53 protein-coding genes and 1 other RNA gene (1 of these 54 running past the window's edge) are annotated in these 57671 nt (G+C 34.9%); 32 read left to right on the forward strand and 22 right to left on the reverse strand.

Annotated features, from left to right (window positions below; translation table 11 throughout):
• Nucleotides 1-8: 8 nt before the first annotated feature.
• A complete protein-coding gene (locus JMA43_RS09995) occupies nt 9-392 on the reverse strand; it encodes a hypothetical protein (RefSeq protein ID WP_342156392.1) in 384 nt (127 codons plus the stop codon).
• Nucleotides 393-586: 194 nt separating this feature from the next.
• Complete coding sequence (gene porX / locus JMA43_RS10000) at nt 587-2134, reverse strand: T9SS response regulator signal transducer PorX (protein ID WP_342156393.1); 1548 nt, start codon at nt 2132-2134, stop codon at nt 587-589.
• Between the two features lie 42 nt (nt 2135-2176).
• Here porX and JMA43_RS10005 point away from each other — a divergent pair, with 42 nt between their 5' ends.
• The 12 genes from JMA43_RS10005 (at nt 2177) to JMA43_RS10060 (ending at nt 16991) form a co-directional block, all read left to right on the forward strand.
• Complete coding sequence (locus JMA43_RS10005; RefSeq protein WP_342156395.1) at nt 2177-3400, forward strand: HD domain-containing protein; 1224 nt, start codon at nt 2177-2179, stop codon at nt 3398-3400.
• 30 nt (nt 3401-3430) lie between these two features.
• Nucleotides 3431-4441, forward strand: a complete 1011-nt coding sequence (gene lpxD, locus JMA43_RS10010) for a UDP-3-O-(3-hydroxymyristoyl)glucosamine N-acyltransferase (protein ID WP_342156396.1) — start codon at nt 3431-3433, stop codon at nt 4439-4441.
• Nucleotides 4442-4451: 10 nt separating this feature from the next.
• Nucleotides 4452-5867 (forward strand): bifunctional UDP-3-O-[3-hydroxymyristoyl] N-acetylglucosamine deacetylase/3-hydroxyacyl-ACP dehydratase, encoded by a 1416-nt coding sequence (locus JMA43_RS10015; RefSeq protein WP_342156397.1) that lies wholly within the window; start codon nt 4452-4454, stop codon nt 5865-5867.
• Nucleotides 5864-6658, forward strand: a complete 795-nt coding sequence (gene lpxA, locus JMA43_RS10020; RefSeq protein WP_342156398.1) for an acyl-ACP--UDP-N-acetylglucosamine O-acyltransferase — start codon at nt 5864-5866, stop codon at nt 6656-6658. Before JMA43_RS10015 ends, lpxA begins: the two co-directional genes overlap by 4 nt.
• Before the next feature lie 9 nt (nt 6659-6667).
• The gene (gene efp / locus JMA43_RS10025; protein ID WP_342156399.1) at nt 6668-7234 is read left to right on the forward strand and encodes an elongation factor P; all 567 of its coding nucleotides are present in this window, start codon (nt 6668-6670) and stop codon (nt 7232-7234) included.
• Between the two features lie 62 nt (nt 7235-7296).
• Nucleotides 7297-8226 (forward strand): UDP-3-O-(3-hydroxymyristoyl)glucosamine N-acyltransferase, encoded by a 930-nt coding sequence (locus tag JMA43_RS10030; RefSeq protein WP_342156401.1) that lies wholly within the window; start codon nt 7297-7299, stop codon nt 8224-8226.
• 4 nt (nt 8227-8230) lie between these two features.
• The gene (locus tag JMA43_RS10035) at nt 8231-8644 is read left to right on the forward strand and encodes a nuclear transport factor 2 family protein (protein ID WP_342156402.1); all 414 of its coding nucleotides are present in this window, start codon (nt 8231-8233) and stop codon (nt 8642-8644) included.
• A 136-nt stretch (nt 8645-8780) separates the two neighbouring features.
• Nucleotides 8781-9653, forward strand: a complete 873-nt coding sequence (sucD, locus tag JMA43_RS10040; RefSeq protein ID WP_342156403.1) for a succinate--CoA ligase subunit alpha — start codon at nt 8781-8783, stop codon at nt 9651-9653.
• 89 nt (nt 9654-9742) lie between these two features.
• Nucleotides 9743-12709: a M16 family metallopeptidase gene (locus tag JMA43_RS10045; RefSeq protein ID WP_342156404.1), complete on the forward strand. Its 2967-nt coding sequence runs from the start codon at nt 9743-9745 to the stop codon at nt 12707-12709.
• Between the two features lie 116 nt (nt 12710-12825).
• Nucleotides 12826-13572 carry a 3-oxoacyl-[acyl-carrier-protein] reductase gene (gene fabG, locus JMA43_RS10050; protein WP_342156405.1) on the forward strand — a complete coding sequence of 249 codons (747 nt, stop codon included), beginning with the start codon at nt 12826-12828 and terminating at the stop codon, nt 13570-13572.
• 475 nt (nt 13573-14047) lie between these two features.
• Nucleotides 14048-16075 (forward strand): vWA domain-containing protein, encoded by a 2028-nt coding sequence (locus tag JMA43_RS10055; protein WP_342156406.1) that lies wholly within the window; start codon nt 14048-14050, stop codon nt 16073-16075.
• A 100-nt stretch (nt 16076-16175) separates the two neighbouring features.
• Nucleotides 16176-16991 carry a prohibitin family protein gene (locus JMA43_RS10060; protein ID WP_342156407.1) on the forward strand — a complete coding sequence of 272 codons (816 nt, stop codon included), beginning with the start codon at nt 16176-16178 and terminating at the stop codon, nt 16989-16991.
• A 66-nt stretch (nt 16992-17057) separates the two neighbouring features.
• Here the strand turns inward: JMA43_RS10060 and JMA43_RS10065 are convergent, their stop codons facing one another.
• On the reverse strand, nt 17058-17612 hold the full coding sequence (locus tag JMA43_RS10065) for a hypothetical protein (protein ID WP_342156408.1): 555 nt from the start codon (nt 17610-17612) through the stop codon (nt 17058-17060).
• Between the two features lie 169 nt (nt 17613-17781).
• A complete protein-coding gene (locus tag JMA43_RS10070) occupies nt 17782-18540 on the reverse strand; it encodes a hypothetical protein (protein WP_342156409.1) in 759 nt (252 codons plus the stop codon).
• A gap of 425 nt (nt 18541-18965) precedes the next feature.
• On the opposite strand from JMA43_RS10070, the gene hisG reads away from it, so the two are divergent.
• From hisG to corA, 10 genes are all read left to right on the forward strand, one after another.
• The gene (gene hisG / locus JMA43_RS10075; protein WP_342156410.1) at nt 18966-19829 is read left to right on the forward strand and encodes an ATP phosphoribosyltransferase; all 864 of its coding nucleotides are present in this window, start codon (nt 18966-18968) and stop codon (nt 19827-19829) included.
• A gap of 11 nt (nt 19830-19840) precedes the next feature.
• Nucleotides 19841-21130: a histidinol dehydrogenase gene (gene hisD, locus JMA43_RS10080; protein ID WP_342156411.1), complete on the forward strand. Its 1290-nt coding sequence runs from the start codon at nt 19841-19843 to the stop codon at nt 21128-21130.
• Nucleotides 21130-22170: a histidinol-phosphate transaminase gene (hisC, locus tag JMA43_RS10085; protein ID WP_342156412.1), complete on the forward strand. Its 1041-nt coding sequence runs from the start codon at nt 21130-21132 to the stop codon at nt 22168-22170. The genes hisD and hisC overlap by 1 nt, the downstream gene beginning before the upstream one ends.
• On the forward strand, nt 22170-23306 hold the full coding sequence (gene hisB / locus JMA43_RS10090; RefSeq protein WP_342156413.1) for a bifunctional histidinol-phosphatase/imidazoleglycerol-phosphate dehydratase HisB: 1137 nt from the start codon (nt 22170-22172) through the stop codon (nt 23304-23306). Before hisC ends, hisB begins: the two co-directional genes overlap by 1 nt.
• A gap of 97 nt (nt 23307-23403) precedes the next feature.
• Nucleotides 23404-23997, forward strand: coding sequence for an imidazole glycerol phosphate synthase subunit HisH (gene hisH, locus JMA43_RS10095; RefSeq protein WP_342156414.1), 594 nt, complete (start codon nt 23404-23406; stop codon nt 23995-23997).
• 54 nt (nt 23998-24051) lie between these two features.
• Entirely contained in the window at nt 24052-24780 is a 729-nt protein-coding gene (gene hisA, locus JMA43_RS10100) for a 1-(5-phosphoribosyl)-5-[(5-phosphoribosylamino)methylideneamino]imidazole-4-carboxamide isomerase (protein ID WP_342156416.1), read from the forward strand.
• A complete protein-coding gene (locus JMA43_RS10105; RefSeq protein ID WP_342156417.1) occupies nt 24780-24989 on the forward strand; it encodes an alkylphosphonate utilization protein in 210 nt (69 codons plus the stop codon). The genes hisA and JMA43_RS10105 overlap by 1 nt, the downstream gene beginning before the upstream one ends.
• Nucleotides 24989-25744 carry an imidazole glycerol phosphate synthase subunit HisF gene (gene hisF / locus JMA43_RS10110; RefSeq protein ID WP_342156419.1) on the forward strand — a complete coding sequence of 252 codons (756 nt, stop codon included), beginning with the start codon at nt 24989-24991 and terminating at the stop codon, nt 25742-25744. The genes JMA43_RS10105 and hisF overlap by 1 nt, the downstream gene beginning before the upstream one ends.
• 19 nt (nt 25745-25763) lie before the next feature.
• Nucleotides 25764-26360 (forward strand): bifunctional phosphoribosyl-AMP cyclohydrolase/phosphoribosyl-ATP diphosphatase HisIE, encoded by a 597-nt coding sequence (gene hisIE, locus JMA43_RS10115; RefSeq protein WP_342156420.1) that lies wholly within the window; start codon nt 25764-25766, stop codon nt 26358-26360.
• 65 nt (nt 26361-26425) lie between these two features.
• Nucleotides 26426-27520, forward strand: coding sequence for a magnesium/cobalt transporter CorA (gene corA, locus JMA43_RS10120; protein WP_342156421.1), 1095 nt, complete (start codon nt 26426-26428; stop codon nt 27518-27520).
• Between the two features lie 203 nt (nt 27521-27723).
• Here the strand turns inward: corA and JMA43_RS10125 are convergent, their stop codons facing one another.
• The 4 genes from JMA43_RS10125 to epsC form a co-directional block, all read right to left on the reverse strand.
• Nucleotides 27724-28554, reverse strand: coding sequence for a sulfite exporter TauE/SafE family protein (locus JMA43_RS10125; protein WP_342156422.1), 831 nt, complete (start codon nt 28552-28554; stop codon nt 27724-27726).
• A 93-nt stretch (nt 28555-28647) separates the two neighbouring features.
• Complete coding sequence (locus tag JMA43_RS10130; RefSeq protein WP_342156423.1) at nt 28648-29469, reverse strand: sulfurtransferase; 822 nt, start codon at nt 29467-29469, stop codon at nt 28648-28650.
• A 12-nt stretch (nt 29470-29481) separates the two neighbouring features.
• Complete coding sequence (gene cysM, locus JMA43_RS10135; protein ID WP_342156424.1) at nt 29482-30369, reverse strand: cysteine synthase CysM; 888 nt, start codon at nt 30367-30369, stop codon at nt 29482-29484.
• A complete protein-coding gene (gene epsC / locus JMA43_RS10140) occupies nt 30362-31150 on the reverse strand; it encodes a serine O-acetyltransferase EpsC (protein ID WP_342156425.1) in 789 nt (262 codons plus the stop codon). Before epsC ends, cysM begins: the two co-directional genes overlap by 8 nt.
• Before the next feature lie 215 nt (nt 31151-31365).
• Here epsC and JMA43_RS10145 point away from each other — a divergent pair, with 215 nt between their 5' ends.
• Nucleotides 31366-32043: a DUF2461 domain-containing protein gene (locus JMA43_RS10145; RefSeq protein ID WP_342156426.1), complete on the forward strand. Its 678-nt coding sequence runs from the start codon at nt 31366-31368 to the stop codon at nt 32041-32043.
• A 38-nt stretch (nt 32044-32081) separates the two neighbouring features.
• Here JMA43_RS10145 and JMA43_RS10150 read toward each other — a convergent pair whose 3' ends face one another.
• Both JMA43_RS10150 and JMA43_RS10155 read right to left on the reverse strand, forming a co-directional pair.
• Nucleotides 32082-32528 carry a transcription elongation factor gene (locus JMA43_RS10150; protein ID WP_342156427.1) on the reverse strand — a complete coding sequence of 149 codons (447 nt, stop codon included), beginning with the start codon at nt 32526-32528 and terminating at the stop codon, nt 32082-32084.
• Between the two features lie 191 nt (nt 32529-32719).
• Nucleotides 32720-33127: a glyoxalase gene (locus tag JMA43_RS10155; protein WP_342156428.1), complete on the reverse strand. Its 408-nt coding sequence runs from the start codon at nt 33125-33127 to the stop codon at nt 32720-32722.
• Between the two features lie 145 nt (nt 33128-33272).
• Between JMA43_RS10155 and JMA43_RS10160 the strand changes: the two genes are divergently transcribed.
• Nucleotides 33273-34625, forward strand: coding sequence for an NAD-dependent succinate-semialdehyde dehydrogenase (locus tag JMA43_RS10160; protein WP_342156429.1), 1353 nt, complete (start codon nt 33273-33275; stop codon nt 34623-34625).
• Nucleotides 34626-34978: 353 nt separating this feature from the next.
• On the opposite strand, the gene JMA43_RS10165 is transcribed toward JMA43_RS10160, so the two are convergent.
• The 3 genes from JMA43_RS10165 to JMA43_RS10175 form a co-directional block, all read right to left on the reverse strand.
• Nucleotides 34979-36268, reverse strand: a complete 1290-nt coding sequence (locus tag JMA43_RS10165) for a mechanosensitive ion channel family protein (protein ID WP_342156430.1) — start codon at nt 36266-36268, stop codon at nt 34979-34981.
• A gap of 196 nt (nt 36269-36464) precedes the next feature.
• Entirely contained in the window at nt 36465-37328 is an 864-nt protein-coding gene (locus JMA43_RS10170; RefSeq protein WP_342156431.1) for a sigma-70 family RNA polymerase sigma factor, read from the reverse strand.
• A 222-nt stretch (nt 37329-37550) separates the two neighbouring features.
• Nucleotides 37551-37979, reverse strand: a complete 429-nt coding sequence (locus JMA43_RS10175; protein WP_342156432.1) for an FKBP-type peptidyl-prolyl cis-trans isomerase — start codon at nt 37977-37979, stop codon at nt 37551-37553.
• A 349-nt stretch (nt 37980-38328) separates the two neighbouring features.
• Between JMA43_RS10175 and JMA43_RS10180 the strand changes: the two genes are divergently transcribed.
• Entirely contained in the window at nt 38329-39837 is a 1509-nt protein-coding gene (locus tag JMA43_RS10180; protein WP_342156434.1) for a DEAD/DEAH box helicase, read from the forward strand.
• A 225-nt stretch (nt 39838-40062) separates the two neighbouring features.
• On the opposite strand, the gene JMA43_RS10185 is transcribed toward JMA43_RS10180, so the two are convergent.
• From JMA43_RS10185 to JMA43_RS10195, 3 genes are read right to left on the reverse strand one after another with little or no spacing between them, the layout of a single operon-like run.
• A complete protein-coding gene (locus tag JMA43_RS10185; RefSeq protein ID WP_342156435.1) occupies nt 40063-40581 on the reverse strand; it encodes a DUF7935 family protein in 519 nt (172 codons plus the stop codon).
• An 11-nt stretch (nt 40582-40592) separates the two neighbouring features.
• Nucleotides 40593-42197, reverse strand: a complete 1605-nt coding sequence (locus JMA43_RS10190; RefSeq protein ID WP_342156436.1) for an FMN-binding glutamate synthase family protein — start codon at nt 42195-42197, stop codon at nt 40593-40595.
• Nucleotide 42198: 1 nt separating this feature from the next.
• Complete coding sequence (locus JMA43_RS10195; RefSeq protein WP_446719402.1) at nt 42199-43473, reverse strand: amidohydrolase; 1275 nt, start codon at nt 43471-43473, stop codon at nt 42199-42201.
• 260 nt (nt 43474-43733) lie between these two features.
• On the opposite strand from JMA43_RS10195, the gene JMA43_RS10200 reads away from it, so the two are divergent.
• The 3 genes from JMA43_RS10200 (at nt 43734) to JMA43_RS10210 (ending at nt 48109) form a co-directional block, all read left to right on the forward strand.
• Nucleotides 43734-46064, forward strand: coding sequence for an ATP-dependent helicase (locus JMA43_RS10200; protein WP_342156437.1), 2331 nt, complete (start codon nt 43734-43736; stop codon nt 46062-46064).
• Between the two features lie 159 nt (nt 46065-46223).
• Nucleotides 46224-46847 carry an L-threonylcarbamoyladenylate synthase gene (locus tag JMA43_RS10205; RefSeq protein ID WP_342156438.1) on the forward strand — a complete coding sequence of 208 codons (624 nt, stop codon included), beginning with the start codon at nt 46224-46226 and terminating at the stop codon, nt 46845-46847.
• A gap of 8 nt (nt 46848-46855) precedes the next feature.
• Entirely contained in the window at nt 46856-48109 is a 1254-nt protein-coding gene (locus tag JMA43_RS10210; RefSeq protein WP_342156439.1) for a glycosyltransferase, read from the forward strand.
• A gap of 1 nt (nt 48110) precedes the next feature.
• On the opposite strand, the gene JMA43_RS10215 is transcribed toward JMA43_RS10210, so the two are convergent.
• On the reverse strand, nt 48111-48500 hold the full coding sequence (locus tag JMA43_RS10215; RefSeq protein WP_342156440.1) for an acyl-CoA thioesterase: 390 nt from the start codon (nt 48498-48500) through the stop codon (nt 48111-48113).
• A 1565-nt stretch (nt 48501-50065) separates the two neighbouring features.
• Nucleotides 50066-51115, reverse strand: a complete 1050-nt coding sequence (locus JMA43_RS10220; RefSeq protein ID WP_342156441.1) for a glutaminyl-peptide cyclotransferase — start codon at nt 51113-51115, stop codon at nt 50066-50068.
• A 90-nt stretch (nt 51116-51205) separates the two neighbouring features.
• Between JMA43_RS10220 and ffs the strand changes: the two genes are divergently transcribed.
• Nucleotides 51206-51304, forward strand: an RNA gene (gene ffs / locus JMA43_RS10225) — signal recognition particle sRNA small type.
• A gap of 181 nt (nt 51305-51485) precedes the next feature.
• Nucleotides 51486-52142 carry a fructose-6-phosphate aldolase gene (gene fsa / locus JMA43_RS10230; RefSeq protein WP_342156442.1) on the forward strand — a complete coding sequence of 219 codons (657 nt, stop codon included), beginning with the start codon at nt 51486-51488 and terminating at the stop codon, nt 52140-52142.
• 65 nt (nt 52143-52207) lie between these two features.
• On the opposite strand, the gene JMA43_RS10235 is transcribed toward fsa, so the two are convergent.
• The 4 genes from JMA43_RS10235 to panB all read right to left on the reverse strand — a co-directional run bounded on the left by JMA43_RS10235 (nt 52208) and on the right by panB (nt 55554).
• Nucleotides 52208-53263 carry a vWA domain-containing protein gene (locus JMA43_RS10235; protein WP_342156443.1) on the reverse strand — a complete coding sequence of 352 codons (1056 nt, stop codon included), beginning with the start codon at nt 53261-53263 and terminating at the stop codon, nt 52208-52210.
• A gap of 178 nt (nt 53264-53441) precedes the next feature.
• Nucleotides 53442-53933 (reverse strand): DUF4252 domain-containing protein, encoded by a 492-nt coding sequence (locus JMA43_RS10240; protein ID WP_342156444.1) that lies wholly within the window; start codon nt 53931-53933, stop codon nt 53442-53444.
• 33 nt (nt 53934-53966) lie between these two features.
• Entirely contained in the window at nt 53967-54653 is a 687-nt protein-coding gene (locus tag JMA43_RS10245) for an RluA family pseudouridine synthase (protein WP_342156445.1), read from the reverse strand.
• Between the two features lie 82 nt (nt 54654-54735).
• A complete protein-coding gene (panB, locus tag JMA43_RS10250) occupies nt 54736-55554 on the reverse strand; it encodes a 3-methyl-2-oxobutanoate hydroxymethyltransferase (protein WP_342156577.1) in 819 nt (272 codons plus the stop codon).
• Between the two features lie 308 nt (nt 55555-55862).
• On the opposite strand from panB, the gene JMA43_RS10255 reads away from it, so the two are divergent.
• Both JMA43_RS10255 and JMA43_RS10260 read left to right on the forward strand, forming a co-directional pair.
• Nucleotides 55863-56324 (forward strand): nuclear transport factor 2 family protein, encoded by a 462-nt coding sequence (locus JMA43_RS10255; RefSeq protein WP_342156446.1) that lies wholly within the window; start codon nt 55863-55865, stop codon nt 56322-56324.
• 82 nt (nt 56325-56406) lie between these two features.
• Nucleotides 56407-57671, forward strand: partial view of a CocE/NonD family hydrolase gene (locus JMA43_RS10260; protein ID WP_342156447.1) — the 5' portion only. Its footprint extends 571 nt past the window's final position; 1265 of the gene's 1836 nt are visible here — the first part of the coding sequence; the start codon lies at nt 56407-56409; the stop codon falls past the right edge of the window.

Genomic DNA, 57671 nt, shown 5'->3' on the forward strand with positions numbered 1-57671 from the left:
ATAGAGAATTAGTTTGCTTCTGATTTTGCAGTACTAATTTCGCTTTTAATCTTGTCCATCAAGTTTTTCAATTCATCTTCTTGATGCGCCTTAATTTTTTGCTCTATTATCGCTTCAACTTCTTTGTAAGTAAGTTTCTTCTCCGGAATGTGTTGTTCCGCAGCGCTAGAGTCAGTACCAAACATGGTTCCGTTTCCAGTTACTACCCAGTTAATGTTTACAAATGGATACTTCTCTACAATTCGCTCAAGAATATCACTTCCTACTGAAGCATTGTTCTTTTTCATACGTAATGTGTAACCATTTGATGCGCCAATAGACATATCAAATTGTCTTGCGCTCATTCCAAGGGATTGGATAATAGAAAAAATTCTATCAATTGCTTTTGCCATTTTGTTAATTTTGAGGGTTTGGACAAAAATAGAAAAAAAACTCTGTTAGAGAACTATTTTTCTGTTTTTTTACAAAACTTTAACAAGATTAGCGATTAAAATAACCAATTTTGGTGTAGTCCAAAGTATTTATTTTTCTATAAATATGAGTATAAATGTATAATTACGATGTTAAAATAAGATTATGTTAATGTTTACTTCGGATTCAATACTACAAATGGTATAATAATTTCTTCAAGAGAAATCCCACCATGTTGGTACGTATTTTTGTAATAACTCACATAATGATTGTAATTGTTAGGGTATGCAAAGAATAAATCTTCCTTGGCAAAGATAAAAGAGCTACTCATATTGATAGTTGGCAAGTGGATTTCCTTCGGATTCTTAACACCGTAAACTTCTTTATCATTATAAGAAAGACTTCTACCTGTTTTGTATCGTAAGTTTAAGCTAGTGTCTCTGTCTCCAATTACCTTTGAAGGATTTTTTACATTAATTGTTCCGTGGTCGGTAGTAATAATGAGCTTAAATTTTAATTGTTGCGCCTGCTGAATGATTTCTAACAAAGGAGAATTTTTAAACCAACTTTGCGTTAAAGAGCGATAAGCCTTGTCGTTGGAGGCGAGTTCTTTTACAACTTCCATTTCCGTTTTGGAGTGCGAAAGCATGTCTACAAAATTGTACACCACAACAGTAAGGTCGTTGTCTTTTTGAGATTTAAAGTTTTGCGCTAGTTGCTTACCAAGTTTTAAATTAGAAATTTTATGATACTCCCATTTAATATCCAATCCCAAACGCCTTATTTGAGCCTCTAAAAATTCAGCTTCATGCATGTTTTTTCCTCCATCCTCTACGTCATTTTTCCAAAGCTTCGGGTGGAGGCGTTCCATTTCCGAAGGCATTAATCCAGAAAAAATAGCATTTCTAGCATATTGTGTTGCAGTTGGGAGGATACTAAAATATGGTGTCTCGGTAGTTTTTTTGTAATAATTGTTTACAGTACTTTCAAAAGCTTTCCATTGGTCGTACCTTAAATTATCAATCACAACAAGTAATGTAGGTTGTGTTTTATTAATTTCTTTTGAAATTAGATCTTTGAATAAGGTATGCGACATCACTGGAGCATCGTCTCCTTGAAACCATTTCCCATAATTTTTCTCGATGAATTTCCCAAACTGAGTATTCGCTTCGGTTTTTTGAGATTCCAGAATTTCGGTCATTCCTGTGTCTTCAATGCCTTCGAGTTCTAATTCCCAGTAAATTAACTTTTTGTATAGCTCTGCCCATTCTTCATAAGAATTTACCATGGTTAAATCCATTGCAATCTTTCTGAATTCTTGTTGGTAATTCGATGTTGTTTTTTCTGAAACGAGTCTGGAATGGTCGAGATTCTTCTTTAAACTCAGTAGAATTTGATTTGGGTTTACAGGCTTTATCAAGTAATCGGCTATTTTGGCTCCAATAGCTTCTTCCATGATATTTTCTTCTTCACTTTTGGTAATCATTACTACCGGAAGCGTAGGTTTTAACCCTTTAATTTCATTTAAAGTCTCTAAACCTGTAAGTCCAGGCATGTTTTCATCTAAAAAAACAATATCAAAAGTATCTTCTTTTACAATTTCTACAGCTTCCGTACCACTTTTACAGGTGTGAACGGTATAATTTTTCTTTTCAAGGAAAAGAATATGCGGTTTTAACAGCTCAATTTCATCATCTACCCAAAGTATCTTTATTTCATTCATTCTATTGATGTATATTTGTATGAATTTTACAATTTATTTAGTTTGAACGCAGCAAACAAGCTTAAAATATTCAACGATCCAATTTACGGATTTATTACCATCCCGAACGAACAGATATTCGATTTAATTGAACATAGATATTTCCAACGCTTGCGTAGGATTTCTCAAATGGGGCTCTCGTATTTGGTATATCCAGGAGCACATCATACCCGATTTCATCACGCAATTGGTTGCATGCATTTAATGCAGAAGGCAATACAAGTACTTCGTTTTAAAGGAGTTGATATTTCAGAAGAAGAATCAAAAGCCTTATTGAGCGCTATTTTATTACACGATATAGGACATGGTCCTTTTTCGCATGCTATGGAACACAGTATCGTAAATGGTGTGTCGCATGAGTATATTTCGCTTCAATTTATGGAGACTTTAAATAAAGAGTTTAACGGAACTTTAACGCTGGCCATTAAAATCTTTAAAGGAGAATACCATCGAAAGTTTATGAATCAGCTTATTTCTGGACAATTGGATATGGACAGAGCCGATTATTTAAAACGCGATAGTTTTTACACGGGAGTTTCCGAAGGAAATATTAATTCTGAGCGAATTATCTCCATGTTAAATGTTGTTGACGATCAATTGGTGGTAGAAGAAAAAGGGATTTATTCCGTAGAAAAATTTTTAGTAGCACGCCGTTTAATGTATTGGCAAGTGTATTTGCACAAAACAAGTTTGGCGGCAGAGCAGTTGCTTATCAAAGTGTTGCAGAGGGTTAAGGAATTACACCAAAAAGGAGAATCGCTTCACGCCAGTAGTGCTTTAGCATTTTTCTTGGATAATGAAATTGGAAAATCTGACTTTAACGAGCAAATATTAGAAACATTTTCACGTTTAGATGATGTAGATATTTTATCAGCAATGAAAGAATGGCAATATCATAAAGATTTTGTGCTTTCAAATTTGTGCAAAATATTACTTGAACGAGATTTATTGAAAATAAAATTTAAAAAGAAGCCTATAAAGGCATTGAAAATACAAACACATATTGAAGAATTTATAAAAGAATATAATGTAACTGAAGAGGAGGCTAAATATTTTGTGTTTAGTGGGTTGGTAGAAAATCAAGCCTATAATTTAGACAAGCAAAATATTCATATTTTAATGAAATCTGGAAAGATTGTAGATGTCACAAAAGCATCCGATCAATTCAATTTAAAAGCCTTGTCAAAACCAGTTACAAAATATTACATGTGCTATCCTAAAAAATAAATAGTACTTTTTTTATACTTTTGCGGGGAAATGAAATTTACAGCAACTCAAATAGCAGGAATTTTAGAAGGCGAAATAGTCGGAAATCCAGAAGTAGAGGTTTCCAAACTTTCTAAAATAGAAGAAGGAATAGAAGGATCGCTAACTTTTTTGGCAAATCCTAAATACACACATTATATATATACAACAAAAGCATCGGTTACGATTGTAAATAAATCGTTGGTGCTCGACCATGATGTAGACACTACGTTAATTAAAGTAGATGATGCCTACAAGTCGTTTTCAAAACTGTTGGAATATTATAATAAGGTAAAATTAAACAAAACAGGAGTAGAGCAACCTATTTTTAAAGCAGAGTCTTCTACCTATGGAGACGAAGTTTATATTGGTGCTTTTACATATATAGGTGAAAATGTAACCATAGGGAACAACGTTAAAATATATCCTAATGTTTACATTGGAGATAATGTTACCATTGCAGATAACGTAGTTATTTTTGCTGGAGCGAAGATATATTCTGAATCGATTATTGGTAAAAACTGTGTTATTCACAGTGGATGTGTTATCGGAGCCGACGGTTTTGGATTCTCGCCAAATGAAAATGGAGAGTTTCAAAAAGTACCACAAACAGGAAATGTTATTTTAGAAGACAATGTAGATGTTGGTGCTGGAACTACTATCGATAGAGCAACTTTGGGTTCAACAATTATCCGAAAAGGAGTGAAGTTGGATAACCAAATACAAATTGCACATAACGTTGAAATAGGCGAAAATACCGTAATTGCAGCGCAAACAGGAATTGCAGGTTCTACCAAAATTGGTAAAAACTGTATGATTGGTGGGCAAGTAGGTATTGTAGGGCATCTTTCAATAGGCGATAGAGTTCGAATTCAGGCACAGTCTGGAATAGGTAGAAATGTAAAAGACGACGAAGTGTTGCAAGGATCTCCAGCATTGAATTACGGAGATTACAACAAATCGTATGTTCATTTTAAAAATTTACCAAAACTGGTAGATAAAATTAATCAACTAGAAAAGTAAAAATACAAGAATGAGTGATCAGGTAAAAAAGCAGTGCACCATCGCTAAAGAAATTTCCTTATCTGGAGTAGGTTTACATACAGGAATGGAAGTGAAAATGACTTTCAAGCCAGCGCCAGAAAATCATGGATACGCTTTTAAACGTGTAGATCTAGAAGGACAACCAGTTATCGAAGCAGATGCTAACTACGTGGTAAATACACAACGTGGTACAAACCTCGAAAAAATGGGTGTTAAAATTCAAACTTCAGAGCATGTTTTAGCTGCTTTGGTTGGTTTGGAAATCGACAATGTGTTGATAGAATTAAACGCTCCAGAACCTCCAATTATGGATGGTTCTTCAAAATATTTTATCGAAGCACTTAAAAAAGCTGGGATTGTAGAACAAGAGCAAGAGCGCGACGAGTTTGTTGTAACAGACGTAATTTCTTATACTGATGAAGAATCTGGAAGTGAAATAACAATTATTCCTTCTGATGAATACCAAATTACTACCATGGTAGACTTTGGAACAAAAGTCTTAGGAACACAAAATGCAACATTAAAGCATTTATCTGATTTTGAAACTGAAATTGCCGATTCTAGAACTTTTAGTTTTTTACATGAAATTGAAACGCTTTTAGAACACGGACTTATTAAAGGAGGCGATTTAAACAATGCTATTGTATATGTAGATAAAGAAATTTCTGAAGCTACAATGGTAAAACTTAAAGCAGCTTTTAATAAAGATTCAATTTCTGTAAAACCAAACGGAATTTTAGACAACCTTACTTTAAATCATCCAAACGAAGCAGCTCGACATAAACTTCTTGATGTTATTGGAGATTTAGCATTGGTTGGAACACGTATTCGCGGAAAAGTAATAGCAAATAAGCCAGGACATTTTGTAAATACACAATTTGCCAAAAAGCTTTCTAAAATAATTAAAATCGAAAAAAGGAATAAAGTTCCTAAAATCGATTTGAACCAACCACCATTAATGGATATCAACGATATCATGAAAATGTTGCCGCACAGGCCGCCATTTTTATTAGTCGATAGAATTATCGAACTTTCGGATAGCCATGTGGTAGGAATGAAAAATGTAACCATGAATGAGCCTTTCTTTGTTGGACATTTTCCAGGCGCACCAATTATGCCAGGAGTGTTACAAGTGGAAGCAATGGCACAAACGGGAGGGATATTAGTATTGAGTACAGTTCCAGACCCAGAAAATTACCTTACCTATTTTATGAAAATAGATAATGTAAAATTCAAACAACAAGTATTACCAGGCGATACATTAATCTTTAAAATGGAATTAATTTCTCCAATTAGAAGAGGTATTTGTCACATGCAAGCGTATGCATACGCAAACGGAAAACTTGTAACAGAAGCAGAGCTAATGGCTCAAATAGTAAAAGTTAAAGAAACAGATAAGGAATGAATCAGCCACTAGCATATGTGCATCCAGGAGCAAAAATCGCCAAAAATGTGGTGATTGAGCCTTTTGCAACAATCAATAATAATGTAGTTATTGGAGAAGGAACTTGGATTGGAAGCAACGTAACTATCATGGAAGGTGCTCGTATCGGGAAAAATTGTAATATTTTCCCTGGCGCTGTTATATCGGCAATCCCACAAGATTTAAAATATAACGACGAAGATACAACTGCCGAAATAGGAGATAACACAACCATTAGAGAATGTGTTACCATTAATAGAGGAACTAGCGACCGTATGAAAACAGTTATTGGTAAAAACTGTTGGATTATGGCTTACAGTCATATCGCACACGATTGTTTCGTAGGAGATCATTGTATCTTTTCAAACAACAGTACTTTGGCAGGACATATTACTGTTGGAGATTACGTAGTATTGGCGGGAATGACAGCCGTACATCAGTTTTGTTCTATCGGAAATCACGCCTTTGTAACAGGAGGTTCTTTGGTAAGAAAAGATGTTCCTCCATACGCAAAAGCAGCAAGAGAGCCGCTTTCGTATGTTGGTATTAATTCTGTAGGACTTAGAAGAAGAGGTTTTTCTACTGAAAAGATTAGAGAAATTCAAGATATCTATCGCATCTTATATCAAAAAAATTATAACAATTCGCAAGCTGTAGAAATTATTGAAGCTGAAATGGAAGCAACTCCAGAACGCGATGAAATTCTTCAGTTTATAAAAGATTCGCAACGCGGAATCATGAAAGGTTATTTTAGTTCAAATTCAAATCATTAATAAAAAAATATGGCATCTACATCAGATATTAGAAAAGGATTATGCATCCGCTTCAACCACGATATTTATAAAATTATTGAGTTTTTACATGTAAAACCAGGAAAAGGACCTGCTTTTGTACGTACAAAACTTAAAAGTGTTACCAACGGAAAAGTAATTGATAATACGTTTTCAGCAGGACATAAAATTGAAGATGTACGTGTAGAAACACGTTCGTATCAATTTTTATACCCAGAAGGTGATACGTACCACTTCATGAATACCGATGACTACAACCAAATTACACTTCAAAAAGACGTGCTAGATGCACCAGATCTTTTAAAAGAAGGAGAAGTGGTAACTATTTTATTTAATACTGAAGATAGTATGCCATTGTCGGTTGATATGCCTGCACACGTTATTTTAGAAGTAACACATACCGAGCCAGGAGTGAAAGGAAATACAGCAACCAATGCTACAAAGCCTGCAACTGTTGAAACGGGAGCAACTATCAATGTTCCTTTATTTATTAATGAAGGCGACAAAATTAAAATTGAAACCGAAAAAGGTACATACATGGAGCGTCATAAAGAGTAATCTTTTTGACGTTTCTGTTTTTTATACTGAAAAATAACCGTACTGGTTACTTCAAATAGCAAATGAAATTTCCGCAAACTCACACACTAAAGCAGATAGCCACTATAATAAATTGCAAATTTATAGGCGACGATAATTTTCCGGTTCTAGGGATGAATGAAATTCATGTGGTAGAACCTGGCGATATTGTTTTTGTGGACCATCCAAAGTATTACGATAAAGCATTGCATTCAGCAGCAACAGTTATTCTTATTAATAAAGAGGTTGAATGTCCGCCAAATAAGGCGTTGTTAATTTCCGACGATCCGTTTCGCGATTTTAATGCGTTAACCGCATACTTCAAACCTTTTGCAAAAGCTACTTCAGCAATAGCAGCTACTGCAAAAATAGGCTTAGGAACTGTAGTTCAACCAGGCGCTTTTATTGGAAATAATGTTACAATTGGCGAAAACTGTTTTATACATGCCAATGTGAGTATTTACGATAATTGTACCATTGGAAACAATGTTACCATCCATGCAGGAACTGTATTAGGAGCCGATGCTTTTTACTATAAAAATCGACCTGAAGGTTTCGATAAATTATTATCTGGCGGAAGTGTAGTAATCGAGAACAATGTAGATCTTGGAGCGCTTTGTACTATTGATAAAGGCGTTACAGGAAATACCTTGATTAAAGAAGGAACCAAAATTGACAACCAAGTGCATGTTGGACATGATACCGTAATTGGTAAAAAGTGCTTAATTGCATCTCAAGTTGGTATTGCAGGCTGTGTTGTTATCGAAGATGAAGTTACAATTTGGGGACAAGTTGGTGTGGCTAGCGCTATTTCAATTGGTCAAAAAGCTGTTGTTTTAGCACAGTCGGGGGTAAGCAAATCTTTAGAAGCTCACAAAACATACTTTGGCTCTCCAGCAGAAGAAGCACGTAAAAAGTACAAAGAGCTTGCATCTATCAGGCAAATACCATCGATAATTGAAAAAATAAATTAGCAGTATGGGACAATCATTAAAAAGAATAGTAAGAAGTTTTTATGAGTTAGAACCTATTAAAAACAATGAGGTTTTACAAACGTATTTACACGATGATTGTCAATTGTATTGGAATAGTAGTAAGGGCTTTACCAAACTCAATAAACAAGAACTTATAGAATTGGCTTCAAAAATGGCAGAAGCGTATCATTCAGTTCGAACAGAAATTAGCCACTTATTAAAAGATGGAGATGCGGTAACAGTGCGTTACACATATCATGTAAAAACAATCGAAAACCCAGATGAAGAACAGCCGTTGGTACATTTTATAACTATTTGGGAATTCAAAGATGAAAAATTATATAAAGGATACGAGATTAGTCAGCTAGCCGATGATAATCAAGTGAGTTTAAATTCCTTTATGTCAATTAAAAAATAAATAAACCTTGCGAAGTTGATATCGGAATGTTATATTTCGATTGTCAAACAAAATAATTAATTATTTTTTTAAGTAGATTTCTAAAATCATAATCAAAAAACTATTTTTGTATAGCTTTAAATAAAATTCAACCCTAATGAGTGTATTAGTAAACAAAGATTCTAAAATAATAGTTCAAGGATTTACAGGTAGTGAAGGAACTTTTCACGCAGAACAAATGATTGAATACGGAACCAACGTAGTTGGTGGTGTTACCCCAGGAAAAGGTGGTCAAGAGCATTTAGGTAAACCTGTTTTTAACACCGTAAAAGAAGCGGTAGATAACGTAGGTGCAGATGTGTCTATCATTTTCGTTCCGCCAGCATTTGCTGCCGACGCTATTATGGAAGCTGCCGATGCAGGTATCAAAGTGATTATTACAATTACTGAAGGTATTCCTGTAGCAGATATGATTAAAGCATCAGATTATATCAAAGATAAAGATTGTAGACTTATCGGTCCAAACTGCCCAGGAGTTATCACTCCAGGAGAAGCAAAAGTTGGAATTATGCCAGGTTTTGTATTCAGCAAAGGAAAAGTAGGTATTGTATCTAAATCTGGAACATTAACTTACGAAGCTGCCGACCAAGTTGTAAAACAAGGTCTTGGAATTACAACAGCTATCGGAATTGGTGGAGATCCTATTATTGGAACTACAACTAAAGAAGCTGTAGAACTTTTAATGAATGACCCTGAAACTGAGTGTATCGTAATGATTGGTGAAATTGGAGGTCAATTAGAAGCCGATGCTGCACGTTGGGTAAAAGAAAACGGAAATAAAAAACCAGTTGTAGGATTTATTGCTGGAGAAACTGCTCCTAAAGGAAGAACAATGGGACACGCTGGTGCTATTGTTGGAGGAGCTGATGATACTGCAGAAGCTAAAAAGAGAATTATGAGTGAGTGTGGAATTCACGTAGTAGACTCTCCTGCAGAAATTGGTAAAAAAGTAGCAGAAGTTATGAACTAATTCTTTAGTTTATAAAATATTATCTATATATTTATCCATCTTATGAGTAATCATAAGGTGGATTTTTATTTTAACCAATAACTAAAATTATGATAGCAAAGTTCTTAAAAGTGGTGGTGTTATCATTCTTGTTACTCTTTGTTGCGTGTAAAGAGAGTAATAAAAATGAAGCGGTAACCGAAAAGCATACCGATGCTAATGGGTTTTCTTATGAAACAGTATCCAATGATCCAACGGGTTTACGTTTGTATACCTTGGAAAACGGTTTAAAAGTGTATTTGAGTAGGAATACCGATGAGCCAAAAATTCAAACGTTTATTCCTGTTCGAGCGGGTTCTGTTTATGATCCAGCCGATAATACAGGTTTGGCACATTATTTAGAGCACATGGTTTTTAAAGGAACCGATGAAATCGGAACAACCGATTGGGAAACAGAGAAAGTAATGTTACAGCAAATTTCAGATTTGTATGAAGCGCATAAAAATGAAACAGATTCAGAAAAGAAAAAAGCTATTTATCGCCAAATAGATAGTGTTTCACAATTGGCTTCTCATATTTCTATTGCAAACGAATACGATAAAATGGTGAGTTCGCTAGGAGCGGAAGGAACCAATGCATGGACTTCGAACGAAGAAACTGTTTATACCAATAAAATTCCTTCTAATGAATTCGACAAATGGTTAAAGTTAGAAAGTGAACGTTTTAGTCAACTTGTACTTCGTTTATTTCATACCGAACTTGAAGCGGTGTATGAAGAGTACAACCGTGCGCAAGATAGCGACAGACGAAAAGAGTATTACGAAATGCAACGCACTTTGTTCCCAAAGCATCCGTATGGGCAACAACCTACTATTGGACTTTCGGAGCATCTTAAAAATCCTTCCATGGTAGCGATCAACGATTATTTCAATAAATATTACGTGCCAAATAATATGGCAGTGATTTTGGTTGGAGATATTGAGTTTGATGAAACCATTAAAAAAGTAAATGATGCCTTCGGAAATTTTGAAGCGAAAGAGGTTACTTATCCTGAAAGACCAACTGAAGAGCCGATTACAGCACCTATAGAAAAAGAAGTTTTTGGTCCAGAAGCCGAGCGTGTAAGTTTCGCATTTAGAACTCCGGGTATTGGATCGGAAGATGAAAAATACATCACTTTAATCGATATGATTTTAAGTAACAGCCAAGCTGGTTTGATTGATTTAAATTTAAATCAGCAACAAAAAGTACAACGTGCTGGTTGTTACCCAAGTTTTAATAACGATTATGGAGCACATACATTCTACGGATACCCAAAAAGTAATCAAACTTTAGAAGAAGTAAAAGATTTGCTTCTTGGTCAAATTGAAGAAATTAAAAAAGGAAATTTTGACGATTGGATGATTGAAGCGGTTGTAAACGATTTAAAATTATCGCAAATCCGTCAGTATGAAAACCCAACAGCAGTTGCCTATGCTTATGTTGATGCTTTTGTTCATTTTCAAAATTGGGAAGATGAAGTGAAAAAGCTTAACGAACTTAAAAAAGTTACAAAAGAAGAGTTAGTAGCTTTTGCAAATAAATTTTATACCGATAATTATGTAGCGGTTTACAAACGCCAAGGAGAGAGTAGCGATTTGGTAAAAGTTGAAAATCCAAAAATTACTCCAATCGAACTTAACAGAGATAAACAATCGGCATTTTTACAGGCTTTCAACGAAATCGAAGTTCCGCCAATTAAGCCGCAACACATCGATTTTAAAGAAGCTATTAAAAGTAATTCAACTGCAAGCGGACTTCCAGTTTCGTACATCGAAAACAACGCTAACGACTTGGCAGAAATCGATATTATCTTCGATATGGGGAAAGATAACGACAAAAAACTGCCAATTGCAATGGATTATATTGAGTATGTAGGTACAGATACGTATTCTCCAGAGGAACTTAAAAAGCAGTTTTACCGTCTCGGAATTAATTACGGAGTGCGTACGGGTGGCGACCGTTCGTATTTGTCGATTAGCGGTTTAAGCGAGAACATGGATAAAGGTTTAGATCTTTTAGAACATTTGTGGTCGAATGCTGTTGCCGATCAGGAATCGTATGATAAATACGTGCAAAGTATTGGAAAAGATAGAGAAGATGGTAAGGCGAACAAAAGTAATATCTTGTGGAACGGACTTATGAACTACGGAAAATATGCTGAGAATTCTCGATTGAGAGATATTTATACCATTGAAGAATTAAAAGACTTGAATCCGCAAGAACTTGTGGAGGAGTTTAAAGCGTTAAAAGATTTTAAACAACGTATTTTTTACTACGGAAATAACATCGATGGAGCTATTTCTGCACTCGATGAAAAGCACAAAGTACCAGCAGATTTAAAAGAATACCCAGATAAAACTTTGTATCTAGAAAAAGAAACTGGTGGCCATGTGTATTTTGTAGATTACGATATGGTACAAGGGGAGATGCTTTTTTTAGCAAAAGGCGAAACTTTCGACCCTAAAAAAATGGCTGCTTCTTCATTGTTTAATACGTATTTTGGAAGCGGACTTTCGTCAATTGTTTTTCAGGAAATAAGAGAGTCGAAGTCCTTAGCATATTCTGCTTTTGCTTCTTACAGTAATGCTTCCGAAGAAGGAAAATCAAATTATACGTATGCTTATATCGGTACACAGGCTAACAAAATGCCAGATGCCGTGAATGCCATGATGGAATTAATGACCGATATGCCTGAAGCTAAAGAGCAGTTTGAGGCAGCAAAAGAGTCTACATTAAAACAATTGGCTGCAAGACGCATCAGTAAACAAAATATTTTTTGGGAATACGAACGTTTGAAAAAACGCGGAATCGATGAAGACATGCGCCAAGCAATGTACAATGAAATTCAACAAATGACTTTCGAAGATTTACAATCGTTTTTCAATGAAAATATCAAAGGAGAATCGTATGATGTAATGGTTGTTGGAAATAAAAACGATGTTGATATGGAAGCGCTTAAAAAGTTAGGCGAGCTGAAAGAAATGGATGTAGATTACTTATTTAACTACGAAAAACCAAAACCAATAAAATCGTAATAAAACAGAAATAGAATTTTAAACCCTGCAATTTTGCAGGGTTTTTTGTTTGAGAAACGCGGTATTTACTATATTTGATGAACGAAATTAAAAATAAAAAAAACTTAATATAAAGAATGAAACTTTTAGAAGGTAAAACAGCCATTATTACTGGTGCAAGCCGTGGTATTGGAAAAGGGATTGCAGAGGAGTTTGCAAAGCAAGGAGCAAATGTTGCATTTACATATAGCTCATCGGAAGGACCAGCAAAAGAGCTAGAGGCTGCATTGGTAGCTAGTGGTGTAAAAGCAAAAGCATATAAAAGTAACGCAGCTAGTTTTGAAGAATCACAAGCTTTAGTAGACGAAGTTGTGAAAGAGTTTGGTGCAATTGATATTTTGGTAAACAACGCTGGAATTACAAAAGATAACTTGTTGATGCGTATTTCTGAAGAGGATTTTGATAAGGTAATCGAAGTAAACTTAAAGTCAGTTTTTAACATGACCAAAGCGGTTCAACGTACTATGTTGAAGCAACGTAAAGGTTCGATTATCAATATGAGCTCTGTAGTTGGAGTAAAAGGTAACGCAGGACAAACTAATTATGCGGCTTCAAAAGCTGGAATTATTGGTTTTTCTAAATCGGTTGCATTGGAGTTAGGTTCAAGAAACATCCGTAGCAATGTGGTGGCTCCTGGTTTTATCGAAACCGAAATGACGGGTGCTTTAGACGAAAAAGTTGTTCAAGGTTGGAGAGATGCTATTCCGCTTAAACGTGGAGGAACTCCAGAAGATATCGCGCAAGCTTGCGTATTTTTAGGTTCCGATATGTCTAGCTATGTAACAGGACAAGTGTTACAAGTAGATGGAGGAATGCTAACATAACGTGAGTTCGACTTAAGAATGATGTAAATGGGTAAAACTGAACTATTTAAAAAGTATTGAAAATCAAGGAAGCAGCGAGGGCTGATAGATAAAAAGTTGTTTGAGCGTAGCGAGTTCTTTTTATCTGTGGAGGATGGTTCCGTAGATTTTCTTATGCTTTTTTAATCAGTCTTGACTTTCCTGCCTTCCGCAGGCAGGTTTGTTTCGTTTTTGTGTCAAGACAAAAATGAAAGTGTTGTTAAATAATTTAAATACAGGTGATTAGAGGTTTTGTGTATTGATGTTTATATCGAACTGAGGTTGCCGTAGTAGTTATTTTTTATAAATACGGAAAATTTATACCTTAGAGGTTGTTTGAAAGTGTAGAAATTTATTCAAACTGAAGTAAATTCAGAATATTGTTAAGCACTTTTAAACAGCCTCTAATAGTTTTATTTGCTTTTCAATCGAGCTAATTTGAAAATTAATATCGTTAATGATAGAAATACATCATGTTTTATACCTTTTGGGAGCCGCCGTTATAGCGCTTTTAGTAAGCCTGTTTTTATACTTCAAAAAAGGTAAAAAGCAACAATTTATAAGTTTAGCAATCCTTCGTTTTATAAGTGTTTTTACGATATTGGTTTTGCTTCTTAATTTTCAGTTTACAAGCAAAACTTACGATACAATTTTACCTACGCTTTCGGTTTTGGTAGATAATTCTAGCTCGATTAAAACGCTAAATTTTGACAAAAAGGCACAACAATTTTTAGAAGAAATTTCAGAAGATAAAGACCTTCACAACAAATTTTCAGTTGAAACCTACAGTTTTAGTAGCGATTTATCGAATCACGATTCATTAGATTTTACAGGTTATCAAACCAACATAACAAAAGCAATTCAAGCATTGGAGCGTGTCCATCGTAATACAAACAATGCTATTGTGTTACTTTCTGACGGAAATCAAACTTTTGGAGCCGATTATCAATATGCTTCAAAAGGATTTAAAGCACCTGTTTTTCCGTTGGTTTTAGGAGACTCTACAACTTATGTCGATTTAAAAATTTCGCAACTCAACGTTAATAAATACGCCTATTTTAAAAATAAATTTCCAATAGAAATATTTATTACTGCGGAAGGGAATACCGATGTAAATTCGGTTGTGAAGATTTTCAACGGAAGTCAATTACTCTTTTCTGAAAAGGTTTCTTTTTCTCCTGAAAATACTTCAGCAATCATCAATACCGAACTTTTTGCGGATAAAATAGGAATCCAAACACTTAAAGTTGTTGTGGAGCCTATATCCGAAGAAAAAAATACAGAAAACAATACCAAGTTTTTTGCGATTGAAGTTATCGACCAAAAAAGTAAAATAGCAATTGTTACCGATGTACGTCATCCAGATATTGGCGCCTTAAAGCAAACCATTGAGAGCAATGAATTTAGAACTGCAACAATTGTAGATGTTAGAGATTTTAAAGGGTTACAGGATTATCAACTTTTTATTTTGTATCAACCAACAACTGCTTTTAAAGCGGTTATCGAGCAATTAAAAAGTCAACAGCAAAACTATTGGATTGTTACTGGATTGGATACCAATTGGCAGTTTTTAAATGCTATGGAATTAGGTTTTACGTACAATAGCGAAGGAGGGGTGGAAGATTTCTTGCCAGCTTTTAATCCTAATTTTCAAACTTTTTCTACTGAAGATATCAACTTTTCTGCTTTTCCACCTTTGGAAGAAAGTTTAGGTACGCTTAGCTTTTTTGAGGAAAATCAAGACTTGCTTTTTAAACGTATAGGCGCTATCAACACAGACGAATCGCTTTTAACAACTTTTGAAAATGGCGAACAAAAAGCAGCGATACTTTTAGGCGAGGGGATTTGGAAATGGCGTGCTGCTAGTTTTTTAGCAAACGAGAGTAATGAGGCTTTCGATACATACTTCGGGAAGTTACTGCAGTATCTGTCGTCTAAAAAGCGAAGAGAGCGACTTACTGTAAATTACGAATCTTTTTACGACGGAAGTAAAGCGGTGAAAATTCAAGCTTCGTTTTTCGATAAAAATTATGAGTTAAATAAAAACGCTTCTTTAGAAATTTCAGTAAAAAATAAAAACACAACAACTTCAAAAACCTTCCCAATGCTTTATAGTGGAAATATGTATGAAGTCGACTTAAATTCGTTAGCTGCGGGCGATTACGAATTTACCGTGAGTGTTCCTGCTGAAAACATAAAAGCATCTGGGAATTTTACAATTTTGAAGTATGATGTAGAGCAGCAATTTGTAAATCCAGATGTAAAGCGATTGCAAATTTTGGCTGATAATACTAGCGGAACCATGTTTTATTACCATGATTTTTTAGAGCTAAAGGAGCAGTTGCTGGCAGATGACAGGTTTCAAACTGTTCAGAAAGAAAAACTTACAAAAGAACCGCTAATCGATTGGCAATGGCTTTTAGGTATTTTGGTGCTATCGCTTTCTGTAGAATGGTTTCTTAGAAAGTATTACGGATTGATATAGAAATTCTTCAAAAATTCGTACGAATCAAATTCTAATAGTATCTTTAACACGATTGCTAATTTTTTAGCTTTTCAATGTTTTAAAAATTAAATTTATACTGATGAACAAATTACCTAAAATAGGCATACCGCTTATTATAATTGCCATAGCGCTAATTATTTTTGTTGCAAAATCTACAATAACAATTGAATCTGGAGAAGCAGGAGTGCTTTTTGAAACTTTTGGAGATGGTGTCGTAACAGATGAACCTCCACTTTCGGAAGGATTTCATTTGGTGGCTCCTTGGAATAAAATTTTTGTTTACGAAGTGCGTCAGCAGGAAGTATCAGAAAAAATGCAAGTACTTTCTTCAAACGGATTGGAAATTAAATTGGATGCTTCCGTTTGGTTTCAACCACAATACGATAAGTTAGGTTCGTTGCATCAAGAAAAAGGAATCGATTACGTGTCTCGCGTGTTACAACCAGCAGTGCGTTCCGCAGCAAGAAGTGTTGTTGGGCGTTATACTCCAGAGCAATTATACTCGAGTAAGAGAGATGCTATACAAGAAGAAATTTTTATTGAAACAAAGGAGATTTTAAAAGACCAATATGTTCAATTGAACGAAATTCTAGTGCGAGATGTAACCTTGCCACCAACTATAAAAGATGCTATTGAGCGTAAATTGCGACAAGAACAAGAGTCGCTTGAGTACGAATTTAGAATTGAAAAAGCAGAGAAAGAAGCGCAAAAACAGCGTATCGAAGCACAAGGAAAGGCCGATGCGAATCAGATTTTAAGCGCATCTTTAACGGATAAAATTTTACAAGATAAAGGGATAGAGGCAACTATAAAACTGTCGGAATCTCCAAACTCTAAAGTGATAGTAATTGGTAGTGGCGATGGTGGTCTACCGATAATTTTAGGAAATCAATAATACATCTAAAATAAAGATTTAAAATATAGTTTTTGTTAAACTGAAAGATATTCGGTTTTGCAAAAACTATTTTTTTTGTGTTTCATGCAAATGAAGTGCTTTTCCTTTCCAATCGTCTCTTTTAATTCGACCTGGGAAAAACTCAATTAATTCGGTTACAATATCGATATCTTGGTCAGAAAGTTTACTGAGTTGCTCGTACTTGTATATTCCGATGCTGTTGAGTTTCTTTTCAATAAAAGGGCCAATACCTTCAATTTGCTTTAAATCGTCTTTAGCTTCTTCCGAAGCAATACCAATTTTATTAAAATCAAGTTTTAATGAAGAGGTAGGTTTCTTCTTTACTTTCGAGACTTTGAGTTCACCGTCAAGTGCCATTCCACTTCTGCCACGAGTTTGAACTGCCTTAATTGTATTGTCTTCTTTAAAATTAATGGCTTCACTTTTAAGATTGTTAACAAGCATACTTTTGTCGAGCTGACACTTTTCTAATTCTTGCTTGTATTTGTTGTTTTTTAAAACTCTTCCTATAAATAGTCCTAAAATAAAAGAAAAGCATAGCGCAATAGGAAGGAAGTAAGGAAGGTCGCTAATGTTTGAGGGATTGATTTGTGTGAGCATTACCAAGGGCATTAAATCATGTAGATATAGTTAAATGTAGGTTTGTTTAATTGGCACTAATTTAAGAAATAGGGAGGAAGTATTGCAATTTTTGTAGCATTAAAATGAAATAAAAAATCGCCTTCTACATAAAAGTAAAAGGCGATTTAATTTTATTGTTTTTAATTTATTAGTTCGATTTTTTCAATTCTTCTCGAACATCTAAGTAAAAGCCGTTAAAATCTGGATGCATAAAAACATAGGTTGCGTTTCCTCCGTTTGCTTTAGTAGAAGTTTCTATACGTTGTGGGGCAACTTGAAACTCGTCTTGTAAAATTTGAGCAATCGCTGTAGCTCTTTGGCTGTTAACACTCCAATCTTCGCCAGCACTTTGTATAGTTACGTTTAACGATTGGTATTTGTTAACTGTAGCCGAAATACGGTTTATAAAATCTTTGGCGCCTGCTTCAACAGTGGCGCTTCCTTGTTTGTTTCCGTATAAAAAAGCATTGTCCATTTTTACAATAATAGCACCTTTCTCAACGCCAATTTGTGCATTTTCACCTAAAGTCTTTTTAAGGTCGGTGATTACCAAAATAGCGATAGAATCTTGCGCGCTAAAAGTATCTCTAATGCCTTTAATTTGCTTTTCTCTTTTGCGTAAAGCTTCCAACGTACGGCTAATACTGTTTGATTGTTGTGCAGAAGTCGATAAAAAGTTGTTCATGTTATCGAGCAATCCTTGATTGGTTTCTTCAAGCTGACTTACTTGCGATTCCAAACTTTTAATTCTGTTTTGAGCAACAGTTAAATCGGCTTCGGTTTGTTTTAAAACCTTTAATTGTTCATTTAACGTTGCTACTTTTTCTTTTAATTCTTTCTTACTTTGTGCAGTAAGGGGGCCAATTGTTACTACCAATAAAACCAAAATAGTGGTAAAAGTTCTCATTATATTAAGCTTCAATATTATTTTAAAATGCAGCACAAGATATTATTTTTTCAGAAAACAGCATAAACTTGCTGGCAAAGCTTTCAAAATTATATTATTTGTATTGTAGGTAACAATTACTAGATTTTTGTTGATTGAAATGTAACTTTTTAAACTGTTTTCGATAAATTTTTAATTTTTCAGAAAAAAAATCCATTTCAAGTTGCATATGTTTTTTTTAATGACTTAAATTTGTAGAAGACAAAACACAAAAAATGACATTTATTACATTACATCATCATCATTTTCATACTTGCGCTCAGGCGAGGTGAGAATGTTATGTGTAATTTTAAGCATAATTTAAAAACCCGTTTGAGTAATCAAGCGGGTTTTTTTATTGATGAATTTTAAAAAGACAACCAAAATTTTAAAGTATATTTTTTAGCATGGAAGAAAGAAAAATTAAAATAGCTATTCAAAAATCGGGGAGACTCAACGAAGATTCTCTACGGATTTTAAAAGATTGCGGTATTTCGATTGATAACGGAATCGACCAGTTGAAGGCGTCTGCAAGAAATTTTCCTTTGGAAGTAATGTATCTTCGTAATGGCGATATTCCACAATACCTACGTGATGGAGTCGTGGATTTGGCAATTGTTGGCGAGAATCTATTAATTGAAAAAGGAAAAGATTTACAGATTATTGAAAAACTAGGTTTCTCGAAATGTAAAGTGTCGTTGGCAGTTCCAAAAAACGCCGAATTTACGTCGGTTAAAGATTTGGAGGGAAAACGCATTGCTACTTCGTACCCAAATACGGTAAACGAATTTTTACAGCGGGAACGCATCAATGCTGAATTACATATCATTAACGGTTCGGTTGAAATTGCTCCAAATATCGGTTTGGCAGATGCTATTGTGGATATTGTTTCCAGTGGAAGCACCTTGTTTAAAAATAATTTAAAAGAAGTTATTTCAATTTTAAATAGCGAAGCTGTATTGGTAGGTTCACCGCAATTGGATGATGAAATTAGACCAATTGTAGAGAAATTAAAATTCAGAATACAATCGGTTTTAAAAGCCCGCGATTCGAAATATGTACTGCTAAATGCACCAAACGATAAAATTGATAAAATTATAGCCTTGCTTCCAGGAATGCGAAGCCCAACAGTATTGCCTTTGGCAGAAGAGGGTTGGAGTTCTATCCATACGGTTATCAATAAAGATAGATTCTGGGAAGTGATAGACGAGTTGAAATTAGCTGGAGCTGAAGGAATTTTGGTGTGTCCTATTGAAAAAATGGTGTTATAAATTAGAAGAAGATGAAAAAAATATACAATCCGAAACGAGATACTTGGGAAGCAATTTTACAGCGTCCCACACAAACAATCGACGATATTGAAGCTACCGTAAACGAAGTTTTTGTTGAAGTGCAGCAAAAAGGAGATGCGGCTATAAAAAAGTACACCAGTTTATTTGACGGTGTAAATTTGGATACAAACATTGTTTCAAAGGAAGAGATAAACGAAGCTTTTTCAAGCGTTTCAGATGATTTAAAAGCGGCTATTCAAGTAGCTAAACAGAACATTACAAAATTTCACACAGCTCAAAAAACAACACAAGTAAAAGTCGAAACTGTAAATGGGGTTTCTTGTTGGCAAGAAAAACGTCCTATTGAAAAAGTAGGATTGTATATTCCAGGAGGTACAGCGCCTTTGTTTTCTACAATTTTGATGTTGGCAGTGCCTGCTCAAATTGCAGGTTGTAAAGAGGTTATTTTGTGCACGCCACCCAATAAAGAGGGCAAAGTTAATCCGGCTATTTTATACACGGCGGCACTTTGCGGGGTGGATACGATTTATAAAGTAGGAGGGATTCAGGCAATTGCGGCTATGACTTTTGGTACCGAAACAATTTCTAAAGTGTATAAAATTTTCGGGCCAGGAAATCAATTTGTAACCGTTGCAAAACAGTTGGCAACTCGTTACAATGTAGCGATCGATATGCCTGCGGGACCATCAGAGCTTTTAGTGGTTGCCGACGAAACTGCAAATGCTTCCTATGTTGCTTCCGATTTACTTTCTCAAGCCGAACACGGAGTGGATAGTCAGGTTGTTTTGGTGTCAACTTCCGAAGATTTAATCGATGCTGTTTCCGAAGAAATTGAAAAACAAATTACATTACTTCCAAGGGTTGAAATTGCTAAAAAGGCAATGGAAAACTCTCGTTTTATCTTAGTGAAAAATGATACTGAAGCTTTAGCCTTGATTAATCAATACGGTCCAGAACATTTTATTGTGGTAACGAGCAATGAAGATTTTTACGTGCAAGGAGTTACCAATGCGGGCTCGGTTTTTATTGGAGATTACACTCCTGAAAGTGCTGGAGATTATGCTTCTGGAACCAATCATACATTACCAACTAATGGTTATGCTAAACAGTACAGCGGTGTAAATTTGGATAGTTTTACGAAGAGTATGACGTTTCAAAAAATTACTGCTGAAGGAATTAAAACCATCGGTCCTTCCATAGAACTTATGGCAGAGGCAGAGGGGTTGCAAGCTCACAAGAACGCGGTAACTTTACGTTTAAACGATTTAAAAGCAGAGTAATGGCATTCGAAATAGATAAATTGGTACGTACCAACGTAAAGAAGTTAAAGCCGTATTCGTCTGCTAGAGACGAATTCAAGGATTTTGATAAAGAAATGGTGTTTCTAGATGCCAATGAAAATCCGTTTAACAACGGGGTGAATAGGTATCCAGATCCTCAACAGCGCTCTTTGAAAGATGTTTTGGCTTCTAAGCAACAACTAAGTCCTGCTCAGGTTTTACTGGGAAACGGTAGTGATGAAGTGTTAGATCTTATTTTTAGAGCTTTTTGTGAGCCTAAAATTGATAATGTAATAACCTTACCACCGACCTACGGAATGTATAAAGTACTTGCTGAAACGAACGATGTTGCAAATAGAGAAGTGCTTTTAACGAACGATTTTGAGCCGAACGTAACAGATATTCTTAAAACTGCAGATAGTAAGTCGAAGCTTCTGTTTTTGTGTTCTCCAAATAATCCGACGGGAAATATATTTAAAGCAGAAACTATTGTTCAGCTTCTTGAAAATTTCCAAGGACTTGTGGTGATCGATGAGGCGTATATAGATTTTGCAACTGCTCCAAGTTGGACAGAAAAGTTAACCGATTATCCAAATTTGATTGTTACGCAAACATTGTCAAAAGCCTACGGATTAGCTGGAATTCGATTGGGAATTTGTTATGCTTCGGAAGAAATAATTTCAGTTTTAAATAAAATTAAACCTCCATATAATGTGAACGAGCTTACACAAAAAAGAGCGTTAGAAAGAGTGTTGGATTTTAGAGGTGTTAAAAACGAAATAAACTCTATATTAGAAGAAAGAGATTTATTATTTAAAGAATTACTTCAAGTAGTTTTCGTGAAAAAAGTTTACACTTCGAATGCTAATTTTGTGCTTGTAAAGGTAGATGATGCGAATGCTAGGTATCAAGAATTATTGGAAAAAGGAATTGTAATTCGCAATCGATCGACACAGCCACTTTGTGAAAATACATTGCGATTTACCGTGGGTACTTCATCAGAAAATAAAAAACTAATTAAAGCTTTAAAAGAATTATAATGGCAAAAAAAGTATTGTTTATAGATAGAGATGGTACGCTGATAAAAGAGCCTGCAGATGAGCAGATCGATGCTTTTGAAAAACTCGATTTTTATCCAGAGGCGTTTACGTACATGAAAAAAATTGCGCAGGAGTTTGATTACGAATTGGTGATGATAACCAATCAAGACGGACTTGGAACGGATGTGTATCCTGAGAATACTTTTTGGCCTGTTCATAATTTTGTGATGCGAGCTTTTAAAAATGAAGGTGTTGTGTTTGATGAAGTTTTTATTGATCGAACTTTCGCAAAAGACAATGCGCCAACTCGAAAACCAAATACAGGTTTGTTAACAAAGTATTTTTCTGAGGAATACGATTTGGCAAATTCTTACGTAATTGGCGATAGGTTGACAGATGTGGAGTTGGCTAAAAACCTAGGCGCAAATGCTGTTTTTATTAATGATGAAAGTTATTTGGGAGTAGATGAAGTTTCGGTGCAACGAAATGAGTTAGATGCTTTTATTGGTTTAGAAACCGCGAGTTGGAAGGCTATTTATGAGTTTTTAAAGTTAGACAATCGAGTAGCTACTATTGAGCGTAAAACCAATGAAACCGATATTTCAATTGAGTTAAACCTTGATGGCACAGGAAGGAGTGAGATTGAAACAGGTTTAGCTTTTTTTGATCATATGTTGGATCAGATTGCGCGTCACGGACAAATGGATTTGAAAATCAAAGTAAATGGTGATTTAGAAGTAGACGAGCATCACACGATTGAAGATACTGCAATTGCGCTTGGAGAGGTTTTTGCGAAAGCATTAGGGAATAAATTAGGAATTGAGCGCTACGGATTTTGTTTGCCAATGGACGATTGTTTGGCGCAAGTAGCGATAGATTTTGGCGGTAGAAATTGGTTGGTTTGGGAAGCCGATTTTAAAAGAGAAATGATAGGGCAGATGCCAACAGAAATGTTTTATCACTTTTTTAAATCGTTTACAGATGGCGCAAAAGCAAATTTAAATATCAAAGCAGAAGGGGTAAATGAGCATCATAAAATTGAGGCTATTTTTAAAGCTTTTGCAAAAGCTATTAAAGTTGCAGTGAAAAGAGATGCTGAAAAAATGATCCTTCCATCTACTAAAGGAATGCTTTAACAAATGTAATTTAAATATTTGATTATTAATTTTTTAAAAAATCAATATAAATAAAATCTATAATGGTTTTTTAGCTAAAAAGTTTTAAAAAATAAAAGTGAAGATAGTAATTATAGATTACGGAGCAGGAAATATTCAGAGTATAAAATTTGCTTTTCAACGCATAGGAATTACACCGATTTTGTCGGATCAAGCTGAAGAAATTTTAAAGGCAGATAAAGTAATTTTTCCAGGAGTTGGAGAAGCAAGTAGCGCCATGGAAAAATTAAAATCGACTGGTTTGGATGTTTTAATTCCGAAGTTAACACAACCCGTTTTAGGAATTTGTTTAGGAATGCAATTGATGTGTACTTCTTCAGAAGAAGGAGCAACCAAAGGGCTCGGTATTTTTGATGTGGAAGTTAAAAAGTTTGACGCTACTGTGAAAGTTCCGCAAATTGGTTGGAATCAAATTAAAGACTTGAAATCGGCTTTGTTTGATGGTATTTCAGAAAATGAATATATGTATTTGGTGCATAGTTATTACGCTCCTCTATGTGCAGAAACCATCGCAACTACGAATTATCAGCTAGATTATTCATCAGCATTACAAAAAAATAATTTCTACGGAACTCAGTTTCATCCAGAAAAAAGTAGTTTGGCTGGACAACGAGTGTTGGAGAACTTTTTAAAGTTAGATGTACAAGGTTAAAGCTACAATGCTTTACTTCGTACTTCTAACTTCTAATTTTTAACTTATTTTATAATGAGAATTATACCTGCAATAGATATTATCGACGGAAAGTGTGTACGGCTTTCAAAAGGGGATTATAACACAAAAAAAATATATAACGAACACCCTTTGGAGGTTGCAAAGGAGTTTGAAGCGCATGGGATTGAGTATCTTCATTTGGTAGATCTTGATGGTGCGAAAAGCAAGCATATTGTAAACTACAAGGTGTTGGAAGCCATTGCTACCAAAACAAGTTTAAAAATCGATTTTGGAGGCGGTTTAAAATCGGATGACGATTTGCGAATAGCCTTTGAAAGCGGAGCGAAACAAGTTACTGGCGGAAGTATTGCGGTTAAAAATCCAACTGTTTTTGAGCAGTGGATTGCAAGCTACGGAAATGATAAAATTATATTGGGTGCCGATGCTGATAATGAAAAAGTCGCTGTTTCAGGGTGGCAGGAAGCATCTACGGAAGAATTATTACCTTTTATCTCGAAATACCTTCAGAAAGGAATAGAATACGTAATTTGTACCGATATAAGTAAAGATGGAATGTTACAAGGTCCTTCGTTTGCTTTGTATAAACGAATTGTAGAAAATTCAGAAAAAATAAAATTAATAGCCTCTGGAGGGATTTCAAGCTTTGACGAGTTGCCAAAGTTAGCCGAAATAGGCTGTGAAGGAACTATTATCGGAAAGGCAATTTATGAAGGTCGAATTTCGTTAAAACAACTAGAAAATTATATTTTAAATTCAAACTAATGGAAGTAAAAGATAGTAATGGAAATGTATTGAACGATGGCGATTCGGTACACGTAGTAAAAGATTTAAAAGTAAAAGGGATGTCGAAAACTCTAAAGCGCGGAAATGTAATTAAAAACATTCGATTAACGGGTTCGTCAGACGAGGTGGAATGCCGTGTTGGTAAAAGCACCATTGTTTTAAAAACACAATATTTAAAGAAAGCCTAATGCTTACAAAACGAATTATTCCTTGTTTGGATATTAAGAACGGACGCACGGTTAAAGGCGTTAATTTTGTCGATTTACGTGACGCAGGAGACCCTGTTGAGTTGGCTAAAATTTATGCTGAAAACGGTGCGGATGAATTGGTTTTTCTAGATATTTCAGCAACTGAAGAACGTCGGAAAACATTAATCGATTTAGTACTTCGCGTAGCAGAACATGTAAATATTCCGTTTACAGTGGGTGGCGGAATTTCAGCGGTTGAGGATGTAGATGTACTGTTAAAGTCGGGTGCCGATAAAGTTTCGATAAATTCTTCCGCAGTTAAAAATCCGCAATTAATCAACGATTTATCAGCAAAATTTGGGAGTCAATGTGTAGTAGTAGCCATCGACGCAAAGCAAATTGATGGGCAATGGAAGGTGCATTTGGTTGGTGGGAAAGTTCCAACTGAAATCGATTTGTTTGAATGGGCAAAAGAAGTAGAAAGTAGAGGGGCAGGAGAGATTTTGTTTACATCGATGGATAACGACGGAACTAAAGATGGATTTGCAAATGAAGCTTTGGCAAAATTGTCTTCGCTTGTGAATATTCCAATTATTGCTTCTGGTGGTGCTGGAAAAATAGCGCATTTCACGGACACTTTTATTGATGGAAAAGCAGACGCCGCCTTGGCAGCCAGTGTTTTTCATTTTAAAGAAATTGAAATTAACGACCTAAAAGAAGTATTAAAAAGTAAAGAAATTCCTGTTCGCTTGTAAGCGTATAAAAACTAATAAAATGGAAATAGATTTTAATAAAAATAACGACAGCTTAGTTCCTGCAATTATTCAAGATGCAACCACACAAAAGGTTTTGATGCTTGGGTATATGAATGAGGAAGCTTATACCAAAACCATAGAAACGAATAAGGTTACTTTTTACAGTCGTACCAAACAGCGTTTATGGACAAAAGGCGAAGAGAGTGGTAATTTTTTAAGACTGATAAATATAAAGGTTGATTGCGATAATGATACACTTTTGGTGCAAGTAGACCCTGTGGGGCCAGTTTGTCATAAAGGAACTGATACGTGTTGGGAAGAAGCAAACGAAGCTAACTTCGGATTTTTATCACGTTTGGAAAATATTATTACGGACCGAAAAGATAACCCAGAAAATGAGCAAAGTTATGTGGCTACTCTTTTTAGAAGTGGAATTAATAAAATTGCGCAAAAAGTAGGGGAAGAGGCTGTAGAAACTGTTATCGAAGCCAAAGACGACAATCAAGATTTGTTTTTAAATGAAAGTGCCGATTTACTTTTTCATTACTTAATTCTTCTTCAAGCAAAAGGTTTTAAATTGAAAGATGTTACTAAAATATTAGAAAAACGTCATTAATCTTCTGAAGCTATAATCTTCTTTTATTTCTATTGCCTATATTTATAAATATTCAATTTTAATGTATGTCGAAGAAAAAGAAAATCAATCTGAAAAAGGTCATCAGAAAACCATTTAAATCACTCGAAAAAATTGGGAAAGCACCAGGAACTGTAACTTATATGGGGCTTCGAAAAGATGGAGTTTATAAGGTTTCTGTAACCGATTATGCTGACGATTTTTACGAAACTAAAGACTTGAAAAATGTTGAAGAAGCCTTTAAGTTTAGAGACACCGATACAGTTTCTTGGATAAATGTACAAGGATTGAGTAATGAGGCAGAAATTGAAAAACTAGGAAAGTATTACAACATCAATCCGTTAGTTTTAGAAGATTTGGTAAACACCAATCAGCGTCCTAAAATTGATGAATACGACGATTATGTTTTTTGTGTGCTGAAGATGTTGTATCTCGATGATAATTTTCAATTGGTAACCGAGCATATCGCTATCATTGTTACAGCACATGCTGTTTTACTTTTTCAAGAAGTTGAAGACGATGTCTTTCAAGGCGTTCGAGATCGATTGGCAAATAAATACGGACGTATTCGCTCGCGTGGTGCCGATTATCTATTCTTCGCATTGATAGATGCAATTATCGATCAATATTTTGTGATTTTAGAGGATTTAACTAATCAAATTGAATTGTTGGAAGAGCGGGTATACAGCGACCCAGAGCCTGAAATAGCAAACCAAATTCAAGCTTTACGTAAGCGCGTAATGGCTATTCGAAAAAACATTTATCCAGTAAAAGAAATCACAAATAGATTGGTTAAAACCGAGCATCCTTTGTTTCACCCTGAAACAAAACTTTTCCTGAGCGATGTACACGACCACAGTATACAAATCTATGAAACGCTCGAAATGCTTCGAGAAATGAGCATGAGTTTAATGGAAATGTATATGAGTAATGTGAGTAACAAAATGAACGAAGTGATGAAAGTATTAACCATTATGGCAAGTATTTTTATTCCGCTTACGTTTATTGCTGGGATTTATGGGATGAATTTTGAATACATGCCAGAGTTGCATCATCGAAATGCATACTTTATTGTATTGGGAATAATGTTTGTTATTTTGATTTTGATGCTGATTTATTTCAAAAGGAAGAAATGGCTTTAATGTTTTTTGAATCTGAAATGTATCATACCAAGATTAAAATGTCAGGTATAGTCTGTCTTTGTTGGCATACAGACGTAGTAGTAGAGACCCTAACTTAAAGCTTGTTAAGCCAAATAACCTCTCGACTCCGCTCGAGGTGACAGTTTATATTGAATCTTTCAAATAGTATTTTCAACTATCAACTATCAACTATCAACTATCAACTATTTAATAATAAAGTTCGACATCATCACTAATCCTGCTAAAACTAACCCCATACCGATTAGTTTTTCGAGTGTTTTGTTTTTCATTTTTAAATTGAGGCGTTGTCCGCCAATTGCTCCAGCTGTAAACCCGAGCATTATTGGCCAAGCTTTATCTAGTTCGATATGACCTAGCATAAAATGACTAAAAGTTCCTGTAGTACTCGTAATCACAATCATAAAAAGAGCAGTAGCAGTTGCTATTTTAGCAGGCATTTTAAATACTTTTAGCATGATGGGCGTTTTCAAAAAGCCACCACCAATTCCAAATAATCCAGCTAGAGTTCCTGCTAAGAGTCCGAAAAACAACACCATCCAAACACTAAAACGGTAGGCTACGTGATTTTTATGATTTTTAATGATGTATCTAGGATGATACTTATTCAGTTTGTAAAAAAATCCATTTTCTCTTTTTTGTTTTTTTCTTTTTAAGAAGAAAGAAATTCCTAGAAATAAAACTAAAACAGCAAAAAGGACTTCTAATCTTTCAGCAGAAATATACGAAAGCAACAAACTACCAACGATGACTCCGAAAATTGTTGGGATTTCGAGGAGAATTCCCATTCTAAAATCTACAAAGCCTTCTTTCCGATTGAGATACGTTGAGATTAAAGAGGAGGGAATAAGCGACATCATTACCGAACCAACTGCGGTAGTAAGCGGAAAGTGGAAAACTGTAATTAAAATTGGAACCATAAAAATACCACCGCCAAATCCAACTACAGACCCAAACATACTGATGGTAAAACTTATTAAAATAAGGATGATGGTAACGATTACGATTGTCTCCATAACTTTGCTGTATAAATGTATACAACAAAGTTAGGATAAATCTTTTGTAAGAAAATCTATTTACTTAATAGAGAGTATAATTACGATTGGGGACTAGTTTAGAAGTCTTTCTAAAGTTGCCCATTCTGTCCAAGATCCATCGTAAACTGATTTTTTACAGGTTATAATATCTTCTGAAGCTAATAATATAATACATGCCGTAACCCCAGATCCACATGAAAAAACTAATTCATGCGGCTTCATTTTTATAATTTTTTGAAAGATGAATTTTAGTTCAGCCTCAGATTTAAAGCTTCCATTTTCTAAAACATCAGTATATGGAATATTAATAGAATTTGGAATACAACCGCTTTTCAATTCTTTTCTAGGTTCCTCTTCCGTAGCATTATACCTTCCTTTAGATCTTGCATCAATAGTGATAATTGTTTGCGAAGAAAGATTTTCTTTGATAAATGAATAGCTTCTAAAGGCTTCAATTTTCCGAAAATCTATTTTAAAATTATTATTAGTTGAAGGAGTTTTGTAATTATCCACTACTTTATATCCGTCGGAAATCCATTTTCTGAGTCCTCCGTTTAGCACATAAATTTCTTCGAAACCTATAGTTTTAAACATCCACCAAACTCTAGGGCTAGCATAAATCCCATCTACATCATAAACAACAATTATGCTATTTTTTTTGATTCCAAGATTAGAACATCCTTTTTCAAATTTTTCTACGGATGGAAATGTATTTGGAAATATTGCTTCTGTATCGCTAAACTTATTCTTTAAGTCAAAATATTGTGCATTTTGTATACATTTTCCATTTAATTGTTCTGGAATTTTAGAAGGTAATGTAGCGTCAAGTATGATGAGATTTGGTTCATCAATTCTTTCAGCTAGCCAAGCTGTGGAAACAACATTTTTATTCACAACAAGAGTAATTTAATCAAACAAATCAGAGGATAAATAACGATCACCTCGATCACAAATAATAGCAACAATTACTCCGCTATCTAGTGTCTCGGCAAGTTTTAGCGCTGCAGCAACAGCACCACCGCTACTCATTCCTGCAAAAACACCTTCTTTTTGAGCAAGCTCTTTAGCCATGTTTCTCGCTTCTAGTTCACTTACTTCAATAATGGTATCTACTTTTTTCGGATTGAAAATTTTTGGAAGATACGCTTCTGGCCATTTTCTAATTCCTGGAATTTTAGCTTCATCGGCGGGTTGTACACCTACAATTTGTACATCTTCATTTTGTTCTTTTAAATAAGTAGAAGTCCCCATAATTGTACCTGTAGTTCCCATAGAGGAAACAAAATGGGTAATTTTTCCGTCAGTATCTTTCCAGATCTCTGGACCTGTAGTTTTGTAATGTGCCATCCAATTATCGTCGTTTCCAAACTGGTTCAGCATTACATAGCCTTCATTTTTCACTTTGTTTTCAGCATAATCTCTTGCGCCTTCAATTCCAACATCAGTAGGAGTAAGGGTAAGTTTTGCACCATAAGCACGCATGGTTTGCACACGTTCTTTGGTAGAATTTTCTGGCATTACTAATTCCAAATCTAAATGAAAAAGACTCGCAATCATAGCAAGAGCAATACCTGTGTTTCCGCTAGTAGCTTCGATTAGTTTGGTTTCTTTGGTAATGTCGCCTCTATCGAGTGCACTTTTAATCATGTTGTAAGCAGGACGGTCTTTTACACTTCCGCCAGGGTTATTTCCTTCTAACTTTAAAAGTAATTTTACGTTTGGATTTTTTATTAAGACTTCGGCTTCAACCAAAGGTGTGTTTCCTATTTGTTCTAAAATGGAGGTACTATTCATTTGTAACAGTTTTTATTTTAATATCTGGGGTGTGCGAAACAATGGAGTTGGCAGGGATTGACTTTGTAAGCCATACATTTCCGCCAATTACGCTATTCGCGCCAATTACGGTATCGCCTCCTAAAATGGTAGCATTTGCATAGATGGTAACATTGTCTTCAATGGTTGGATGGCGTTTGGTATTTTGCAATTCTTTAGCAACATACAAAGCACCCAAGGTTACCCCTTGATATATTTTTACGTTATTTTTTATTACGGCGGTTTCACCAATTACCACACCAGTTGCGTGGTCTATAAAAAACGATTTCCCAATTTGTGCTCCAGGATTAATATCAACTCCTGTAAGTTTGTGTGCACATTCAGTCATTAAACGTGGTACCAATGGGAAACCAACTTTATAGAGTTCGTGTGCCAATCGGTAAATTGCGATGGCATAAAAACCAGGGTAACACAAATAGACTTCTTCTTGCGAGAGTGCTGCAGGGTCGTCGTTGGCAATTGCCTTGGCGTCGTAATTTAAAAGTTCTAAAATCTGCGGAAGTTTTGCAATGTAATTATCCCACAACTTAGCACATGGTTTTTCAACATCCCAGCACGCCAAATCTACCAATTCTTCAAAAGTAGCTTCGAGCTTTTCCATGTTTTTCTCAACAGGAGTTTCAGCATCAAAAAGCGTATAAAATAAAATATCGGTAAACTTTTCGGTAGTTTCTTTAAGCCTAAATTTAAGGTTTGGCTGTTGTTTGTGCTTTTCTATACTTTCAATAATAGCTGTTTTCATACACTGCAATTTGCATAATTATGCGGTTCTATTTCAATTGTGTTTCAATTTCCGAGAATAAATCGGTTTCAAAAAAGTTTTCCTATATAATTTATAACTCTAATTACTCGGTAGACTAACTTCTTAATTGATATTTCAAAATTAAGAATAATTACTACTCAAACACATTCAATTTGCATAACTTTAGCGAAGTTTATACAAAATTACTAAGTCGTATGTCTGCCACACACATTTCACCAAGTGTATATAATTTTTTAAATCAGTTAAAAGAAAACAACAATAGAGATTGGTTTAACGAGCATAAAGATGAGTTTAAAGCGTCTCAACAGTTGGTTAAAAAGTTTTTTGCTGAATTATTTGAAACCTTTCAGAAATATGATGAAGTAGACCAAGTTAAGTTATTCAGAATTTACAGAGACGTTCGTTTTTCGGCAAATAAGCAACCTTATAAAGAGCATTTTTCTGGAACTTTTAGCAGAAAGAAACCTCAGTTAAGAGGCGGATATTATTTACATTTTGAGCCAGGAAATACTTTTTTAGCTTGCGGATTTTGGGCTCCAGAGAAGGAGGATTTAAACAGAATACGGAAAGAGTTTGAAATTGATGCAACCGAAATAAGAGCAATTGTAAATGCACCAGACTTTAAAAAAGAATTTGGAAGTTTAGAAGGCGATGAACTTAAAACCGCTCCGAGAGGCTTTGATAAAAATCACCCAGCTATCGACTTGATTAAAAAGAAGCAATACATCGTAACCAAAAACTTTACAGATAAAGAGGTGATGAGTCCCGACTTTCAGGAAAAAGTAATTGAAGCATACAAAACAATTCGCCCATTTTTTGATTATATGAGCGATGTTTTGACAACCGATTTAAACGGAGTTTCGTTAATCTAAAAACAAGGTTTTTTAAGATTGACTACCTGAGAAAAGTATTAATGAATCGTTACAACTTTAAAAACATTGTTGTTAAAAGTAATAGATTCGCCTACTTTTTTACCCATTAATAATTGCCCTACGGGAGCTTCCTTTGAAATTGCAAAATACGTTTTATCGTTGAGTGTAATTTTACCTAACGGAATGGATAAGAAAAAATTTCCGTTACTGCATTCCACCAAACTCCCTTGTTTTACAGTTTCGTTGGTTTGAAAAATATCAACTTGTTTTAATTTTGTTTTTAGCGCATTTGCTTCGTCAAGGTATTCCAAAGTTTTTGTAAAGTTACTTCCGTAGCCACTGTTTCCGCTACCTTCATCGTCATCACCTTTAGATTTGTCTTCATTTTCAACAGACTCTTTTATGATGTTTATTTCTGTTCGGTAACGCTCAATACGTTCATTTAGAATATCTAAACATTTACGATATAGTTGTTCTTTAATCATTTTAATAAATTCAAAATTAACCTATTACAGTGTCCAAACGACAATGTTTTTCACGCAAGGTGATGCTCAAAATCTAATTACTTTTTACCGTCTTTCATTTAAAAAAGTCAGTGAAAAATAAGTAGCATTGAGAAGGCTAAATTAGTGTTTAATGCGTTTCTTTTCTCAAAAAAATGCGTTAAGAAATGTTTTTATACAAAGACTTCATTTTCCAATAGTTGAATTTGGTCTTTTAGTCTCTCAACAACAATATTCATCATTCTTTTGTTTAAGGCAGACGAGTTTTCGATGTAAATCAAATACTCATCTACAGTAAATTGCCCAATAACAATTCCTTTTAAAGAATTTCTAAATTTGATGTCTTTCTGAATTGCATTTTCAATGTATTGAAAGCGTTTTTCCAACGAAAGCGTAAAGAAAACCCCCTTATGCTTGTTGGCATAATTTTTAAAAGCTTCTAATAATAAATCGTTTTGTAGTTTAATAACTGGTCGTAAAGTAGTGTTTTGGAAACGCTCATCTTTACTCATCGATTCATAAACAATTGCTGAAGGAATTTCTGGACGTACACTAAGTAAATCCGATGTTCTCGTGTCCATAATAGTGAAGTTTTCTTAAAGGTATAAATTTATAAAGCTCTTAAAATTGAATTGATTACATAGTTTTCAACGATGTTATAAACAAATAACATTCTTTTAAGAGAGGAAGCTTTTGTAAATATTTAATTTAGTAGAAAACTTACAAATGATACATTCTATAAATCCATATACAGGCGAAAAAATATACAGTTTTACTGCTTTAACGACTTCGGAAGTTGATGAAAAAATTGAATTTGCAGACCAAGTCTTTAAGGATTGGAAGCAAACTTCATTTACACATCGTGCCGAATTAATGCATAAAACTGCCCATATTTTAAAGCAAAATGCTGAAAAATACGGACGTGTTATTTCCGAAGAAATGGGGAAACCTATTACGCAAGCTATTGCAGAAGTTGAAAAATGCGCTTGGGTTTGCGAATATTATGCTGATAACGCAGCTACTTTTTTAGCTTCAGAAACTATCGAAACAGATGCACAAAAAAGCTTTGTATCTTATGAGCCACTTGGAGTTATTTTGGCAGTGATGCCTTGGAATTACCCTTTTTGGCAAGTGTTTAGGTTTGCGGCACCAACTTTAATGGCCGGAAATGCTGCGGTATTAAAACACGCATCGAATGTAATGAAGAGCGCTAGTTTGATACAAGAAATTTTTGAAGAAGCAGGTTTCCCAAAAGGACTATTTCAGAATTTAATAATCGGCAGTAAAGCGGTTGAAAACGTTATTAGAAACAACAAAATTAAAGCTGTTACTTTAACTGGGAGTAAGCCTGCTGGAAGTGCTGTTGCAAGTGTTGCTGCGGAAGAAATTAAAAAGGCAGTTTTAGAACTAGGAGGAAATAATGCTTTTATTGTTTTGGAAGATGCAAATATTGATGAAGCAGTTAAAGTTGGAATTAACGCAAGATATCAAAACACGGGGCAGAGTTGTATTGCTGCAAAGCGACTGCTGTTACATGAAAAAATAGCCGATAGCTTTCTGGAAAAATATATAACCGAAGTAAAAGCGCTAAAAAGTGGAAATCCGCTAGAAAAAGATACGTATATCGGAGTTATGGCAAGAGAAAGTTTAGCAGAAGATATAGAAAAGCAAGTAGATAAATCGGTTGCAATGGGAGCAACAGTACTAGTAGGAGGTAAACGTGAAGGAGCATACTATCCGCCAACAGTTATTAGTAACGTTACAGATGAAATGCCTGTTTTTAAGGAAGAAACTTTCGGACCTGTAATTGCGGTAAAAACGTTTAAAACTACAGAGGAAGCCATTGAAATTTCTAATAACTCTGAATTTGGATTGGGCGTTTCTCTTTTTACTGAAAATACAGACGAAGCTTTGAAAATTGCACCACGATTTAATGAAGGCGCTGTGTTTATAAACGAGTTGGTAAAATCGGATCCAAGATTACCATTTGGAGGTGTTAAAACTTCTGGATTCGGAAGAGAGTTAAGTTCGTTTGGTATAAAAGAATTCGTAAACATTAAAACAGTATACGTTAAATAACTTGATTTTGGCGTATGAATATTGAATATGAGGAGAAATTGACCTATTTAAAAAGCATTGAAAACCAAGGAAGCAGTAGGGACTAATATATAAAAAGCTGTTTGAGCGTAGCGAGTTCTTTTTATCTGTGGCGGTTGTTTCCGTAGATTTTCTGATGCTTTTTTAATCCGTCTTGACTTTTTTGTTTCGTTTTTGTGTCAAGACAAAAATGAAAGCAATATTAAGTAATTAAAATACAGATAGTTAAAATTCCTCTGTTTCTGTTGTGTATATCTAACTGAGGTTAAACAACAAAACTGTCTCCAATTGGAGACAGTTTTGTTTATCAATCAATATAATTTCGTAGTTATTAATTATATCTTTTTAATATCAGAAAGTTTATTAATGTCTGAGCCAGAAGGTGACTCGTATATTTCAAGGTCAAAATGTGGAACAGCAGCAATAATGTGCTCAAAAATATCGGCCATAATACGTTCGTAATTCTCCCAACGTTTATCGCTTGAAAAAACATAAATTTCTAACGGAATTCCTTGCGCAGTAGGAGCGAGATGCCTTGTCATCATTAACATGTCTTTGTTGGTTGCCGAATGATTTTGAAGGTATAAATCGCAGTATTTTCTGAAAACTCCCAAATTGGTTTGGTTTCTCCCGTTTACAATATTTAACTCTTTGTCGTAGCCTTGCTCTTTGTTATATTTATTAATATCTCTTTGACGATGATCTAAATATTGTTGAATGGCTTGAATGCCACTATATTTTTCAATGTCTTCTTCAGTTAAAAACTTTACACTACCAGCTTTAATAAATATGGAACGCTTTATTCTTCTACCACCGCTTTCTTGCATGCCTCGCCAGTTTTTAAACGAATCAGAAATAAGTGCGTATGTTGGAATGGTGGTTATTGTATAATCGAAATTTCTAACTTTTACGGTTGCGAGGTTGATTTCTACTACATCTCCATCAGCGCCGTATTTTTCCATCGTAATCCAGTCTCCAATTCTAACCATATCGTTGGCAGAAGTTTGGATGCTCGCTACAAATCCTAAAATGGTATCTCTAAAAATTAAGAGTAAAATTGCCGAAGCCGCTCCTAAAGTGGTTAAGAATTTTAAAATGGAAAGTCCCGTAAGTTCCGAGAAAACAAATATTAACCCAAAAAACCATATAAAAATGATAACCACTTGCGCATAACTGTCGAGTGGCTTATCGTAAAATCTATCGGTAGTTCGAAGGTAATTTTTGGTAGTTCTTACAATACTTCTCAAGATAAAAACTACAAGTAAAATGAGGTAAATATCTGTTGCTTTGGTAAAAAAGTTTAACAAAGCGTGGAAATCAACAAAAATAAATGGGATTAAATTTTTGATGATGATAAACGGGATAATGTGCGCAATGTATTTTGGAAAATTACTTTTTACCAAATAATCGTCAAAGGTGGTTTTGCTTTTGTTTGTAAAAGCTAAAAAGAATTTAATTACGAAAGTTCTCAGTAGTAAATCTATTGCATACACTACTGCAGCAACCACGATTACATTTAAAATAAGGTTGAGTTTTTGAGCTGTTCCGATGGCATAACCTTGCTCGAGGAGCCAATCGTGAAAATAGCAACTTATTTGAGATAAAAACTCTTGATTTTCTTCCATAGAAATATTAATTCGGTGCAAAGTTAGAATAAATTATAGAGTCACGATTTATTTAGAATTTTATTTTTTTCAATCCTTCAAAATCCTATTGTTTTGATAGTATACGAAAAAAAATCCTGTTTGGATGAAACAGGATTTTTTATGAATAAACTCTATGTATTCTAAGAAGCTTTGTGAGTTACTCCTAAGTAGTTGACTAACCTAAGTACATTTTTAATATTTTACTACGAGAGTTGTGGCGTAGCCTACGAATTCCTTTTTCTCGAATTTGACGAACACGCTCTCGTGTTAAGTCGAAAACATCACCAATTTCTTCAAGTGTCATAGGTTGTTGGTCGCCTATTCCGTAGTTCAATCTAATTACATCTGCCTCACGTGTTGTAAGTGTTTCTAAAGCTCTGTTAATTTCTATATTTAAAGAATCGTGTAACAAATCTTTGTCTGGATTTGGCGATTCTCCCGAGCGTACAACATCGTATAAATTAGAAGTTTCCCCTTCTTTCAAAGGCGCATCCATAGATACATGCCTACCAGAGTTTCGCATCGACTGTTTTACATCTTTAACCGTCATGTCGAGCTCTTTGGCAATTTCTTCTGCGGAAGGAGCTCTTTCGTGCTCTTGTTCTAAAAAGGAATATGCTTTATTGATTTTATTGATAGACCCAATTTTATTGAGCGGTAAACGTACAATTCTAGATTGTTCTGCCAAGGCTTGTAAAATAGATTGGCGGATCCACCAAACTGCATACGATATAAACTTAAAACCACGAGTTTCGTCAAATCGTTTAGCAGCTTTTACAAGTCCTAAATTTCCTTCGTTAATTAAATCTGGAAGTTTTAACCCTTGATTTTGGTATTGTTTGGCTACAGAAACTACAAAGCGCAAATTAGCTTTTGTCAACTTTTCTAAAGCAATTTGGTCTCCTTCTCTAATACGTTGTGCTAGTTCTACTTCTTCATCGGCAGTAATCATATCAATTTTACTGATATCTTGTAGGTATTTGTCTAGCGATTTGGATTCTCGGTTGGTTACCTGCTTTATAATTTTAAGTTGTCTCATATATATTTTCCTGTATTTTGATAATAACCTAGCATTAGTACGATTTTTTTTTCAGAAAAACAAATATAAATACTTATTAATGTGTTTTATATCAATAAATTAGCATAATTTTAAGAGTTGTAGTGTATTTTCTCACGAGAAGCACCCGATTTTTAATATTTTTCAGCAAAAAAAAATGCCCAAGAAAATCTTGAGCATTTTTAGGTTATATTTTATTTGTGATTAATTGATGGCAATTACCTCAACATCAAAAATTAAGTCTTTTCCAGCCAATGGGTGGTTTGCATCAACAACAATCGATTCTTCTTTTACTTCAGCAACAACCAATTGAATATCTCTTCCGTCTGGTGTACGAGACACAAGTCCCATTCCTTTTTCTGGTTTGATATCTTGTGGAAGTTCGCTTTTAGGAATTTCTTGTAGTAATTCTTGTCTTACTTCTCCGTATGCTTCCGCAGAAGGAATATTAATAGTCTTCTTTTCGTTAACCGACATGTTTAAAATTCCGTTTTCAAAACCAGGAATAAGTTGTCCTTGTCCTAAAGTAAACTCTAGCGGTTCTCTTTCTAACGAACTATCAAAAACTTGTCCGTCGGTTAGTTTTCCTGTGTAATGAACTTTAACTGTGTCGTTTTCCTTTACTTGACTCATATAAAAATTTTAATTGCGTTTGTAGATTTTACAAACTTTAGTTTTTAGTTAAGCCACGAAACTACAGCTATTTAACCAAAACACCATAGCTTTTATGTTAATGTATCTATAAAAGGCTGTTGTACAGGGTTTTTTGTTTTAAAATGAAGTTTGGTTTGTTAATCTTGTGTTTATCTAGCGCTAAAATTTCGAATTAACCATAAAACTAGCTAAATTTGCACGTTTAACCATTTCCTCACCAAAGGAAGGTAAAAAAGCGTCCAAATTGATAATTGAGATGCTATATAATAAAATTACAAACCTATACCTCTTTAAAGAATTAGAGGGTGTAAAACGATAAAAAAACAATATGCTTGCGATTGAAGAAGAAGATAAAAAAGAGCTCTACGATTATCAAAAAGGGGCTATAGACCAAATTTTTGATCGTATAGAGAATCAACCTGTAAATTATCATTTACTGTATCAGCTTCCTACGGGAGGAGGGAAGACAGTAATTTTTTCTGAAATAGTACGTCGCTATATTCAGGAATACAATAAAAAAGTAGTTGTCCTTACCCATAGAATTGAGTTGAGTAAACAAACTTCTAAAATGCTTAGAGGTTTTAATGTTAAAAACAAAGTCATAAACAGTAAGGTAAAAGATTTGCCAGACCAAGCAGAATATATGTGTTTTGTTGCGATGGTAGAAACCCTTAAAAATAGACTAAACGACAACAAGCTAGAGATAGACGATATCGGTTTGGTTATTATTGATGAGGCGCATTACAACTCTTTTAGAAAATTACTTTCATACTTTAAAAATAGCTTTATTCTTGGGGTTACTGCAACGCCTTTGAGTTCGAATATTAAACTTCCGATGAAGGATAATTATAATGAACTTATTATTGGGGAAGCTATTAAAACACTTATTGAAAAAGGATTTTTGGCAAAAGCCGAAACCTATTCTTACGATGTAGGTTTAGGAACCCTTAAAATTGGTATTAACGGAGATTATACCGTAAAATCGTCTGAAGCTTTGTACTCTAATCTAGAGATGCAAGAAAAGCTTTTATTTGCCTACGAAGAAAAGTCTAAAGGAAAGAAAACCCTTATTTTTAATAATGGTATTAATACCTCTTGGTATGTGTACGAAATGTTTAGAGAGGCAGGATATCCTGTGCGCCACCTCGACAATACACATAGTAATAAAGAGCGAAAAGAAATTTTAAAATGGTTTAAAAATACACCAGATGCAATTTTGAGTTCGGTAAGTATTTTAACCACAGGTTTTGATGAGCCGTCGGTAGAAACTATTATTCTGAATAGAGCTACACGATCACTCACTTTATATTTCCAGATGATTGGACGTGGGTCGAGGGTGTTGGCAAATAAAGATAAATTTACCGTAATCGATTTAGGAAACAACGTAGCTCGATTTGGTTTATGGAGCGAACCGGTAGATTGGCAACATATTTTTAGGTATCCAGATTTTTACCTAGAAAATATTAAAGATGACGAAGAGATAGAGAGTAATTTTGTTTATGAAATGCCTGCTCAACTCCGTAAAAAGTTTGAAAAAACAAAAGACGTTTCTTTAAATATTGAAGAAATATATGATGAAACAATCAAAAGAGGATTGCGATCTAAAGTTATTTTGGAGCGCTCGTTAAAGCAACATACAGAAATGTGTGTAGATAATAGTGAAGATGCTTACGAAGCAAGAATGTTGGCAATGGAACTCAAAGACGATATCGATAGCCGAATTAAACGATACTCATATTGTATCAGTAAGAGTACAAAAAATTACAGAGATTGGCTTGCGGAGGATTACTTTAGAAAACTCCGAATGAATATTGTAAAAGAATATCAATCTTCATAAAAATAAAAACAGCCTAAAAGATTTAATTTTTTAGGCTGTTTTTTTATTCTTTTTCTGAATATCCGTTATGTGTCATACTAATATTAAAATGTCAGGTCGAGCCTGCCTTTGTCGGCAGACAGGCGTAGTCGAGACCTTATTTAAAGCTTGTTAAGCCAAATAACCTCTCGACTACGCTCGAGTTGACAGTACATTATGATTGATTGCGGATAATCATATTCTTTTTTAACTGAATAGCTCTCGTATTTCCTTTTTAATATATCCAAGTGCAGCGCTCGAAGGCGGTTGCTTTTCAAGTAGGTTGTTTAAAACTTCTTCTCTTAATTTCTGAGCATTTTCCGTATTCATAGCAGCTTTTCTAATAAGCTGAATAGTTGCGTTTTTGGAAGCTTTTATGACGTTCCAACATTCATCAGAAATATAAATTTGCTGTGCCAAATTATGGTCGAATTCACTTTCGATAATGGCAATTAATTGCGATTCATAGACTTCTTTGTCGGCACTTTCTGGAGCTATTCTTATTAATAACTTCGAAGGGTTTATTCGCTCTAAAAACAACGCCATACGTTCGTATGCTTGTAAGCGAATAGGAATTGTGTTTTTATCCATTTCTTTATGAAGTAAAAAACGTCTTCTACCTTCTTCATTTTTAGTATGAAGGTTAAAAAAATAAAAAGCAATACCACCTGTAACAAGAGCAGGGAGTATGTAAAATAAAAGTTGAATAATGTTAATTTCGTTCATGGGGGTTTTAATTAATAGCGTACTACTTTGTTTTTAAATTTATCCATTGCTGTTTTAGTGGTATAATGACCTCCTAAATGTGGGCAATTTAATAAACTTTCTGTTCCTTCAAAAGGAACAACTACTTTGTTGTAACCGTAAACATTTGCCAATGGTTGGGTTAAACTTTTATCGCCTAAATTTATATCTACATCTTCCATAGTAAGTTGCGACGGATGTTCGTATCCACAGGCATGTGTAATTTCAATCAATTCTTTTTTGAAATTTTTAAAATAATAACTTACTCTTTCTGCTTTGTCTTCAATATTTATCCCCGATTGTAACCATTTGTTTTGCGTAGCAACTCCTGTAGGGCAGGTGTTGTTATGGCAAACTTTTGCTTGAATACATCCGATACTCATCATGGCTTCTCTAGCTACATTTACCAAGTCGGCACCCATAGCAAAAGCCATTGCTGCTTTGGAAGGAAAACCGAGTTTACCACTTCCTATAAAAACAATTCTATCAGTAAGTTCTTCATCTTTAAAAACGCGGTATAAATCGCTAAACGAATACACCCAAGGTAAAGACACATGGTCGGCAAAACTTGGAGGTGCAGCACCGGTTCCACCTTCACCGCCATCAACAGTAATAAAGTCTGGACCTTTGTTGGTTTTTTTCATAATGGCAGCCAATTCTTTCCATTGGTCAAGCTTTCCTATGGCAGCTTTTATTCCTACCGGAAGCCCTGTTTCTTTTGCGATTTCTTCTAGAAAGTCTACCATTTCTTGTACGTTAGAAAAAGCAGAATGGTTTGGAGGAGAAAGTACGTCTTTCCCCATTGGCACATGGCGTATTTCGGCAATTTCTTTTGTTATTTTTGATGCAGGAAGTACTCCACCTTTTCCTGGTTTAGCACCCTGAGAAAGCTTAATCTCAATTGCTCTAACTTGAGGATATTCGTTTACGAGTGCTTTTAATTTTTCCATAGAGAAATTTCCGTCGTCATCACGAACACCAAAATAGCCTGTCCCGATATGAAATATTACATCGGCACCTTTTTTATGATAAGGAGAAAGTCCTCCTTCGCCAGTATTGTGGTATGCATGCGACAGATAGCAACCTTTGTTTAACGACTCGATAGCGCGAGCAGAAAGCGAACCAAAACTCATTGCCGATACATTAATAATTGACGCAGGACGATATGGACGTTTACGCTTGTTATAGCCTCCCATAAGTTTGGCACAAGGTAAAAAATAAGGATCGCTAGCATTTGGATGATCACCTTTTACTTTGTAAGGCATCATGGCATTATTGATAAATACATAATGCGATTCGTGGATATCTCTATCGGTACCAAAACCTTCGTAGTTGTTTTGGTTTTTTGCTGAAGCATAAATCCAACCTCTTTCAATTCTGTTAAACGGAAGCTCTTCGCGGTTGTTGGCAACAATGTATTGACGGAGTTCTGGGCCAATACTTTCCAACATATAACGAATATGCCCAACAATTGGGAAGTTATGCGTAATAACATGTTTCTTATTAAAAAAGATATCTCTAATGGCAATAATTGCTAAAACGATGAGTATCCATACCCACCAACTAATGTTTTGTAAAAAATCTAAAATTGATTCCATTCTATTGTGCTAAATAATCATTTACTATTTGAGTGAAGGCTTTAACGCCAAGTATGAGTCCGCTTTCATCAATATAAAAATCGGGGGTATGATGCGGCGCAACTACGGTAGTGTTTATAGGTTTTCCGCCAAGGAAAAAATAAAACCCAGGTACTTTCTCTTGAAAGAACGAAAAGTCTTCGCCACCAGTTGTTGCTTTTACAAGTTCAACATGGTCTTTTCCTGCAGCCTTTTCGAGCGAAGGAAGCATTTGTGTAACCAACTCTTCATCGTTATAAGTTATAGATGTAAAGTTTTCAATTTCTATAGAAGCTTCTCCGCCGTATGCATTTGCAATGGCAGGAACCATTTCTTGCATTCGTTTTAAAATAAGCGTTCGCATGGCAGGGTCGAGGGTACGCACGGTACCAATCATTTGAGCAGTTTCTGGAATGATATTAAATCGAACTCCACTAGTGATTTTTCCAACGGTAATTACAGCGGCTTCATCAACCAAAGGTGCTTCTCTACTAATAATAGTTTGTAGTCCGTCAACAATTTTTGCAGAAATTAAAATAGGATCAACGCCACTCCACGGTGCAGAACCGTGTGTTTGTTTCCCTTTTACATCGATTACAAAACGCTCTACGGCAGCCATGGTTCCGCCAGGCTTGTATCGAATAGTTCCTACAGGAGTTCCTGAGTTGATATGAAGTCCGAAAATAGCATCCACTTTTGGATTTTCTAAAACCCCTTCTTTAATCATCAGTTTTGCACCGCCTTCTTCTCCTGGAGGTGGACCTTCTTCCGCTGGTTGGAATATAAATTTAACCGTGCCGGCAAAGTCATTGTGTTTGCTTAACACTTCGGCTACACCCATTAAAATTGCAATATGTGTGTCGTGTCCGCAGGCATGCATCACCCCAGTTTCTTCACCTAAAAAAGTAGTGGTAACAGTCGATTTAAAAGGTAAGTCGTTTCTTTCAGTTACTGGAAGTGCATCAATATCCGCTCTAAGTGCAATTACTTTTCCGGGTTTTGTGCCTTCTAAAATTGCTACAACTCCAGTTTTAGCAACGCCAGTAGTGACTTTCATGCCAAGCGATTTAAGGTGTTTGGCTATTTTTTCTGAAGTATTAAACTCTCTGTTTGACAATTCTGGATGCTCATGGAAATCGCGTCGCCATTCAATAACTTTCGATTCGATATTTTGAATATCTGTATCTATATCGCTTTGCGAAAAAGACAAATAGCCAATACACATACAGAGGCAAAGGGAGGTATAAGTTTTAATCATATGTTACAAGTGGTTAGTTTGCTTCAGTTGTCAAAAAATATAATTTTGACATAAGTGCTGTTTAGCGTTTTTTTTAAAATGATAGTAAATATACCTAATTTAATAGTTCTGTTTAAAAATTTTTGATTGAATCGTCAAAATATTATTCGATAATATTTAACTTGTGCTTCTAAATAAATTGCATTATTTTGTGTATTTTGAATGCGATAAATCTACTTAATATTGTAGCTTACAATATCTTATAAAAACTAATAATTACATTGGAAAATTACATTGCAGAGTTGAATGATGCGCAACGTGCGCCTGTGTTGCACAAAGATGGTGCTTTAATGGTTATTGCTGGTGCGGGGTCTGGAAAAACGAGAGTACTTACGTTTAGGATTGCATACTTGATGAGCCAAGGAGTAGATGCGTTTAATATTTTGGCACTTACTTTTACCAATAAAGCAGCGCGCGAAATGAAAAAGCGTATTGCCGATATTGTTGGAAATAGCGAAGCTAAAAATTTATGGATGGGAACTTTCCACTCTATTTTTGCGAAAATACTTCGTTTTGAGGCCGATAAATTGGGGTATCCGAGTAATTTTACAATTTACGATACGCAAGATTCTCAACGTCTTATCAACTCGATTATTAAAGAAATGGGGTTGGATAAAGATGTGTATAAATACAAGCAAATTCAAAACAGAATATCTTCGTATAAAAACAGTTTAATTACCGTTAAGGCGTATTTTAATAACCCTGAGTTGATGGAAGCCGATGCAATGGCTAAGCGTCCACGAATGGGAGAAATTTACAATGCGTATTGCGAACGTTGCTTTAAAGCGGGAGCGATGGATTTTGACGATTTACTGCTGAAAACAAACGAGCTCTTAAATAGATTTCCAGATGTATTGGCAAAATATCAAGACCGTTTTCGATATATTTTGGTAGATGAGTACCAAGATACGAACCACTCTCAATATTTAATTGTAAAAGCACTTTCCGATAGGTTTCAAAACATTTGTGTGGTTGGAGACGATGCCCAGAGTATATATGCTTTCCGTGGTGCAAACATTAATAATATTCTGAATTTTCAAAAAGATTATGACAATGTGCAAATGTATCGTTTGGAGCAAAATTATCGCTCTACGCGTAATATTGTAAATGCTGCAAATTCAGTTATTGAAAAAAATAAAACACGACTAGATAAAGTTGTTTGGACAGATAACGACGATGGGAACTCGATAAAAGTTCATCGTTCTGTAACCGATGCAGAAGAAGGACGTTTTGTGGCTTCTACCATTTTTGAACAGAAAATGCAACAGCAATTGAAGGACGGAGATTTTGCTGTATTGTATCGCACCAATTCACAATCTAGGGCTATTGAAGATGCTTTGCGAAGAAAGGATATTCCGTATAGAATTTATGGCGGACTTTCATTTTATCAGCGTAAAGAAATAAAAGATGTATTGGCGTATTTACGTTTAATTTTAAACCCAAAGGATGAAGAAGCACTCGTAAGGGTCATTAATTATCCTGCGCGTGGAATTGGCCAAACCACCATTCAGAAGCTTACCGTTGCTGCCAATCATTACAAGCGTTCTATTTTTGAAGTGATGGAACACCTCGATAAAATTGATTTAAAAATTACAGCTGGAACTAGGCGTAAACTCGACGATTTTATTACAATGATTAAAAGTTTTCAGGTAACAAATCAATCGGCTGATGCTTTTGTACTTGCCGAACATGTTACCAAAAGATCGGGACTTTTACAGGAGTTTAAAAAAGATGGTACGCCCGAAGGAATTGCCCGTATGGAAAATATAGAAGAATTGCTAAACGGGATTCAAGATTTTGTGGAAGGGCAAAAAGAAGTTGCCGATGCCAAAGGTGATTTGGCAGAATTCATGGAAGATGTTGCACTGGCAACCGATTTGGATAAAGATAATGGAGACGACGACCGTGTAGCTTTGATGACTATTCACCTTGCAAAAGGACTCGAGTTTCCGTACGTGTTTATTGTAGGAATGGAAGAAGAGTTATTTCCATCAGCAATGAGTATGAACACGCGTAGTGAGCTCGAAGAAGAACGCCGACTTTTTTATGTTGCGTTAACTAGAGCAGAAAAGCAAGCATACCTTACGTACACCCAAAGTAGATACCGATGGGGGAAACTTATCGATGCTGAACCGAGTAGGTTTATTGAAGAAATTGACGATTCGTATTTAGAATATCTTACGCCTCCTTTAGACGGAAACTATCGATACAAACCAATGATAGATACCGATATTTTTGGAGAGGTAGACAAGAGTAAATTCCGATTAAAGAAACCTACGCCCGGAACACCACCTACATCGCACAAACCTTCAGAAGAGAAATTGCGTAAACTTAGAAAGTTAAAACCCGATTTAGGAGAGCCTATTGCGCAGTCTGGTGATGCTGGAACTGAACTCGAAGTAGGAAATAAAGTGTCGCATACGCGATTTGGAAATGGTGTAATTGTAAGTTTGGAAGGTGTAGGAAATGATAAGAAAGCTGAAATTAGATTTGATACTGGCGGACTCAAAAAATTATTGCTTCGCTTTGCGAAATTAGATGTAATTGGGTAGTTGAAAATGATTAATTGGGAATTGATAATTGATAATTTTGAATTAAAAGATTAAGTTTCAATTAAATAAAACATCAAACTAGAGACCCAAAACCCAAAATCAAAAACCCAAAACCCAAAACCCAAAACCCAAAACAATAAACTCGTAACAAATAAAGATATGGCAGAGTTAATTCGTATTTATGAAGAAAACCCCAACCCAAAGGAAATTCAAAGGGTAGTGGAGGTGTTGCGCAATGGCGGACTCGTAATTTATCCTACCGATACGGTGTATGGTTTAGGTTGCGATATTACCAACTCTAAAGCTTTACAGAAAATAGCGCGTATTAAAGGTGTGAAACTCGAAAAAGCTAACTTTTCATTTATTTGTGCCGATTTGAGTAATCTATCCGATTATATTAGACAAATTGATACTTCTACGTTTAAAATTTTAAAACGAACACTCCCTGGTCCGTATACTTTTATTTTACCCGGAAATAACTCGCTTCCAAAAGATTTTAAAAAGAAAAAAACTGTCGGAATTCGTATTCCTGCCAATACTATTGCCAGAACTTTGGTGGAGCAACTCGGTAACCCAATCGTTTCTACTTCTATTCACGATGAAGATGAATTGATTGAATACACAACCGACCCTGAATTGATTCATGAGAAATGGGATAATTTAGTCGATATTGTTATTGATGGTGGCTATGGCGACAATGTTGCTTCGACGGTAATCGATTTGTCAGGAAACGAGCCTGTCATTATCCGTGAAGGGAAAGGAGATATCGATGAGGTTTTATAGCGAGTAAGATGCTTCAAACAACAGTACTTTTTATAGGATATGTTTGGCCCGAACCTACTTCGTCGGCTGCTGGAAGTAGAATGCTTCAATTGCTACAGTTTTTTAAAAATCAAGGAGCAACGGTAGTATTTTCTTCGCCTGCTAAAAAAAGTGACCATGTGCACAATCTCACTTCCGAAGGAATTCAGCAAAAAGAAATAGAATTAAACAATGCTTCTTTTGATGATTTCATCAAAGAATTACAGCCAACTGTTGTAGTTTTTGATAGGTATATGATGGAAGAACAATTTGGTTGGCGTGTTGCGGAACATGCGCCAAATGCCCTAAGAATACTCGATACTGAAGATTTGCATTTTCTTCGGAATGAACGTAAAAACGCTTTAAAACAAGATAAAGATGTAACCAACGACGCACTTTTAAATAGCGAATTGGCAAAGCGTGAGCTGGCAAGTATTTTCCGTTGCGATTTGTCGCTTATTATTTCTGAAACTGAAATGAAACTTTTACAAGAAGTTTTTAATGTAGATGAAAAGTTGTTGTGTTACCTTCCTTTTTTACTTCCGAAGCAAATAGAAATAGAGCAATCTCAAGAGAGGATTCCGAAGGGATATACAGAAAAAGAAGATTTTATTTTTATAGGAAACTTTATACATGCGCCAAATTGGGATGCTGTTTTAGCTTTAAAAGAAACTGTATGGCCAATTATTCGGAAGTATTTACCGAAGGCTAAATTGCATATTTACGGAGCTTACGCCACCGAAAAAGTGTACAACTTACACAATGAAAAAGAAGGTTTTATAGTGCATGGATGGGCAGAAAATGCTTTTGAAGTTATTCAAAACGCCCGCGTTATGTTGGCACCGATACGTTTTGGCGCAGGTTTAAAAGGTAAACTAGTTGAAGCGATGCAGATGCAAACCCCAAGTGTTACAACCGCTGTTGGAGCAGAAGGGATTAATGGGAGTTACCCTTGGAATGGTTTTATTTTTAACAACCCAATTGATTTTGCACATGCTTCAGTTGCGTTATATACCCAAGAAGAACAATGGCAACAAGCGGTTAAAAATGGAAACAGAATTTTGAATATGCGTTTTGACGCTTCGGTACATAAACTCAATTTAAAAACTGCAATCGATTCTATTTTAGAGGACTTACAAGCGCATCGTACACATAATTTTATTGGGAGCATGCTCATGCAACAAACCACGCAGGCGAGTAAGTATTTGTCTAAGTGGATTGAAGTGAAGAATAGGAGTAAATAGTTTAAGTAAACAAATTCTTCAAATCGTCGGTGAGGCGGATAGGACGGAGACTATTCTTATCGATTAAACACCAATTTGTTTTACAGCTTACCAATAGCTTTTCAGTAGTGTTGTTATACACTTCTACAATTCGTGTTGAGGTAACACCTTCAGCTTTTTTGATATACGTTTTTAGTAGAATTTCATCATTCAAGAAAGCTTGTCCTTTATATTCGATGTAATGGTTAAGCACCATCCAAATGTAATTATCGAGCATGTGTTGGGTGGCTTCGGTTTGCCAATGTGCTTTAGCAATATCTTGAATCCATTGTAAATACCGAACATTGTTTACGTGTTGTAAATCGTCTAAATCGTCTTCTTTTACGGTAATAATTTGGGTGAATTCTTTCAAAACAGATTTAATATTTTAAGGTGATTTTATACTTTGTCATTTCGAATAAAATGAGAAATCTCAAACTGTATTAAAATAGGAGATTCCTCCTCGTACCTCGTTCGGAATGACACTTTCTTAGTTTATAGTTTATAGTTTGAAGTTTCAAAGTGGCAGAGAAACAAAGTTTCAATCAATAACCTTTACTCATTCACTCTTTCACTTCTCAATCCAATTAACCAATTCAACAGTTAAACATAATAAGATATCTCAATTCCGCCTGTCGGTGACAGTTTATATGTGTTTAATTGTTTCAATTTTTCAATCATTCAATTTTTAAATAGTATTTTTTCAATTCTTCGTCATTTCGAACGAAGAGAGAAATCACATAATGATAGGTTTTTTAGGTTCAAAGTGGCAGAGAGACAAAGTTTTCAATCAATAACCTTTACTCATTCACTCTTTCACTTCTCAATCCAATTAATCAATTCAATAGTTAAACAAAATGCGATATCTCGACTCCGCTCGATATGACCGAATTCATATTAAAGTTGTAAAGACTCAAAGTGACAGAGAGACAAAGTAAAAACCTTAACTCTTTTTACTTCTTTACTTATTAACTCTCAATTCAACAATTAACCAATTCAACAGTTAAACATAATAAGATATTTCAACTTCACCTGTCGGTGACAGTTTATATGAGTTGAATTGTTTTAATTTTTCAATCATTCAATTTTTAAATTCTTCGTCATTTCGAACGTAGAGAGAAATCACATAATGATAGGTTTTTTTAAGTTCAAAGTAGCAGAGAGACAAAGTTTCAATCAATAACCTTTACTCTTTCACTCTTTCACTTCTCAATCCAATTAATCAATTCAATAGTTAAACAAAATGCGATATCTCGACTCCGCTCGATATGACCGAATTCATATTAAAGTTGTAAAGACTCAAAGTGACAGAGAGACAAAGTAAAAACCTTAACTCTTTTTACTTCTTTACTTATTAACTCTCAATTCAACAATTAATCAATTCAACAGTTAAACATAATAGATATCTCAATTCCGCTTGTCGGTGACAGTTTATATGAGTTGAATTGTTTTAATTTTTCAATCATTCAATTTTTAAATTCTTCGTCATTTCGAACGTAGAGAGAAATCACATAATGATAGTTTTTTTTAGGTTCAAAGTGGCAGAGAAACAAAGTTTCAATCAATAACCTTTACTCATTCATTCTTTCACTTCTCAATCCAATTAATCAATTCAATAGTTAAACAAAATGCGATATCTCGACTCCGCTTGATATGACCGAATTCATATTAAAGTTGCAAAGACTCAAAGTGACAGAGAGACAAAGTAAAAACCTTAACTCTTTTTACTTCTTTACTTATTAACTCTCAATTCAACAATTAACCAATTCAACAGTTAAACATAATATGATATCTCAACTCCGCCTGTCGGTGACAGTTTGTATGTGTTGAATTGTTTTAATCTTTCAATCATCCCATTTTTAAATAGTATTTTTCAACTATCAACTATCAACTATCAACTATCAACTATCAACTATCAACTATCAACTATCAACTATCTCACTTCTCTTTAATCGTTACTTCAAACATCTTGTCCCAATTTTTTCCTGTCACAAAAAAGGTTTTTGACGTTGGGTTGTAAGCAATTCCGTTTAAAACATCCAAATCGGCGTGTTTTGTAACTTTGTCTTTTAATCCTCTAAAGTCGATAACTCCTATAATCGCGCCTGTTTTTGCATCGATAATCATGGCGCTGTCTTTTAAATATACGTTGGCGTAAATTTTTCCATCCACATATTCCAATTCGTTCGCCTTGTTGAAAACTGAAGTATTGGTGACAGTTTCAATAAAATCTTCTTCGATTAAAGTGTCCGAATTTAGAATCCAGATTTTGTCGCTTCCGTCGCTTTTATATATTTTTTTTCCGTCGGGAGTGTGGGTGAGTCCCCAACCTTCTTTGCTTTGGTTGTAGGTAAACGTATCGAGTTGTTCAAAAGTGTTTAAATCGTACACAAAGCCTTTTCCAGCTTGCCAAGTAAGCATGTATATTTTGTTGTTGATAATGGTAATTCCTTCACCAAAATAAGCATCGTCTAAATCGATTTTCTTTAAAACTTCGCCAGTTTTATAATCTACTTTTCTAAGTGATGAAATTCCATTTCGGCCAGTACTTTCATAAAGCGTATCGTTATGAAATTCGAGTCCTTGCGTATAGGCTTTAATATCGTGAGGATAGGTGTTTACAATTTCGTAAGTGTATACTTTTGGTGCTTTAGCAGCTAAAACTGTAATTTTTTCTGAAGTCGTAGCAGTAGAACCTTCATAATAAACAGTCGCTTCAAGTTCTTGAATTCCTAATTTCTCAGCATTTAATTGAAAAGAATTGTTTGCTACGGCTATATTTTTTCCGTGTAATCGATAAGAAACAGAGTCGATTTCTTTCTTCTTTTTATTAATAACTTCAACTTTTAGGGTGCTTCCTTGTTGAATTTTCCCTGATTCAGCAGTAATATTTAAAGAAAATAAATTTTTTTCAGCAGAATTACTCGAATTACATCCTCCTGCAGAAATCACTAAAAAGCTGATGATTAAAAACTTATAAAAATACATAGGTGTTACTTGTTTTTTTTAGCAAGGTATTTAATAAAATTAAGACTGAAAAATTATTGTGTAAGGATAAAAAGTTTGTAAATTTGCACCCGGCAAGTCCTACACGACCAGCTCCTGTAGAATCCCCCAGGGTGGGAACGCAGCAAGGGTATACGGTTGTAGCGGTGCGATGTAGGTAGCTTGCCTTTTTTTATGCGCTAAATTTACCTGTTACTTTTTAAGTAATCTCTTCATTTTAAGTTATATTTTCGTAAATAAATTTAATAATTGTACAGCTAGTTTATTTTCCAATTGAATAAATGTATCTTTGTTAGGTACTAAACTGTACACTCGAAAAACAGAATAATAATTATAAATAGAATATTACGCTATGAAATTTTTTATAGACACAGCAAACCTTGAGCAAATTGCAGAAGCACAAGCTTTAGGAGTTTTAGATGGTGTTACTACAAACCCATCTTTAATGGCAAAAGAAGGTATTACAGGAAGAGAAAACATTTTGAAACATTATGTAGATATCTGTAATATTGTTGATGGTGATGTTTCTGCGGAAGTAATTGCTACCGATTATGAAAATATTATTAAAGAAGGTGAGGAGCTTGCTGCACTACACGAACAAATTATTGTAAAGGTCCCGATGATTAAAGACGGAATTAAAGCAATTAAATATTTTTCTGATAAAGGAATTAAAACCAACTGTACACTTGTATTTTCAGCAGGACAAGCGCTTTTAGCTGCGAAAGCTGGTGCAACTTATGTTTCTCCATTCATCGGAAGATTGGACGATATTTCTACAGATGGTTTAGGACTTATCGCAGATATTAGAATGATTTACGATAACTACGGATTTGAAACTGAAATTTTAGCTGCTTCTGTGCGTCATACAATGCACGTAATTGATTGTGCTAAAATTGGTGCTGATGTAATGACAGGACCATTGTCTGCAATTGAAGGACTTTTAAAACACCCACTTACAGATATCGGGTTAGAGAAATTCTTAGCAGATTATAAAAAAGGAAATCAATAATCCATATTGATATAGACAAAAAAGAGCCGCAATTTGCGGCTCTTTTTTTATGTAAAAAGGTTTTGTTATAAACATCCTCCGCTAAATCCTGTAGCATCAAAGGTAGTTTTTACAGCTCCTTGTTTTTCACCTTGAACGGCTTGGATAACAAGGTCGTTAACACCGCTTCTTTTAGGGCTACAATACTCAAATAAGTAGTAACTTTTGGCTTGTCCGGCAACACTTTCAGAAATCTCTTCAAACGTATCTTCCAAATCTTCTTTATCTGAAGCATAAGCACTGGCAGTTTTTCCAATTTCATCGAGCACATCGTCATCAATTTCATCACCTAAACCAATAGTGAAAAACGATATGTTTTCGTCTGCATTTTTTACTTTATTGATGGCATCCGATTCTTTGTAACGACCAGCTTGGTCGGTTCCGTCAGTAAAAATAACCACCGATGAAGCCGCGAGTACATTGTCTACTTGACTCGTGTTTAAAATTTCGGTAGCAATATCAGTCGATTTTATAACCGCACCGTACAAGTCGGTTGAAACGTCGTTGCTAATATCATCTGTAATGCTTTCAACAGCATCTATAAGTTCTGTTTTGTTAGAAGTTAGCGCGTTTAACTCGTGTAAAACATCTTCACCATCAAACCAATAAATTGCCATTTTGTATTGCTCGTTGGTAGTATTTGGCATTACTTCGTTAATAAAACTCACAGAAGCCGTTTTTAATTCTGCTAAACTTGTACTTAAAACACTGTTACTTAAATCTAAAACGAGTAATGTATTGGTGTTGAAAATTTGTGTGTTTGGCGAAATTCGTCCGTTAGATTCCGATGCCGAAACCGCTCTTGGGCAGTCGTCGTTGGTACCTTGTTCAAATATATTAAAGTTGCTTGCTTGCAGGTTTGGAACTGCATTTCCTTCGGTGTCGTTTACTTTAAAAAATACCGACACTTTCCCAGGAAGGGTTGTGTAGGTTTCTTGAATGGTAACTTTTAAAGTCGACTTTTTAAAGCCTAAACAACTTGGAATTTCTGCGGTATTGTTGTAGTCATCATCCGACGAGCCACAAGCAATCAATAAACTCGCAATGCATAAAAAACTTACAAAGGTTTTAAATAATTTCATGTGTTAATTTTTATTGTTTTCTTAAGTAATAATTACTAAAAACAGCTGTTTGTAGCTGTTTGTTCTTACTTTCAGAATAACGTTTAAAAACCTTGAAAATTATAAACCGATTGTAATTATTAAGGGTTTCTTCTTGAAGTTAATTTCTTTTATGGGTTTTTAATTCAAAATCAATTGTTTAGTATTTCTTATCTAGAAGGTTACTAAAGTTTGAAAAATCGTCGCTTTCTGCCATTTGTTTAATTTTATCGGCATCAAAATTTCCTTTTAGATACAAAAGCGAATTATTGGTACCGCTACTGTTGTGAAGAATAATCTGCTTAATGGTATTTCCATCTTCTTTTACGGTAAGTAAACTTCTGGAGTCGCTATTATTTTTTCTGAAAATATCTGAATAACCACTTTTGGTAATCTTGTCTATTTCAGTATTGATTTGTTGGTTTCTAAGTGAAGTCGACTCGGGTAAATTCATATATCGAATATCTGATACATTCTTCATCAAATCGCTCATTTCTGGCGACAGATTTCCGAGTAACGAATACATAAATTTTGGCACTTGTACTGCCGTTACATTGGTGTCGTTTTTATGAGCATCGTAAAAACTCTCGATACTACTTCCGCAGGAAAAACATAAAGCGATAAGTCCTGTAAATAAAATTTTTCTTAGCATGTTGAAATCTTTTTCTAAAGATAGTAAAAAAATCTATACACATGCATCCCAAATAGGGTCGTTAGGTAGGGGAGCTGTAATTACAATTTCTTCTTTTTTTACAGGATGAATAAAAGAAAGTTTACGAGCGTGTAGATGGATGCTTCCATCTTTATTACTTCGGTCAAATCCGTATTTTAAATCGCCTTTTATAGGACTTCCAATGCTTGAAAGTTGCGAGCGTATTTGGTGATGTCTACCAGTTTCAAGGTCGATTTCAAGCAGATGGTAATTGTTTAAACTCTTTAAAACCGAATAGCTTAAAATTGCTTTTTTGCTATCGGGCACTTCGTTGTTGTGTGCGTACGATTTATTTTGTTTTGGGTTGCGCTTCATCCAATGGACAAGCTTTCCAGAAGGATTTTGTGGTAGGTTTTTTACAACTGCCCAATACGTTTTTTTGGCGTCTTTGTCTTTAAAGAGTTTGTTTAGGCGAGGAAGTGCTTTGGAAGTTTTGGCAAACAAAACAATGCCAGTAGTGGGACGGTCTAAACGATGAACAACACCCAAATACACATTGCCAGGTTTGTTGTATTTGTCTTTTAAATAATCTTTTACAATTTCCGAGAGTGGCTTGTCGCCAGTTTTATCTCCTTGAACAATATCTCCAGCACGTTTGTTAACCACAATAATATGGTTGTCTTCAAAAAGTACTTGTAAATTGTTTTTGTTGGAATGCATAAAGATTATTTGTTACTGTTTTAAACTGAATACAGATTGTCTAAAAGCATTTTTTCAGACAATCTGTATTTTTAATATGATATTAATATTGTTCGTCGTCGCTTGGAAAATTTCTACTTTTTACATCAGCTCCGTATTGCGAAATAGCTTTCGACATTTCTTCGTATAAATTCATGTAACGACGTAAAAAACGCGGATTAAACTCGTGTGTCATCCCCAGTACGTCATGAATTACGAGAACTTGTCCGTCAACACCATTTCCAGCACCAATTCCGATTACAGGAATCGAAACCGACTCGGCTACTTCTTTGGCCAATTTGGCAGGGATTTTTTCAAGAACAATAGCAAAACACCCAGCTTTTTCAAGCATTTTAGCGTCTTCTTTTAGCTTTTCTGCTTCGGCTTCTTCTTTTGCTCTTACGGTGTAAGTACCAAATTTATAAATCGATTGTGGTGTAAGTCCGAGGTGTCCCATAATTGGGATTCCAGCGTGTAAAATTCGTTTAATCGATTCTTTTATTTCTTTTCCTCCTTCAAGTTTTACAGCATGCGCACCGCTTTCTTTCATGATTCTAATTGCCGAACGCAATGCTTCTTTTGGGTCCGATTGGTAACTTCCGAAGGGTAAATCTACAACAACCAAAGCTCTTTGTGCCGCTCGAATTACCGATGATGCATGGTAAATCATTTGGTCTAAAGTAATGGGTAAAGTGGTTTCGTGCCCAGCCATTACATTACTGGCAGAATCGCCAACCAAAATAACGTCAATCCCAGCGCTATCAACAATTTTAGCCATCGAATAATCGTAAGCAGTAAGCATCGAAATCTTTTCGCTGTTTTGCTTCATTTCGATAAGCGACTTTACCGTGACTCTTTTATATTCTTTTTTTGCTACAGACATATCTTCAAGTTTAGGCGATAAAATTACAGTTTTCATTACAGATTACACATGCATATCGTTATTAATTCGATGTTAATTGATTTTTGAATATCTGTAATTTATCAAACCAAGATTAAAATGTCAGGTCGAGTGTAGTTAAGACTCTATTTAAAGGTTAAGCCAAATAACCTCTCGACTTCGCTCGAGGTGACAGTGTATCATAATAGATGGCGAACAATCATACTTGCTATTAATACTGATTTATTTACTTTTGAAAGAAATCAATTCAGCAGAAAGAAAAACCTAACAATTAAATGAAAACTTCAACAATGAAACACTTTTGCTTGTTATTCCTTTTTATAGGAATGCACATAAATGTTACGTATGCACAAACTTCAGAAGAAGCCAATGCAAAGCAAACCATCATTAATTTTTTTGAAGCTTTTCATCGGCAAGATTCAATTGCCATAAAAAAGACTGTTTCGAGCGAGGTGATTATGCAAACAATAGGGAAGGACAAGCAAGGTGTTGAAGTTGTGAAAACTGCCAATTTTTCAAACTTTTTAAAATCGATAGTCGGAATTCCTTCCGAAGAAAAATTTGAAGAAAAATTACTAGATTTTTCAGTACAAGTAGATGGATCGATGGCGCATGCTTGGACACCTTACGAGTTTTGGTATAACGGAACTTTGAGTCATTGTGGCGTAAATTCGTTTCAGCTATTTAAAGAAAAAGGAGTTTGGAAAATAATTTATATTATCGACACACGACGAAAAGACAACTGCCAATAGTTTTGTTTTTTAACGATTTTTTTAATCCAAAAGCAATACATTTGAGCTTCTTATTTGAAAAACTAACTAATAATCTAACTCCATGAAAAATCTCTTTTTTCTATTTTTAATCGTATCCTACAGTTGTACGATTGCACAAGAGTACAATGTTGAAGAACATTACACAAAACAAGAAGTACAAATTACAATGCGCGATGGGGTAAAACTTCATACCACCATTTACAGTCCGAAAGACACTTCAAAAAAATATCCAATTTTAATGCAACGTACGCCATACAGTTGCCAACCGTATGGAGAAAATCAATTTCGTTCTAAAATTGGACCTAACGAAACCATGATGAAAGAAGGGAATATTATTGTTTATCAAGATGTTCGTGGGCGTTGGAATAGTGAAGGAGTTTATGATAATATGCGTGCTTTTATTCCGAATAAAAAGAAAAAAGAGGTCGATGAAGCTTCCGATACGTACGATACAATTGAGTGGTTGGTAAACAACGTAAAAAACACTAATAAAAATGTAGGTGTTTGGGGAATTTCGTATCCTGGATTTTATTCAACATATTCACTTTTAAGTAGGCATCCAAACCTAAAAGCGGTTTCTCCGCAGGCTTGTATTGGCGATTTCTTTTTTGACGATTTTCACCACAACGGTGCTTATTTGTTGAGTTATTGGCGTGCAACTGCTCTTTTTGGATATGAAAAATCGGAGCCTACAACAGAGAGTTGGTATAATTTTCCAGACATAAAAACTCAAGACCAGTATCAGTTTTTCTTGGATGCAGGTCCGCTTTCTAATCTTGATACTTATTACAAAGAAGACAATGTTTTTTGGCAACAATTAAAAGACCATCCAAATTACGACGAGTTTTGGAAGTCTCGTGGAATCATTCAACATTTAGAAGATATTCAGCCAGCAACAATGGTTGTGGGAGGATGGTTTGATGCGGAAGATTTATACGGACCGCTATCGACATACAAAAAGATTGAAAGCACTAGTAAAAACTACAACACCATTGTAATGGGACCTTGGAGTCATGGCGATTGGGCACGTACTAAAAAACGTCAGGCAATTGGGAATGTGTATTTTGGAGACGATATTTCTAAGTTTTTTCAAGAAGAAATCGAAACGAAGTTTTTTAATCATTTCTTAAAAGAAAATGGAAAAGGTAACTTAGGACTTCCAGAAGCGTATGTATATGATACAGGCTTAAATAAATGGGAAACTTATGATGTATGGCCTCCAAAAAATATTACAGAAAAGGCGTATAGTTTAGGACAAAACCAAACAATGGGTGAAATGATGACGCTTCAATATTCATTTGAAGAATTTGTGAGCGACCCTAAAAA

It is taken from the genome of Joostella sp. CR20 (genome assembly GCF_038433465.1).
Classification (GTDB): Bacteria; Bacteroidota; Bacteroidia; order Flavobacteriales; family Flavobacteriaceae; genus Galbibacter.

Bases quoted from the DNA above. Each gene is read 5' to 3' on its own strand.
- hisIE (WP_342156420.1), top strand. From the start codon at position 25,764: ATGGAAATAGATTTTAATAAAAATAACGACAGCTTAGTTCCTGCAATT.
- JMA43_RS10065 (WP_342156408.1), bottom strand. From the start codon at position 17,612: ATGCTCACACAAATCAATCCCTCAAACATTAGCGACCTTCCTTACTTC.
- JMA43_RS10105 (WP_342156417.1), top strand. From the start codon at position 24,780: ATGGAAGTAAAAGATAGTAATGGAAATGTATTGAACGATGGCGATTCG.
- JMA43_RS10190 (WP_342156436.1), bottom strand. From the start codon at position 42,197: ATGGAATCAATTTTAGATTTTTTACAAAACATTAGTTGGTGGGTATGG.
- hisF (WP_342156419.1), top strand. From the start codon at position 24,989: ATGCTTACAAAACGAATTATTCCTTGTTTGGATATTAAGAACGGACGC.
- panB (WP_342156577.1), bottom strand. From the start codon at position 55,554: ATGTCTGTAGCAAAAAAAGAATATAAAAGAGTCACGGTAAAGTCGCTT.
- JMA43_RS10055 (WP_342156406.1), top strand. From the start codon at position 14,048: ATGATAGAAATACATCATGTTTTATACCTTTTGGGAGCCGCCGTTATA.
- hisB (WP_342156413.1), top strand. From the start codon at position 22,170: ATGGCAAAAAAAGTATTGTTTATAGATAGAGATGGTACGCTGATAAAA.
- JMA43_RS10150 (WP_342156427.1), bottom strand. From the start codon at position 32,528: ATGATTAAAGAACAACTATATCGTAAATGTTTAGATATTCTAAATGAA.
- JMA43_RS10160 (WP_342156429.1), top strand. From the start codon at position 33,273: ATGATACATTCTATAAATCCATATACAGGCGAAAAAATATACAGTTTT.
- sucD (WP_342156403.1), top strand. From the start codon at position 8,781: ATGAGTGTATTAGTAAACAAAGATTCTAAAATAATAGTTCAAGGATTT.
- corA (WP_342156421.1), top strand. From the start codon at position 26,426: ATGTCGAAGAAAAAGAAAATCAATCTGAAAAAGGTCATCAGAAAACCA.
- hisD (WP_342156411.1), top strand. From the start codon at position 19,841: ATGAAAAAAATATACAATCCGAAACGAGATACTTGGGAAGCAATTTTA.
- JMA43_RS10030 (WP_342156401.1), top strand. From the start codon at position 7,297: ATGAAATTTCCGCAAACTCACACACTAAAGCAGATAGCCACTATAATA.
- JMA43_RS10070 (WP_342156409.1), bottom strand. From the start codon at position 18,540: ATGAGAACTTTTACCACTATTTTGGTTTTATTGGTAGTAACAATTGGC.
- JMA43_RS10145 (WP_342156426.1), top strand. From the start codon at position 31,366: ATGTCTGCCACACACATTTCACCAAGTGTATATAATTTTTTAAATCAG.
- JMA43_RS10045 (WP_342156404.1), top strand. From the start codon at position 9,743: ATGATAGCAAAGTTCTTAAAAGTGGTGGTGTTATCATTCTTGTTACTC.
- JMA43_RS10060 (WP_342156407.1), top strand. From the start codon at position 16,176: ATGAACAAATTACCTAAAATAGGCATACCGCTTATTATAATTGCCATA.
- efp (WP_342156399.1), top strand. From the start codon at position 6,668: ATGGCATCTACATCAGATATTAGAAAAGGATTATGCATCCGCTTCAAC.
- JMA43_RS10205 (WP_342156438.1), top strand. From the start codon at position 46,224: ATGGCAGAGTTAATTCGTATTTATGAAGAAAACCCCAACCCAAAGGAA.
- JMA43_RS10185 (WP_342156435.1), bottom strand. From the start codon at position 40,581: ATGAACGAAATTAACATTATTCAACTTTTATTTTACATACTCCCTGCT.
- JMA43_RS10015 (WP_342156397.1), top strand. From the start codon at position 4,452: ATGAGTGATCAGGTAAAAAAGCAGTGCACCATCGCTAAAGAAATTTCC.
- JMA43_RS10180 (WP_342156434.1), top strand. From the start codon at position 38,329: ATGCTTGCGATTGAAGAAGAAGATAAAAAAGAGCTCTACGATTATCAA.
- hisC (WP_342156412.1), top strand. From the start codon at position 21,130: ATGGCATTCGAAATAGATAAATTGGTACGTACCAACGTAAAGAAGTTA.
- hisA (WP_342156416.1), top strand. From the start codon at position 24,052: ATGAGAATTATACCTGCAATAGATATTATCGACGGAAAGTGTGTACGG.
- JMA43_RS10195 (WP_446719402.1), bottom strand. From the start codon at position 43,473: ATGATTAAAACTTATACCTCCCTTTGCCTCTGTATGTGTATTGGCTAT.
- hisG (WP_342156410.1), top strand. From the start codon at position 18,966: ATGGAAGAAAGAAAAATTAAAATAGCTATTCAAAAATCGGGGAGACTC.
- cysM (WP_342156424.1), bottom strand. From the start codon at position 30,369: ATGAATAGTACCTCCATTTTAGAACAAATAGGAAACACACCTTTGGTT.
- fsa (WP_342156442.1), top strand. From the start codon at position 51,486: ATGAAATTTTTTATAGACACAGCAAACCTTGAGCAAATTGCAGAAGCA.
- JMA43_RS10175 (WP_342156432.1), bottom strand. From the start codon at position 37,979: ATGAGTCAAGTAAAGGAAAACGACACAGTTAAAGTTCATTACACAGGA.
- lpxA (WP_342156398.1), top strand. From the start codon at position 5,864: ATGAATCAGCCACTAGCATATGTGCATCCAGGAGCAAAAATCGCCAAA.
- JMA43_RS10245 (WP_342156445.1), bottom strand. From the start codon at position 54,653: ATGCATTCCAACAAAAACAATTTACAAGTACTTTTTGAAGACAACCAT.
- epsC (WP_342156425.1), bottom strand. From the start codon at position 31,150: ATGAAAACAGCTATTATTGAAAGTATAGAAAAGCACAAACAACAGCCA.
- porX (WP_342156393.1), bottom strand. From the start codon at position 2,134: ATGAATGAAATAAAGATACTTTGGGTAGATGATGAAATTGAGCTGTTA.
- JMA43_RS10170 (WP_342156431.1), bottom strand. From the start codon at position 37,328: ATGAGACAACTTAAAATTATAAAGCAGGTAACCAACCGAGAATCCAAA.
- JMA43_RS09995 (WP_342156392.1), bottom strand. From the start codon at position 392: ATGGCAAAAGCAATTGATAGAATTTTTTCTATTATCCAATCCCTTGGA.
- JMA43_RS10240 (WP_342156444.1), bottom strand. From the start codon at position 53,933: ATGCTAAGAAAAATTTTATTTACAGGACTTATCGCTTTATGTTTTTCC.
- JMA43_RS10235 (WP_342156443.1), bottom strand. From the start codon at position 53,263: ATGAAATTATTTAAAACCTTTGTAAGTTTTTTATGCATTGCGAGTTTA.
- JMA43_RS10255 (WP_342156446.1), top strand. From the start codon at position 55,863: ATGAAACACTTTTGCTTGTTATTCCTTTTTATAGGAATGCACATAAAT.
- JMA43_RS10220 (WP_342156441.1), bottom strand. From the start codon at position 51,115: ATGTATTTTTATAAGTTTTTAATCATCAGCTTTTTAGTGATTTCTGCA.
- JMA43_RS10210 (WP_342156439.1), top strand. From the start codon at position 46,856: ATGCTTCAAACAACAGTACTTTTTATAGGATATGTTTGGCCCGAACCT.
- JMA43_RS10165 (WP_342156430.1), bottom strand. From the start codon at position 36,268: ATGGAAGAAAATCAAGAGTTTTTATCTCAAATAAGTTGCTATTTTCAC.
- JMA43_RS10125 (WP_342156422.1), bottom strand. From the start codon at position 28,554: ATGGAGACAATCGTAATCGTTACCATCATCCTTATTTTAATAAGTTTT.
- JMA43_RS10155 (WP_342156428.1), bottom strand. From the start codon at position 33,127: ATGGACACGAGAACATCGGATTTACTTAGTGTACGTCCAGAAATTCCT.
- lpxD (WP_342156396.1), top strand. From the start codon at position 3,431: ATGAAATTTACAGCAACTCAAATAGCAGGAATTTTAGAAGGCGAAATA.
- JMA43_RS10035 (WP_342156402.1), top strand. From the start codon at position 8,231: ATGGGACAATCATTAAAAAGAATAGTAAGAAGTTTTTATGAGTTAGAA.
- fabG (WP_342156405.1), top strand. From the start codon at position 12,826: ATGAAACTTTTAGAAGGTAAAACAGCCATTATTACTGGTGCAAGCCGT.